Source organism: Citrobacter koseri ATCC BAA-895, from assembly GCF_000018045.1.
GTDB classification, from domain to species: domain Bacteria; phylum Pseudomonadota; class Gammaproteobacteria; order Enterobacterales; family Enterobacteriaceae; genus Citrobacter_B; species Citrobacter_B koseri.
The window spans coordinates 288357-346027 of the sequence record NC_009792.1 but is presented as its reverse complement, the minus strand read 5'-3'; the positions used below and the strand labels follow the sequence as shown (position 1 = coordinate 346027).

56 protein-coding genes and 1 pseudogene (2 of these 57 cut by a window edge) are annotated in these 57671 nt (G+C 56.2%); 18 read left to right on the top strand and 39 right to left on the bottom strand.

The features are described 5' to 3' along the window. A protein-coding gene (murP, locus tag CKO_RS01600) for a PTS N-acetylmuramic acid transporter subunit IIBC (RefSeq protein WP_012131350.1) crosses the window boundary here: on the top strand, positions 1–465 show its 3' end. It extends 966 nt beyond the left edge of the window; the window shows 465 of its 1431 coding nt (coding positions 967–1431); the start codon falls outside the window, past its left edge; the stop codon is at positions 463–465. A 4-nt stretch (positions 466–469) separates the two neighbouring features. Next, positions 470–1774, top strand: coding sequence for a penicillin binding protein PBP4B (gene pbp4b, locus CKO_RS01595; RefSeq protein WP_012131349.1), 1305 nt, complete (start codon positions 470–472; stop codon positions 1772–1774). Positions 1775–1870: 96 nt separating this feature from the next. On the opposite strand, the gene yfeX is transcribed toward pbp4b, so the two are convergent. The 4 genes from yfeX to CKO_RS01575 all read right to left on the bottom strand — a co-directional run bounded on the left by yfeX (position 1871) and on the right by CKO_RS01575 (position 4362). Next, a complete protein-coding gene (gene yfeX, locus CKO_RS01590) occupies positions 1871–2770 on the bottom strand; it encodes a porphyrinogen peroxidase (RefSeq protein ID WP_012131348.1) in 900 nt (299 codons plus the stop codon). Positions 2771–2864: 94 nt separating this feature from the next. Then, on the bottom strand, positions 2865–3440 hold the full coding sequence (locus CKO_RS01585; RefSeq protein ID WP_024130133.1) for an RpoE-regulated lipoprotein: 576 nt from the start codon (positions 3438–3440) through the stop codon (positions 2865–2867). A gap of 60 nt (positions 3441–3500) precedes the next feature. Beyond that, on the bottom strand, positions 3501–3950 hold the full coding sequence (locus CKO_RS01580) for a DUF2919 domain-containing protein (protein ID WP_012131346.1): 450 nt from the start codon (positions 3948–3950) through the stop codon (positions 3501–3503). After that, positions 3937–4362, bottom strand: a complete 426-nt coding sequence (locus tag CKO_RS01575; RefSeq protein ID WP_012131345.1) for a GNAT family acetyltransferase — start codon at positions 4360–4362, stop codon at positions 3937–3939. The genes CKO_RS01580 and CKO_RS01575 overlap by 14 nt, the downstream gene beginning before the upstream one ends. A 211-nt stretch (positions 4363–4573) precedes the next feature. Here CKO_RS01575 and amiA point away from each other — a divergent pair, with 211 nt between their 5' ends. After that, positions 4574–5443 carry an N-acetylmuramoyl-L-alanine amidase AmiA gene (gene amiA / locus CKO_RS01570; RefSeq protein ID WP_012131343.1) on the top strand — a complete coding sequence of 290 codons (870 nt, stop codon included), beginning with the start codon at positions 4574–4576 and terminating at the stop codon, positions 5441–5443. A gap of 2 nt (positions 5444–5445) precedes the next feature. Beyond that, complete coding sequence (gene hemF, locus CKO_RS01565; RefSeq protein WP_012131342.1) at positions 5446–6345, top strand: oxygen-dependent coproporphyrinogen oxidase; 900 nt, start codon at positions 5446–5448, stop codon at positions 6343–6345. 119 nt (positions 6346–6464) lie between these two features. Here hemF and eutR read toward each other — a convergent pair whose 3' ends face one another. From eutR to maeB, 18 genes are all read right to left on the bottom strand, one after another. Then, positions 6465–7517 carry an HTH-type transcriptional regulator EutR gene (eutR, locus tag CKO_RS01560; RefSeq protein WP_012131341.1) on the bottom strand — a complete coding sequence of 351 codons (1053 nt, stop codon included), beginning with the start codon at positions 7515–7517 and terminating at the stop codon, positions 6465–6467. Between the two features lie 44 nt (positions 7518–7561). Further along, positions 7562–8059: an ethanolamine utilization microcompartment protein EutK gene (gene eutK / locus CKO_RS01555; protein ID WP_012131340.1), complete on the bottom strand. Its 498-nt coding sequence runs from the start codon at positions 8057–8059 to the stop codon at positions 7562–7564. An 11-nt stretch (positions 8060–8070) separates the two neighbouring features. Then, positions 8071–8730, bottom strand: a complete 660-nt coding sequence (eutL, locus tag CKO_RS01550; protein WP_024130132.1) for an ethanolamine utilization microcompartment protein EutL — start codon at positions 8728–8730, stop codon at positions 8071–8073. A gap of 9 nt (positions 8731–8739) precedes the next feature. Further along, positions 8740–9645, bottom strand: a complete 906-nt coding sequence (gene eutC, locus CKO_RS01545; RefSeq protein WP_012131338.1) for an ethanolamine ammonia-lyase subunit EutC — start codon at positions 9643–9645, stop codon at positions 8740–8742. A gap of 20 nt (positions 9646–9665) precedes the next feature. After that, positions 9666–11027 carry an ethanolamine ammonia-lyase subunit alpha gene (gene eutB / locus CKO_RS01540; protein ID WP_012131337.1) on the bottom strand — a complete coding sequence of 454 codons (1362 nt, stop codon included), beginning with the start codon at positions 11025–11027 and terminating at the stop codon, positions 9666–9668. 11 nt (positions 11028–11038) lie between these two features. Then, positions 11039–12442 carry an ethanolamine ammonia-lyase reactivating factor EutA gene (eutA, locus tag CKO_RS01535; protein WP_012131336.1) on the bottom strand — a complete coding sequence of 468 codons (1404 nt, stop codon included), beginning with the start codon at positions 12440–12442 and terminating at the stop codon, positions 11039–11041. Beyond that, entirely contained in the window at positions 12439–13665 is a 1227-nt protein-coding gene (gene eutH, locus CKO_RS01530) for an ethanolamine utilization protein EutH (RefSeq protein WP_012131335.1), read from the bottom strand. The genes eutA and eutH overlap by 4 nt, the downstream gene beginning before the upstream one ends. 123 nt (positions 13666–13788) lie before the next feature. Further along, complete coding sequence (gene eutG, locus CKO_RS01525; RefSeq protein WP_012131334.1) at positions 13789–14976, bottom strand: ethanolamine utilization ethanol dehydrogenase EutG; 1188 nt, start codon at positions 14974–14976, stop codon at positions 13789–13791. Then, a complete protein-coding gene (gene eutJ / locus CKO_RS01520; protein WP_012131333.1) occupies positions 14966–15805 on the bottom strand; it encodes an ethanolamine utilization protein EutJ in 840 nt (279 codons plus the stop codon). Before eutJ ends, eutG begins: the two co-directional genes overlap by 11 nt. Positions 15806–15841: 36 nt before the next feature. Further along, positions 15842–17245: an aldehyde dehydrogenase family protein gene (locus CKO_RS01515; RefSeq protein ID WP_012131332.1), complete on the bottom strand. Its 1404-nt coding sequence runs from the start codon at positions 17243–17245 to the stop codon at positions 15842–15844. A gap of 11 nt (positions 17246–17256) precedes the next feature. Then, positions 17257–17544, bottom strand: a complete 288-nt coding sequence (gene eutN / locus CKO_RS01510) for an ethanolamine utilization microcompartment protein EutN (RefSeq protein WP_024130131.1) — start codon at positions 17542–17544, stop codon at positions 17257–17259. Positions 17545–17688: 144 nt separating this feature from the next. Next, positions 17689–17979, bottom strand: a complete 291-nt coding sequence (eutM, locus tag CKO_RS01505; RefSeq protein ID WP_000387720.1) for an ethanolamine utilization microcompartment protein EutM — start codon at positions 17977–17979, stop codon at positions 17689–17691. A 39-nt stretch (positions 17980–18018) separates the two neighbouring features. Beyond that, entirely contained in the window at positions 18019–19035 is a 1017-nt protein-coding gene (gene pta, locus CKO_RS01500) for a phosphate acetyltransferase (protein ID WP_012131330.1), read from the bottom strand. Further along, entirely contained in the window at positions 19032–19835 is an 804-nt protein-coding gene (gene eutT / locus CKO_RS01495; RefSeq protein ID WP_012131329.1) for an ethanolamine utilization cob(I)yrinic acid a,c-diamide adenosyltransferase EutT, read from the bottom strand. The genes pta and eutT overlap by 4 nt, the downstream gene beginning before the upstream one ends. A 9-nt stretch (positions 19836–19844) precedes the next feature. After that, positions 19845–20534 carry an ethanolamine utilization acetate kinase EutQ gene (gene eutQ / locus CKO_RS01490; protein WP_012131328.1) on the bottom strand — a complete coding sequence of 230 codons (690 nt, stop codon included), beginning with the start codon at positions 20532–20534 and terminating at the stop codon, positions 19845–19847. Then, positions 20512–20991: an ethanolamine utilization acetate kinase EutP gene (gene eutP, locus CKO_RS01485; RefSeq protein WP_012131327.1), complete on the bottom strand. Its 480-nt coding sequence runs from the start codon at positions 20989–20991 to the stop codon at positions 20512–20514. The genes eutQ and eutP overlap by 23 nt, the downstream gene beginning before the upstream one ends. Positions 20992–21004: 13 nt before the next feature. Then, positions 21005–21340, bottom strand: a complete 336-nt coding sequence (gene eutS, locus CKO_RS01480; RefSeq protein WP_012131326.1) for an ethanolamine utilization microcompartment protein EutS — start codon at positions 21338–21340, stop codon at positions 21005–21007. Between the two features lie 159 nt (positions 21341–21499). Beyond that, positions 21500–23779 carry an NADP-dependent oxaloacetate-decarboxylating malate dehydrogenase gene (gene maeB, locus CKO_RS01475; RefSeq protein ID WP_012131325.1) on the bottom strand — a complete coding sequence of 760 codons (2280 nt, stop codon included), beginning with the start codon at positions 23777–23779 and terminating at the stop codon, positions 21500–21502. 278 nt (positions 23780–24057) lie between these two features. Here maeB and tal point away from each other — a divergent pair, with 278 nt between their 5' ends. Next, complete coding sequence (gene tal, locus CKO_RS01470) at positions 24058–25008, top strand: transaldolase (RefSeq protein ID WP_012131323.1); 951 nt, start codon at positions 24058–24060, stop codon at positions 25006–25008. A 20-nt stretch (positions 25009–25028) separates the two neighbouring features. Next, on the top strand, positions 25029–27023 hold the full coding sequence (gene tkt, locus CKO_RS01465) for a transketolase (protein ID WP_012131322.1): 1995 nt from the start codon (positions 25029–25031) through the stop codon (positions 27021–27023). A gap of 102 nt (positions 27024–27125) precedes the next feature. Here tkt and CKO_RS01460 read toward each other — a convergent pair whose 3' ends face one another. The 3 genes from CKO_RS01460 to aegA all read right to left on the bottom strand — a co-directional run bounded on the left by CKO_RS01460 (position 27126) and on the right by aegA (position 30936). Continuing rightward, on the bottom strand, positions 27126–28169 hold the full coding sequence (locus tag CKO_RS01460) for a DUF1176 domain-containing protein (RefSeq protein ID WP_012131320.1): 1044 nt from the start codon (positions 28167–28169) through the stop codon (positions 27126–27128). 126 nt (positions 28170–28295) lie between these two features. After that, positions 28296–28871, bottom strand: coding sequence for a GDP-mannose pyrophosphatase NudK (gene nudK / locus CKO_RS01455; RefSeq protein WP_012131319.1), 576 nt, complete (start codon positions 28869–28871; stop codon positions 28296–28298). A 91-nt stretch (positions 28872–28962) separates the two neighbouring features. After that, on the bottom strand, positions 28963–30936 hold the full coding sequence (gene aegA, locus CKO_RS01450) for a formate-dependent uric acid utilization protein AegA (RefSeq protein WP_024130130.1): 1974 nt from the start codon (positions 30934–30936) through the stop codon (positions 28963–28965). A 218-nt stretch (positions 30937–31154) separates the two neighbouring features. Here aegA and narQ point away from each other — a divergent pair, with 218 nt between their 5' ends. After that, positions 31155–32855, top strand: a complete 1701-nt coding sequence (gene narQ / locus CKO_RS01445; protein WP_012131314.1) for a nitrate/nitrite two-component system sensor histidine kinase NarQ — start codon at positions 31155–31157, stop codon at positions 32853–32855. A 185-nt stretch (positions 32856–33040) separates the two neighbouring features. Then, a complete protein-coding gene (gene acrD / locus CKO_RS01440; RefSeq protein ID WP_012131312.1) occupies positions 33041–36154 on the top strand; it encodes a multidrug efflux RND transporter permease AcrD in 3114 nt (1037 codons plus the stop codon). A gap of 73 nt (positions 36155–36227) precedes the next feature. On the opposite strand, the gene ypfM is transcribed toward acrD, so the two are convergent. Then, positions 36228–36287 carry a protein YpfM gene (gene ypfM / locus CKO_RS23220; RefSeq protein WP_001386977.1) on the bottom strand — a complete coding sequence of 20 codons (60 nt, stop codon included), beginning with the start codon at positions 36285–36287 and terminating at the stop codon, positions 36228–36230. 410 nt (positions 36288–36697) lie between these two features. Between ypfM and CKO_RS01435 the strand changes: the two genes are divergently transcribed. The 3 genes from CKO_RS01435 to CKO_RS01425 are packed head-to-tail and all read left to right on the top strand — an operon-like array spanning position 36698 to position 38413. Further along, complete coding sequence (locus CKO_RS01435; protein ID WP_012131310.1) at positions 36698–37054, top strand: ArsC family reductase; 357 nt, start codon at positions 36698–36700, stop codon at positions 37052–37054. 3 nt (positions 37055–37057) lie between these two features. Beyond that, positions 37058–38185, top strand: coding sequence for a succinyl-diaminopimelate desuccinylase (gene dapE, locus CKO_RS01430; RefSeq protein ID WP_012131309.1), 1128 nt, complete (start codon positions 37058–37060; stop codon positions 38183–38185). 27 nt (positions 38186–38212) lie between these two features. Beyond that, entirely contained in the window at positions 38213–38413 is a 201-nt protein-coding gene (locus CKO_RS01425) for a YpfN family protein (RefSeq protein WP_012131308.1), read from the top strand. A 104-nt stretch (positions 38414–38517) separates the two neighbouring features. Here the strand turns inward: CKO_RS01425 and ypfH are convergent, their stop codons facing one another. From ypfH to dapA, 6 genes are all read right to left on the bottom strand, one after another. Next, the gene (gene ypfH, locus CKO_RS01420; RefSeq protein ID WP_012131307.1) at positions 38518–39216 is read right to left on the bottom strand and encodes an esterase; all 699 of its coding nucleotides are present in this window, start codon (positions 39214–39216) and stop codon (positions 38518–38520) included. Positions 39217–39289: 73 nt separating this feature from the next. Continuing rightward, positions 39290–41305: a tRNA(Met) cytidine acetyltransferase TmcA gene (locus CKO_RS01415; RefSeq protein ID WP_012131306.1), complete on the bottom strand. Its 2016-nt coding sequence runs from the start codon at positions 41303–41305 to the stop codon at positions 39290–39292. Positions 41306–41320: 15 nt separating this feature from the next. Further along, the gene (gene ypfJ, locus CKO_RS01410) at positions 41321–42184 is read right to left on the bottom strand and encodes a KPN_02809 family neutral zinc metallopeptidase (RefSeq protein ID WP_024130129.1); all 864 of its coding nucleotides are present in this window, start codon (positions 42182–42184) and stop codon (positions 41321–41323) included. 130 nt (positions 42185–42314) lie between these two features. Next, positions 42315–43028, bottom strand: coding sequence for a phosphoribosylaminoimidazolesuccinocarboxamide synthase (gene purC, locus CKO_RS01405; protein ID WP_012131304.1), 714 nt, complete (start codon positions 43026–43028; stop codon positions 42315–42317). 189 nt (positions 43029–43217) lie between these two features. Next, positions 43218–44252 (bottom strand): outer membrane protein assembly factor BamC, encoded by a 1035-nt coding sequence (gene bamC / locus CKO_RS01400; protein WP_012131303.1) that lies wholly within the window; start codon positions 44250–44252, stop codon positions 43218–43220. 16 nt (positions 44253–44268) lie between these two features. After that, on the bottom strand, positions 44269–45147 hold the full coding sequence (dapA, locus tag CKO_RS01395) for a 4-hydroxy-tetrahydrodipicolinate synthase (protein ID WP_012131302.1): 879 nt from the start codon (positions 45145–45147) through the stop codon (positions 44269–44271). A gap of 145 nt (positions 45148–45292) precedes the next feature. Between dapA and CKO_RS01390 the strand changes: the two genes are divergently transcribed. Both CKO_RS01390 and bcp read left to right on the top strand, forming a co-directional pair. Next, positions 45293–45865, top strand: coding sequence for a glycine cleavage system transcriptional repressor (locus CKO_RS01390; protein WP_024130128.1), 573 nt, complete (start codon positions 45293–45295; stop codon positions 45863–45865). Next, entirely contained in the window at positions 45865–46335 is a 471-nt protein-coding gene (gene bcp / locus CKO_RS01385) for a thioredoxin-dependent thiol peroxidase (protein WP_012131300.1), read from the top strand. Before CKO_RS01390 ends, bcp begins: the two co-directional genes overlap by 1 nt. 115 nt (positions 46336–46450) lie before the next feature. Here the strand turns inward: bcp and iadA are convergent, their stop codons facing one another. The 4 genes from iadA to CKO_RS01365 all read right to left on the bottom strand — a co-directional run bounded on the left by iadA (position 46451) and on the right by CKO_RS01365 (position 49985). After that, positions 46451–47614, bottom strand: coding sequence for a beta-aspartyl-peptidase (gene iadA / locus CKO_RS01380; RefSeq protein ID WP_012131299.1), 1164 nt, complete (start codon positions 47612–47614; stop codon positions 46451–46453). Between the two features lie 11 nt (positions 47615–47625). Next, positions 47626–48087 (bottom strand): YjiG family protein, encoded by a 462-nt coding sequence (locus tag CKO_RS01375; protein WP_012131298.1) that lies wholly within the window; start codon positions 48085–48087, stop codon positions 47626–47628. A 1-nt stretch (position 48088) separates the two neighbouring features. Beyond that, positions 48089–48748: a nucleoside recognition domain-containing protein gene (locus CKO_RS01370; RefSeq protein WP_024130126.1), complete on the bottom strand. Its 660-nt coding sequence runs from the start codon at positions 48746–48748 to the stop codon at positions 48089–48091. 175 nt (positions 48749–48923) lie between these two features. Beyond that, positions 48924–49985, bottom strand: a complete 1062-nt coding sequence (locus tag CKO_RS01365) for an AI-2E family transporter (RefSeq protein WP_012131296.1) — start codon at positions 49983–49985, stop codon at positions 48924–48926. Positions 49986–50210: 225 nt separating this feature from the next. Between CKO_RS01365 and bepA the strand changes: the two genes are divergently transcribed. Continuing rightward, positions 50211–51674: a beta-barrel assembly-enhancing protease gene (bepA, locus tag CKO_RS01360; RefSeq protein ID WP_024130125.1), complete on the top strand. Its 1464-nt coding sequence runs from the start codon at positions 50211–50213 to the stop codon at positions 51672–51674. 72 nt (positions 51675–51746) lie between these two features. Further along, positions 51747–52106, top strand: coding sequence for an arsenate reductase (glutaredoxin) (gene arsC / locus CKO_RS01355; RefSeq protein WP_012131294.1), 360 nt, complete (start codon positions 51747–51749; stop codon positions 52104–52106). On the opposite strand, the gene CKO_RS01350 is transcribed toward arsC, so the two are convergent. After that, entirely contained in the window at positions 52103–52948 is an 846-nt protein-coding gene (locus CKO_RS01350) for a helix-turn-helix domain-containing protein (protein ID WP_012131293.1), read from the bottom strand. The two genes, arsC and CKO_RS01350, sit on opposite strands and share 4 nt — an antisense overlap. 159 nt (positions 52949–53107) lie before the next feature. On the opposite strand from CKO_RS01350, the pseudogene celB reads away from it, so the two are divergent. From celB to CKO_RS01335, 3 genes and pseudogenes are all read left to right on the top strand, one after another. Next, positions 53108–54427: pseudogene (celB, locus tag CKO_RS01345) on the top strand (PTS cellobiose transporter subunit IIC). Positions 54428–54430: 3 nt separating this feature from the next. Next, positions 54431–55390: a glycosylasparaginase gene (locus CKO_RS01340; RefSeq protein WP_012131290.1), complete on the top strand. Its 960-nt coding sequence runs from the start codon at positions 54431–54433 to the stop codon at positions 55388–55390. After that, positions 55387–56817, top strand: coding sequence for a leucyl aminopeptidase family protein (locus tag CKO_RS01335; RefSeq protein WP_024130124.1), 1431 nt, complete (start codon positions 55387–55389; stop codon positions 56815–56817). The genes CKO_RS01340 and CKO_RS01335 overlap by 4 nt, the downstream gene beginning before the upstream one ends. Positions 56818–56852: 35 nt before the next feature. On the opposite strand, the gene CKO_RS01330 is transcribed toward CKO_RS01335, so the two are convergent. Beyond that, positions 56853–57554 (bottom strand): DnaA inactivator Hda, encoded by a 702-nt coding sequence (locus CKO_RS01330; protein WP_213164963.1) that lies wholly within the window; start codon positions 57552–57554, stop codon positions 56853–56855. A gap of 96 nt (positions 57555–57650) precedes the next feature. Further along, on the bottom strand, positions 57651–57671 hold the 3' end of the coding sequence (gene uraA / locus CKO_RS01325) for a uracil permease (RefSeq protein WP_012131287.1). The gene runs 1269 nt beyond the window's last position; 21 of the gene's 1290 nt are visible here — the last part of the coding sequence; the start codon falls outside the window, past its right edge — the gene reads right to left on this strand; its stop codon occupies positions 57651–57653.

The window sequence follows — 57671 nt, the reverse complement described above, 5'->3', positions numbered from 1 at the left end:
CCCGTCTATCTGGCATTAATGAGTAGCCAGGGATTCAACAGCCTGTTCCCTATTCTTTCTATGGCGGGCGCGGGTCAGGTCGGCGCCGCACTGGCGCTCTACTGGCGAGCAGAAAAACACAGCGTGTTACGCAGCCAGGTTCGCGGGGCGATTATTCCCGGCTTACTCGGTGTTGGCGAACCGCTGATTTACGGCGTTACGCTGCCACGAATGAAACCGTTTATCACCGCCTGCCTCGGCGGCGCTGCCGGGGGGCTGTTCATCGGCTTAGTGGCCTGGTCGGGTCTGCCGATGGGCTTAAACAGCGCCTTTGGTCCATCCGGTCTGGTGGCGCTGCCGTTAATGACGTCCGCGCAAGGTATTCTGCCCGCAATGGCGGTATATGCCGGAGGAATGCTGATTGCGTATCTTGGCGGATTTATTTTTACCGCTCTCTTTGGCTGCCGTAATGTGAATCTGGACTAATACCATGAAAATGACATTACTTTTTGCTTCCCTGCTGGCGCTCAGTTGCACTGCCAGCGCCGCGCCATTTCCGGTATTGACTGACGCCGCGCCGGAAAAAGCAGGATTTAATATTGAACGGCTTAACGCGCTGGATAACTGGATAGCGCAACAGGTTGATGCCGGTTATCCGAGCGTTAACCTGCTCATTATTAAAGACAGTCATATTGTTTATCGTAAGGCCTGGGGTCAGGCTAAAAAATATGACGGCAGCGTCCTGATGTCTCATCCCATCAAGGCAACCACTGACACCCTGTACGACCTGGCATCAAATACAAAAATGTATGCCACGAACTTTGCCCTGCAAAAACTGATGTCAGAGGGCAAATTACAGCCGGACGATCTTATCTCGAAATACATTCCCGATTTTGGCGATCGTCCGGGGGATGCGATTAAAGGGAAAAGCACGTTACGCATTGCGGATCTGCTGCATCATTCCGGCGGTTTCCCTGCTGACCCGCAATACCCGAACCAGGCCGTCGCGGGCGAGTTGTATTCGCAGGATAAAGCCACCACGCTGGAGATGATCAAACGCACGCCGCTGGCGTACCCCCCCGGCACGAAACACATCTACAGCGATGTGGATTATATGCTGCTTGGGTTTATCGTGGAGTCCGTGACGGGCCAGCCGCTCGATCGTTATGTTGAAGAGAACCTCTATCGCCCGCTCGGTCTAACGCATACGGTCTTTAACCCGCTACAGAAAGGCTTCCGCCAACAGCAGATCGCCGCGACGGAACTGAACGGCAATACCCGGGATGGCGTGATTCATTTCCCCAATATCCGCACGACCACCCTATGGGGCCAGGTGCATGATGAAAAAGCATTCTACTCGATGGGCGGTGTTTCAGGACATGCGGGACTGTTTTCGAATACCGGCGATATTGCAGTACTGATGCAGACCATGCTGAATGGCGGAGGGTACGGTAACGTGACGCTGTTCAGCCCGGAAACCGTGAAAATGTTCACGCAATCCTCGCCGGAGGATGCCACGTTTGGTCTCGGCTGGCGCGTTAACGGCAATGCGTCCATGACGCCGACATTCGGCACGCTGGCCAGCGCGCAGGCATACGGCCATACCGGATGGACAGGGACGCTGACCGTTATCGACCCGGCTAATCAGATGGCGATTGTGATGCTGAGCAACAAACCGCACTCGCCCGTTGCCGACCCGCAAAAGAACCCGAATATGTTTAACAGCGGGCTGATGCCGATAGCCACATACGGTTGGGTGGTGGATCAGATATACGCGGCGCTAAAACATGAGTAACCGATAAGGCTGGACTGCCGGGGGCGTTTCGCTTGCCCGGCCTACAAAAAGTTTCTGTAGGCCGGGTAAAACGACGCCGCCATCCGGCAAAAGAAATTACAGCGCCATCAATCTGTCCAGAGACGGTGCGAAGTAATAGCCGCCCGTCACTGGCTTCGTGAAGCGCAGCATGGCGTCACGCTTCCCGTCGGTATCGCCAAACATGCTCAGCAACTGCTGCTCAATATTGTACAGACGCGCGCAGTAAGCGCAGAAATAGAGGCCGTGGGTGCCGCTTGCCGTACCGTATGGCAGGCTCTGGCGCACAATTTTCAGCCCTTTGCCGTCTTCTTTCAGATCCACGCGGGTCAGGTGAGACGTGACCGGACGGTCATCGCCATCGATCTCTTCGTTGGCTTCTTTAGTACGACCAATCATCATCTCCTGGTCGTGAACGCTCATGCGGTTGAGCTGCGTCAGGTTGTGTTCCCAACGCTGAACGAACACGTAGCTGCCGCCCGCATCCACGCCGTCTTTGATGACCGCCACGTCGCGGCGAACCTCTTCTCCCGCCGGGTTTTCCGTCCCGTCAACGAAGCCGCTGAGATCGCGTTCTTCCACCCAACGGAAACCGTGGATTTCTTCCTGCACCTCGATGCACTCGCCAAAAGCCGCCATAGCCGCCTGCGCGACAGAGAAGTTCACGTCGTGACGCAGTGAAAGAATGTGGATCAGCACATCGTACTGGGTTGCTGGCGCCAGACCTTTACCGTAAGGGATAAAATCTTTCAGCTCTTCAGCCCCAACGCCGCCGCTCAGGGCGCGCCAGGTGTTGTTGCCAAATGCGACAACCGCGCCCAGATGCGCGTCAGGGAATTTCGCTTCGAAGGTTGCCAGTTTATCGGCAAACGTTTTGCTGGCCGCACGCAGGGCATCGACATCCCCTTTTACATTGGCTTCAATCCAAATCGCCGCGCGGCAGTGTTCTGGCAAAATGCCACTTTGAACCTGAGACATTGTTCCTCCTGAAAAATAAGAATGCCACGGCTGCGTGGCATTGATGGGCGTATTGTACCCGTTTTTTCAGCGAGGCGGTTTGTTCAGACGCAAATTAACGGCGCCAGATGATTTTGCTCACTTTCCAGTTTTTCAGCGTGTCGTCAGGAGGCATTAACCCTTCCGGGCCGTTCCACTCGCCGGAGAACAGATAGCTAATATGTTGACTGTCTTGTGCTTTACACTCGACCGACGCGCTGTCATCGCCCGTCGCTTTCTGGCAGTTACCGAAGGCTTTGCTGTAAAGGTCGCTAAACGGCGTACCGATTTCGACGCCTGCCTGCGATGGAATATCGCTGTCCAGCACATCAATACGGCTGATGGTTCCCTGGTCGCCATTGATAACCAGCGCAACCTTGTCCTCTTTCATCGCTTCAAAAAAACGCACCACGTTGCCGTTCTGGGTTTTCATTCCGCTACGCAGGCGATAGTCGCCATCCAGCGCGTCAGTAATCGCTTTTTCATCCAGCGGCGTGGACGCAGTTAATGCCCCAACGCCCTGCTCAGTGACCTCTGTCGACGAGCCAAACCAGTTCCACGGATTCGCAGCAGACCAGTTCACCGACGAGAGGGTTGAACAGCCGCTCAGCACCAGCGGCATTGCGCATAAAATCAAACGCAGCGATTTCATCTCACTTCCTTTCTTTATTAATCAACGTTGTTTGGAGTCCGGTTTCGCCAAAAAGTGCCGTTATTCTTTTGCCGGCGCAAAGCAGGCGCGTAAACGGCGGTTAGAGAGCAACCAGATAAGCGCGACAATATCGGCCACCACCAGCGCCAGCCCGATGCCGTTTACCGGTTCACCATACAGCCACAGCACCGGTTGCCAGCAGAGCAGAACGCCCTGCGCCAGAATCAACAAGCCGCGCAGCCCGCGCCACAGCACCGGGAAAGCGTCGCGCCGCCCGCTCAGTAAAAACGCCAGTACCGCCGGGACGCCGGGCAACAACCCCAGCCAGAACGTATCGTGATCGGGATAAAACAGATTCAGCAGCGTATCGCCCTGCTCGCGGGAGGAGCCAGCAATCACAAACAGCACCCAGGTACGCGCCTGAAGCAGCAGCACGCACCAGAACAGAAAAGGCAGGCGCAAGCGCCCATGACCGTCGTAGTCAGCAGGATGAAACTCAGTACTCTTCATCTTCAATCAGACGCTTGCCCAGACTTAACGCGTCCGAATGTTCATAACCCAGGCGCTCGTACATGCCCAGTACAATGTCGTTGTCTTCCCGCACCATGATTTGGATTTTCGGGCAGCCGCGAGCAATGAGCTTTTTCTCCAGCCGGTTCAACAGCGCATTGGCGATGCCACGACCGCGAAACTCCGGGTGTACGCCAAGATAATAGGCAGAACCCCGATGGCCGTCATAGCCGCCCATGACCGTACCGACCACCTCGCCATTCACCTCAGCGACCAGGAACAAGCTGACGTCATGGTTCAGCTTACGTTCGATATCCATTTCAGGATCGTTCCACGGACGCAGCAAATCGCAGCGCTCCCAGAGGGTGATCACCTCTTCGAAATCTTCCTGGCGAAAAACGCGTATCTCCATGGTATTGAGACCCTTTTCAAGGTTAAAACTCCGATTATGGCGCGAACGACTGATTTAGCCAATATCTGACGCGAAACGGCGAAAAAAATGGCATAATGACGGATTGTCACGTATTGAAATGAAAAGTAAAACAATTCTCATCACGAACAGTCGTAACGGATTACGCGATACGATATAACATCTGGAACTCAATTTTCACAACTCAGGCTGTATGAGCACTTTTAAACCCTTAAAAACTCTCACATCGCGCCGCCAGGTGCTGAAAGCCGGGCTGGCGGCTCTGACGCTGTCGGGCATGTCGCACGCCATCGCTAAAGAAGAAGCGCTAAAGACCGGTAATGGTCACAGCAAACCGAAGGCCAAAAAAGCAGGCGCCAGACGCATTGTTGTTCTCGACCCCGGCCACGGCGGTATCGACACCGGCGCGATTGGTCGCAACGGTTCGAAGGAAAAACACGTCGTGCTGGAGATCGCCAAAAACGTGCGCGCGATTTTGCGCAACCAGGGGATTGATGCGCGCCTGACACGCACGGGCGACACCTTTATTCCCCTGTACGATCGCGTGGAAATCGCCCACAAGCACGGCGCGGATCTGTTTATGTCCATCCACGCAGATGGCTTTACCAACCCCAGCGCCGCAGGGGCCTCAGTCTTTGCGCTTTCTAATCGCGGCGCCAGTAGCGCCATGGCGAAATACCTCTCCGACCGTGAAAACCGCGCCGATGAAGTCGCGGGGAAAAAAGCGACCGATAAAGATCATCTGTTGCAGCAGGTATTGTTCGATCTGGTGCAAACCGACACCATCAAAAACAGCCTGACGCTGGGATCGCATATTCTTAAGAAGATCAAGCCAGTGCATCGTCTGCACAGTCGCAATACGGAACAGGCGGCGTTTGTGGTGCTAAAATCACCGTCAATTCCCTCCGTACTGGTAGAAACCTCATTTATCACCAACCCGGAAGAGGAGCGTCTGTTAGGCACCACCGCATTCCGGCAGAAAATCGCCACCGCGATAGCCAATGGCGTGATCAGTTATTTCCACTGGTTTGATAACCAGAAAGCACACTCGAAGAAACGGTAATCATGAAACCCGATGCACAACGCGTAAAACAGTTCCTGCTCAGCCTTCAGGATGATATTTGCCAGCAGTTAGCCGCCGTTGATGGCGCTGATTTTGTTGAAGACAGCTGGCAGCGCGACGCGGGTGGCGGCGGGCGCAGCCGGGTACTGCGTAACGGCGGCGTCTTTGAGCAGGCTGGGGTAAATTTCTCCCATGTTCACGGCGACGCGATGCCCGCCTCCGCGACGGCACACCGCCCGGAGCTGGCTGGGCGCAGTTTTGAAGCGATGGGCGTATCGCTGGTGGTGCATCCGTTGAACCCGTACATTCCAACCAGCCATGCCAATGTTCGCTTTTTTATTGCGGAGAAGCCCGGCGCGGAGCCGGTCTGGTGGTTTGGCGGCGGTTTCGACCTGACGCCCTATTACGCGTTTGAAGAGGATGCCATTCACTGGCACCGCACGGCGCGGGATCTGTGCCAGCCCTACGGCGAGGACGTCTATCCGCGCTATAAAAAATGGTGCGACGATTACTTTTTCCTGAAGCATCGCGATGAGCAGCGCGGCATTGGCGGGCTTTTCTTCGACGATCTGAACACGCCTGATTTCGACAGCTGCTTTCGCTTTATGCAGGCGGTAGGCAAAGGCTATACCGATGCTTTTCTGCCAATTGTCGAGCGGCGTAAAGCAATGGTCTGGGGCGAGCGCGAGCGTCATTTCCAGCTTTATCGCCGGGGCCGCTATGTGGAGTTTAATCTGGTGTGGGATCGCGGCACGCTGTTTGGCCTGCAAACGGGCGGACGCACCGAGTCCATTTTGATGTCGATGCCGCCGCTGGTGCGCTGGGAGTACGACTGGCAGCCGGAAGAGGGCAGCCCAGAAGCGGCGCTGAGCGAATTTATCAAAGTCCGCGACTGGGTGTAATTTACCTGGCCGCGTTTTTGCCTGGTGACGGCTAACGCCTTATCCGGCCTACAACTACAACGGTAGCGCCCCGTAGGCCGGATAAGACGCAAAGCGTCGCATCCGGCACAATAATGTCATCACATCCACTGACGCATACGCTGATGCAGCGTCAGCGACGGTTTTTCGGCAAACAGCTGCTGGTAATCGGTTGCGAACTGCCCCAGATGCCAGAACCCCCACTGCATTGCCGCCTCTTTGACCGTCGAACTTTGCGACCACGGACTGATCAGCTCCCTTCGCACCGCGTTTAATCGAATCCGCTTCAGCCACGCGTTCGGGCCAATCCCCAGAATCGCGTGAAACGCGTTTTGCAACGTGCGGCGGCTGACGTGCAGCTGATTGCACAGATCGAGTACCGTCAGCGGCTCCGACATATTCTCCAGCACGTATTCCCGCGCACGGGACAGCAATTTTCGATAGCTCTGATGGCTGACGCTTTCTGCCGTTATAATCGGCTGCGCTTCTTCCAGCATCGTCCCCATCGCCAGCAGCAGGTTATCCCCCAGCACTTTACGCACCGCATGCTGATGCAGGTTTTCCGGGTTCTCGCTGAACGTCGCCAGCGCCTGCTGGACAAAGCCCCACAGCGCCGCTTTATGCTGCTCTTTCACCTCCAGCGCAGACTGGTTACGCAGCATATGCAGCACCCTTTCCGGGTGATGCAGGAAATTGGCCTGCCGGGTAAGCACCTCCTCCGAGATAACCACGCCGAGGATGGTGTAATCATCCGGCGTGCTCAGTTCAAACTCCGTCCCGCCCGGACGGGTGGCGATCTCCGCGCTGCCAATGCACTGCGTGCCGATAAAACCTTGCTCGCCGCGCGTTGCCGGAATACCGAACCAGAAGGAGTTCGGCCAGACCAGGCAAGACTGACGCAGCGCCAGACCGGTGTACTCACGGAACACCTGAATTTCATCCAGCAGGATTTCCGTGAATTCCCCATGAAATTTACCGGGATGCAGCTGATCGTAAATCTGCTGCCAGGCGGTTATCGTCAGGGCGTGTTCATAGACGTCCGTTGTCAGCCGCTGGTGAACATTATCCACCTCAACCAGAGGCGTAAGTTTAACGTCTTCGGGTAACGCTTCATGATAAAGATGGTGCAAGTTTGCTGTACGAGTCTTTTTCATGATCTTCAAAGCCGGGGCGCAACGTCCCCGGCACCTCCGACAGGTTATACTTTCTTCAGACGATAGCGACTACTGCGTTTACGCAACGCCCCGTCAGAAAAGAGTTGCTCCAGCGCATTTCTGGCGCGCTCCAGTGACCAGCCAAAATGCGCGGCCACCTCCCCTGCCGTCATTCCCTGACGTACTGATGCTAATAACGCCAACAGCGCTTCTGAGGATTCAGAGGTAACAGGCGCATCTGGCGTCTTTCCGACTTTCGTTGGCTGGCGCTTAAAGCCGCCGATCAGCCACTGGGTGTCGTCTTCCGGCCGCCCAATTTCTTTGCGGCTGATAACACGGCCCGTGCGTTGTGCTGCGGCGCTTCCGGCATCCAGCGCCGCGCGACACGCCGCCAGATCGCCCTCCACCACCAGCGTCAGCCTGCCGGGATCGAGCACTTCGTGGCTGAGCAATCGCACATTGGCGGCTTTCAGCATGGCGTCCGCCGCATCAACGGCGGCAACCATGCCATCCACTTCCAGTAATCCCAGTGCATTGATCATCGCTACCTCTCTTACGCGCGCTGGACGGGATTACGGGCAATATCCAGAACGGCATCGGTAAAGGCGTTGCAGGCGGCTTTACAGGCGGCCTGGCTCCCCGTTAAAAACGCCGCAGAGTAGTTGGTTTCTGACGGCGGCGGCACGTAGGTCACCAGTTGGACATCGGCGGATTTCATCGCCGCATCAATGCCAAACGTCGCTTCCAGCGGCGGCGCCACCAGATAAGCGATAGGATCGCCCAGCGCGATGCCTGAGGTTGATGAGAGATAAGACCCGGTACGCGAAACCACATGCGCCAGGAATGCTATATCTTCCGCATCGTTGGCCCACTGGAACGCTGCGCCGCCTTCAATATGCGCCACCATCGCATCCAGACCCGCCCGCACTTCCGCCGGGTTCGGGCCGCCCAACATAATCAAAACTTCACCGGCCGTCGGCGACGGCCCGTGGGCCGCTCCGGCATACAGTGAACGGCCATACACCACTTCCACCATCGCCTGTTTTGTCGCTTCGTCTGCCGCAATATACGTTACGTCATCAGAGTCTGCCGTGATGAGACCGAGGCTACGTATATGTGACGGTAATTTAAGCTCACGCGCGAAACCGTCATTCACCGAGGCAATCACGCGCATTGCGGTGACCGACGGTCGAATCAAATCTAATGCTGGCATGTTGCCTCCTTAACGGGTCATATTGATGCCGGATGCTTTCTGCTCCAGCATACGTTTCGCCAAATCCACAATTACCGCTGCGGCTTCAACCGGCGGCGTGCCGCCCTGGTGAATATTCGAAATACAGGTACGATCCGCTTCAACGGTGGTTGCCACCCGTGGTGAGTAAACCGCATAGCAGGAGAGGCTTTCCGACTGACCTAAGCCAGGACGCTCGCCCACCAGCAGAATCACCACTTTCGCGCCAAGAATTTCGCCGATCTGATCTTCAATCTTCACGCGGCCATAACGTACAAAGAACGGCGTCCCGACTTTCAGCCCCGCCTGTTTCAGGCCAGAGAGCAGCGGCGGCAGGATCTCTTCGTAGTTGGCGGTAATCGCATCCGTCGATAAACCATCGGAAATCACCACCTGGACATCCGGGCTGGCGACACACTGCGCTTTCAGCGCGTCAATGGCCTCCTGACTCAGACGACGCCCCATATCCGGGCGGGTCAGGTAGAGGTTTTTATCGCTGATTTCCGAACGCACTTCCAGCAGCCCCTGTGCTTTCACCCACTCTTCCGGCACCTCTTTCAGAACGGTATCTTTCGAACGAGAGTGATCCGCCAGGAAGCGCAACAGCGCCAGGGTGCGCGGACGTGGGCCGGCGCGACCGGTACACACGCGCGCAGCGGTGCTGCGGCGCAGTTCGGCCAAAACATCTGCGCGATGCGGATTCTCCACGCCTACCCAGGCTTTCGCCTCAGCCGAACCTAAATCCAGCGCGCAGCTTTCCGCCGCTGAAGGCGCTGAAGGTGCGGCACATTGTTTAGCGCTACAGGCTGGCGCGGATTCTGCGGGGGCCTGCGGCTGCGACTCGCCCATTGACGCCATTACACTGCGTACAATTTCTTCAATCTGTTTTTGATCCATCGTATGTCATCCCCGCGTCATCAGAAGAACAGTGACGGATCGCCCGCCCGCTTGGTCAGGCGACCGTTTTCCATAATGCCCATCGTTTCCAGCCAGCGCTCAAACTCCGGCGACGGACGCAGGTTGAGTAACTGACGTACCGTTGCGGTATCGTGGAATGCGGTGGTCTGGTAGTTGAGCATGATGTCGTCGCCGAGCGGCATGCCCATAATGTAGTTACAGCCTGCGGTGGCGAGCAGAATCATCAGGTTTTCGTTGAGGTTCTGATCGGCGTCGGCGTGGTTGGTGTAGCAGCAGTCGCAGCCCATTGAGATGCCGCTCAGCTTGCCCATAAAGTGATCTTCCAGACCAGCGCGAATAATCTGCCGGTCGTTGTAGAGATACTCCGGCCCGATAAAACCGACCACCGTATTCACCAGGAACGGATCGTAGTGCCGCGCCAGGCCGTAGTTACGCGCTTCCATCGTCACCTGGTCGGCGCCGAAGTTGGCTCCAGCCGAAAGCGCAGACCCCTGCCCGGTTTCAAAGTACAGGCAGTTTTCCCCGGCGATACGGTTGAACTCCGCGCCGACCGCACGCGCTTCATCCAGCATCGCCAGCTCCACGCCGAACTCTTTTAATCCTTTTTCGCTGCCGCAAATACTCTGGAAAATCAGCCCGCCCGGCGCACCGCGCCGAATGGCTTCAATCTGAGTGGTGACGTGCGCCAGCACGCAGCCCTGCGTCGGAATATTGAACTTGTCGATCACCCCGTACACGGTATCCAGCACGCGGCTTAAGTTTTCCACGTCGTCCGTTACCGGGTTAACGCCAATCACCGCATCGCCCGCCCCGAAAGAGAGCCCTTCATAGATTTGCGCGGCGATACTCTGTACATCGTCACGGGTATCGTTCGGCTGCAAACGGCAGCTAAAGGTGCCCGGAATACCGATGGTGGTATTGGCCTTTTTGATCACCGGCATCTTCTTACCACCGTAGATCAGGTCGGCGTTGGAGCAGATCTTCGCGACCGCCGCCACCACTTCCGAAGTCAGCCCTTTACGCGTAAACGCAATGTCATCGACGGACGTTTCATCACTCAGCACATATTCGCGCAGCTCACTGATGCTCCAGTTTTTAATGCGGTTATAGGCCGTTTCATTGACGTCGTCCTGAATCAGACGCGTCACGCAGTCCTCTTCATAGGAAATCACCGGGTTGTTGCGAATATCCGCCACCGACATTTCCGACAACACCTGTTTCGCGGCAACGCGCTCCTGTGAGCTTTCAGCCGCAACACCTGCCAGCACATCCCCCGAACGCAGTTCGTTGGCTTTTGCCAGCACCTCTTTTACATCCTTAAACTGATAAACATTGCCGAACAATGTGGTCTTTAGTTTCATAAGTCGTTCCCTCAGGAAGGAAATGCGAGTGATTTCACCGTCACCGGCACAACCGATCCGCCAAAAAGAGGCGTACCAATGTCGATATAGTCCCCCGCCCGGACGCTCACTTCGTCAATGACCGCCAGCGGGTGTTGCTGTAACTGTGGGCGCAATAACATGCCCAGGGCTTTGCCAAAGTCCTGCTCGGCCACCACCAGCAGGGGATGCGGATTGGGAAAACGCGCGGTAAACGCCAGCAGCGCGTCGATGACCGTGAGTAATGCCGCGTAGCGCACCGGAAGCCGGGCGGGAAGCGCCAGCACGTATGCGTCAGTGCCAGGGTCGAGATCGAGCTGAGTCAGCGCCTGTTCCCAGGCGGCCACCAGTTCGTTTTCATCTTGTGGAATCGCCACCGGCAGGTTGCGCAGCGGAAGCGCAACCCCCTCCAGCCAGATGGTGCTGCCGGACAGCGACAGCGTGTGCGCCCCCGCGCCAATCACCGTGGCGCGCACGGTTTGCGTCGGGAACTGCACGTTCATCTCACGCAGGCGCGGGTGCTCATGCAGCGCCGTCGCCAGCAGCGGGCCGACATCAGAAAAGCAGAACGGATCGGCAGGCTGATTGCGGTAGCACTCCCCGACGCCACCGGAAAGGGTGATCACCTCCGGTTTCACCCCTGCGGGCAGTAATCCGGTTTGCATCAGCGCCTGCGCCAGCGGCGAAGGCTCGCCGTCAATGATTTCGACAATCAAATCCGCCATCCGCCGCACAACCTGCGCCAGCTGCGTGGCGTTGAGCGAGCGGGCGTCAGTGCCCGCGCCGAACACCGCCTCAACGATCATCTGCCCCGGTTTATGCGCATGTACCACCCGCCCCTGGCCGTCCGTTTCCAGCAATCTGCCGCCCACGTTCAGACAGGCGGAGCCGCTCACTTTTCCGGCGTCAAACAGAACATAGTTCGAGGTGCCGCCACCGATGTCGATGTTGAGCACGCGACACAAGCGCTGTTCAGACAGGGTCTGCGCCCCCGCGCCGTGCCCGGCAATCACCGATTCCAGATGCGGCCCGGCGCTGGCGACGACAAAATCGCCGAGAGACTGCGACAGCGCCATCACTGCCGGACGCGCATTGCGGGTCTTCGCGCTTTCGCCGGTAATGATGATCGCCCCGGAATCCACCGTCTCCGGCGCAATCCCCGCCGCCTGATACTGAGCCAGAATCAGCGCCTTAAGTTCGGCCTCTTTCAATCCGCCCTGCTTATCCACAGGGGTAAAAAAGACCGGGCTTTGCCAGCTAATTTCACGTTTGATAAATTCGTAGCGCGGCACCTGCGACACTGCCGCACGGTTAACCAGCTCAAGGCGTGAGAAGATCACCTGAGTGGTGGTAGTGCCGATATCGATACCGACGCTCAGTAGCTGGCGAGTGTTCACGACTGCGCCTCCACTTCCGTTTCTACCGGAACATCTTCATCTTTGGGCACCAGCATCATCGCCACGCCAATCGCTGTCACGCCGCCGATCAGCTTGCCGACAATCATCGGGAAGATCATCGCGTTCATGTTGGCGGCCGCAAAGCCTAAGTGGTCACCCAGCGCAAAGGCAGCGGAGACCGCGAAGGCGCAGTTGATCACTTTGCCGCGGGTATCCATCTGCTTCATCATGCCGAACATCGGAATATTGTTCGCCAGCGTCGCGACCATGCCGCCTGCCGCCATATTGTTGATTTTTAACAGGCCGCCAACGCGCATCAGCGGTTTTTCAAACCAGCGGGTCAGCAGAAGCACCATCGGATAGGCGCCGAGCAGAACGCAGGAGATAGAGCCGATCACTTCAATGGCGCGCATCACTTCGCCAGGCTGGTCGCCAGGGGACATGAAGATCGGGTCGAGGCCTGGGATCAGCTCCCATCCCAGCAGGAATTTAATCACCGCAGCCGCCAGACCAATGGTGATCAACGCCACCAGGAATTTAGCGAAGATCTGGAAACCGCTGATCATTTTCTCCGGGATAAATTTCAGCCCCAGCGCAACCAGCACCGCAACGATGATCACCGGGATCATGTTCATCAGGATCAGCGCGAAGGTAAACTCCACCGGTTGCCCGTTGATCTCCACGCCGGAGTACATCGCCACTAAACCACCGGCGATACAGCCAATGGGAATGGTGACAATTCCCGCCAGCACGCCCAGCGCCAGGTAGCGGCGGTCGGACGGCTCGATAATGCCGAGCGCCACCGGAATGGAGAAGACAATCGTCGGCCCCATCATCGCACCCAGGATCAGGCCGGAGTACAGCCATGCCGCCACATCGCCGCCCGCCAGTTCTTTGGCGAGGAAGAAGCCGCCCATATCGCAGGCCAGCAGCGTTCCGGCGAACATCGACGGGTTCGCGCCGAGCATTTCATACAGCGGGATAATCACCGGCCCGAGCAGCTTCGCCAGCACCGGCGCCAGGGCGGTCATACCGACCATCGCCAGCCCCAGCGCGCCCATCGCCATAAAACCTTCTTCAAACTGACCGCCCGACCCCTCGATGCTCTTACCGAATTTACCGAGAAAACGCGCCGAACCGCCAAACTGCGACAGGATCCTGTCCACGGCGGCAATCAGCATAAAGAACATCATGATGTACATGATGATTTCATTAATTCCCATAGCCCTATCTCCATTTGCCAGGTGTTTCGTAGGCCTGATAAGCGCAGCGCCATCAGGCAATAGTGCCGCGTTTTTGCCGGATGGCGGCGCGAACGCCTTATCGGGCCTACATCCTGGTATGCTTTATTGTGCCGCCGCGTACAGGTCGATAATCTGTTCCTGTGTGGCGGTTCGTGGGTTACTGCGAATACAAATATCTTCCAGCGCGCCTTGCGCCCACGCGCTGTAATGCGCGGACGTCGCGCCAACATCGGCGAGGCGTTTTGTCAGCCCGGTTTCAATAATCAGTTCGCTAACTGCGCCGATCGCGTCGCGATCGTCCGCTTTCTTGTTGAGTAACGCCCGACCGATATGGCTGAACCGTTCGCGACACACCATGCGGTTAAATCCCATCACCGTCGGCAGCAACATACTGTTCGCCTGGCCATGCGGAATATGCAGCGTCGCGCCCGGCTGGTGCGCCATCGCATGACACAGCCCCAGCCCCGCGCTGGAAAAGGCCATCCCCGCCATGCAGGACGCCAGCAGCATGTTTTCCCGCGCCGCCATGTCATGCCCGTTCCCCACCGCTTTCGGCAGCGACTTGCCGATCATCGCAATAGCGCCAATCGCCAGGCTGTCGGTAAACGGCGTGGCATTCAGAGCGCTATACGCCTCAACCGCATGGGTCAGCGCGTCAATCCCGGTCATCGCCGTTACGTGAGAAGGCACCCCTTCCGTCAGCGCCGCATCCAGAATGGCGACGTCCGGCATCAGCGAGGCATGCGCCAGAACCTGCTTGCGCCCGCTTACCGCATCAATAATCACCGTCACGTTGGTGGTTTCCGACCCCGTCCCCGCCGTCGTCGGCACGGCAATCAGCGGCAGACGCGGGCGCAGTACGCTCTGCGCCGTCATATCCGCCAGCGTCTGCCCTGGGTTGGTAAAGAGCAGCGCTACGGCTTTTGCCGCATCCAGCACCGAGCCGCCGCCAAACGCCACCACGCCGTCACATTTTGATTCGCGCAGCTGCGCGACCGCCGCGCAAACGTCAGTGATGGAAGGTTCTCCCACCGGGCAGGGCCAGATGCTCATCGCCACGCCTTTCATCGCCAGACTCCGTTCAAGCCCGGCGGTCATCCCTGCCTGATGCAGAAAACTGTCAACCATGACAAACAGATGCGTCAGCCCGCGCGTTTGCGCTTCCTGCCCGCAGGCGCTGAGCGCCCCCAGGCCGCACAGCGTGACGGGCGGAACGCTGAACGTTTTTATCCGTTGCAGATTCAGGGTATCGAATGCCTGAAAGAGCGCGGTCTGCAATTCACTTTGCATAGATCCCCTCCGCTTTTTCTTTCCCGCTGTTGGCAATCGCCAGCGGCGTCATAAACAGGCTGTGTTCAGGTAAATGCACCCGCAGTTCCGGGAAGCGTTTACGGAATAGCTCATCCACGCCCGGTTGCATACAGGAGCCGCCCGCCAGCCACAGATCGGCTATACCTTGCCCTTCGATATGCCGGGCAACAATCTCCGCCATCTTTTCGTATACCGGTTTTACCACCGGCCAAATCTCCCGGGCGTTGCTGCGCTTGAACTGCTCAGCGTCTTCCAGTTCGATGCGGCGGTTTCCGGCCAGCGTCAGGGAAATATGGTGTCCGCCGGTCGCTTCATCAGCGGAGTAAGTCACCTTGCCCTGCTTCACAATGGCGATCCCCGTCGTACCGCCGCCGATATCCACCACGCCCGCGTTATCCAGTCGCAGCAGATCCGCCACAGCGGTCGGCTCATCCAGCACATGACTGACCTCCAGCCCGGCGGATTCCAGAACATTGATGGAGATACGCGGGTCGGTGCCTGGCGGAAATGAGGTCGCCGCGTGGGTGAACTGGCAGCCAAGCTGGCGTTCGAGCGTGTCGAGATGGCGACGCACGATGGTGACGGCGCCGAAGAAGTCCCAGACGATGCCGTCACGCACGACGTCAGCCCAGTCCAGACAAACGGCGACTGGCTGCGCGTCGCGGTCGACAACCATCGACACCACATCGCACGTCCCTAAATCAATACCCAGCCACAGCGGCGAATCGCTGGCGACGGGATGCTGATTACACAGCTCAGCGGCTTTCTGGAGTCTCGGCGTCAGCCAACGTTGTTCATCGTGCGCCATCTCTTTTCTCCTTATAGACAGTCTGCTGGGCCGGTATCAGACGATGCGAAACGCATCCACCAACACGCAGCGACGCAGACGCACGAAGGTGCGCGCGCTGGTCACCCCTTCCCCGGTTGGCGTAGTAATGGTCATGGTGGTCCAGCCTTCGCCGCCCAGACCCAGCCCGGCGATGCACGGTCCGTTCTTGACGAAGATGCTGGTATCAATGGCGTTTGCCATCCGGTTCATGTTGTCGATGTTGCGCGAGTGCATCGCCGCCGTATGGTGGCAACCGCCTTCCAGCGTGACCGCCAGCTCAATGGCCTCTTCTACGTTGGCAACCCGCACCACCGGCAGTACCGGCATCATCAGTTCCGTGACCGCGAACGGGTGCGTGGCAGGCGTTTCCACAAACAGCAAGCGCGTTTGCTCCGGCACCGTCAGCCCAATCGCGGCGGCGATTTTGGCGGCGTCACGCCCAACCCAGTCGCGGCTGACCGTTCCTTTGCCACGCTCGTCGATATTTTTCAGCAATACCGGCTGAAGCTGTTCGGCCTGTGCGGCGGTGAGTTTCACCGCATGCTGCCCTTCCATCAGGCGCATCAGTTCATCGGCAACGCTATCGACAACAATCAGCACCTTCTCGTCGGCGCAAATGATGTTGTTATCGAAGGATGCGCCTTTGACGATGGACTGCGCGGCGCGCGCCAGGTCAGCGGTTTCATCCACCACCACCGGCGGGTTCCCGGCGCCTGCGGCAATCAGACGTTTGTTGGTGTGTTTACGCGCGGCCTCGACGACCGCTTCGCCGCCGGTCACCACCAGCAGGCCGATACCGGGATATTTAAAGAGGCGCTGGGCGGTTTCGATATCCGGGTTCGCAACGGTCACCAGCAGGTTAGCCGGGCCGCCAGCGGCAACAACCGCCTGGTTAAGCAGCGTAATGGCGCGCTGAGAAACCTTTTTCGCCGCCGGATGCGGCGCAAAGACCACGCTGTTGCCTGCGGCAATCAGGCTAATGGCGTTGTTAATCACGGTTGCCGCCGGATTGGTGGACGGCGTGACCGACGCCACAACCCCCCACGGCGCATTTTCAATTAAGGTCAGACCGTTATCGCCGGTCAGTACCTGCGGCGAGAGGCATTCCACGCCCGGCGTACCGCGCGCCTGCGCCACGTTTTTCGCTAATTTATCTTCGACGCGTCCCATGCCGGTTTCTGACACGGCAAGTTCCGCCAGTTCTCTGGCGTGCTTTTCACCCGCCTCACGTATCGCATGAATAGCGAGCTGGCGCATGGCCACGCTCTTCAGCCCCTGCTGAGCCACTTTCGCTGCGGCAACGGCGTCATCCAGGGAGGCAAAGACGCCCATTTCATGAACGGCGGCGGCAGGTTGACTGCTGTCTTTCATTTTCAGCAATACCGCTTTTACCACCTGTTCAATATCCTGTTGATTCATGATGTTCAGTCCTATTTATGGAAAACGACTTTCCCGCCAGCCACCACTTCATCGACAATACCAATCACGCACAGATCGACAGGTGAGGATTCGCTCCGATGCGCCTGGCGGGCAGAACTGCCGCTAACCAGCAGCACCCACTCCCCGGTTCCCGCCCCAATGCTGTCGATTGCAACGGCGCACTGCCCGTCGGGATTCCCTTCGGCATCAATCATTTTCACCATCAGCAATTTGTCATGCGCGAGTCCTTCATGGCGCACCGTACAAACAATTTGTCCTGTGACGACTGCCAGCTTCATACCCGCCTCCATGTGTTGTGTGTTGCGTGCCGAAACTGTAGGCCGGATAAGCGAGGCGCCATCCGGCATCGATGCCATCTCATTGCCGGATGGCGACGCGTTTGCGTCTTCTCCGGCCTACACGATCAGACGTAGCCATCCAGCTTAGATATTGCTGTCACCTTTGAAGCTGATCGGGAACACCTCTTCCAGATCGCCGTGCGGGCGCGGAATGACGTGTACGGAAACCAGTTCGCCAATGCGCTGCGCCGCTGCGGCGCCGGCATCAGTAGCGGCTTTGCACGCTGCCACATCGCCACGCACCATCGCGGTGACCAGACCGCCGCCAATCTGCTTCACGCCAACCAGTTTCACGCGTGCTGCTTTAACCATCGCATCAGAGGCCTCAATCAGTGCAACCAGGCCCCGGGTTTCAATCATTCCTAATGCTTCCATTGTGTTTTCCTCTTCGGTAAGGGGGTCCAGACGGGACCTTTATACAACCAGTGTTTGCGAGTCGTGTTCACGACTCACGTCAGTCTGGCGCGGCACTGCTGCCACCAACGCCAGTTCGATAATTTCCTGTACGCTACAGCCTCGGGAGAGATCGTGAAGCGGTGCGGCAAGCCCCTGAATCAGCGGCCCAACGGCGCGATATCCTCCCAGACGCTGGGCGATTTTGTAGCCAATGTTGCCCGCTTCCAGTGACGGAAAGACCATCACATTGGCTTTGCCCTGTAACGGACTGGCGGGCGCTTTTTGCGCGGCGACGTCCGGGACAAAAGCGGCGTCGAACTGCAACTCGCCGTCAACAATCAAATCCGGCGCGCGCTCACGAACGATCTCTGTCGCCTGCTGCACATTGGCGACATTGGGGTGACGCGCGCTGCCATGACTGGAGAACGACAGCATGGCGACCCGAGGCTCCTCTCCAGTAATGGTTCGCCAGGTCTGCGCGCTGGCGATGGCGATATCCGCCAGTTGCGCCGCCGTGGGTTGCGGCACCACGCTGCAATCGGCGAATCCCAGCGCCTGCCCGGTGTACTGCGGCAGCATCAGGAAGATCGACGACAGCGTTTTGCAGCCCGGCTGCAAACCGATCAGGCGTAGCCCTGCCCGTAGCACGTTCGCTGTCGAAGAGAGGTTGCCGGCAATGCACACATCGGCATGACCTGCGCTCACCATCGCGGCGGCGAACATCAGCGGGTCGTTCAGTTTTTCCAGCGCATCCGGCGGTGTTTTCTCTCCCGCCCGCGCCAGCCAGCGCCCGGCGAACACCTCGCGCATAGACAGATTGCTCTGTGGGTCAATCACCTGAATGCCATCCATCGCGATACGGTGAGTGAGCGCAAACTGGCGTAGCGCAAACGGGCTGGTGACAAGAACCGGTCGCGCCAGACCATGCCGTTGCAGATAGTGCGCCGCCTTCAGGACACGGACATCCAGCGCATCCGGGAAGACCACCCTGGCGGGCGCGCGTAAGGCCTGTTCGCGGCAACGTTCAATGATCATTGCTCCCCTCCCAGTCGCTGTTGAATCTGGCTGACGGTGAGCGGATGCTTCGTCACGCACAAAATCATCATCACGTAGACCGTACTGGAGAGGCGGTTCAACGCCTGTAGAAGATCCGGGCGCAGCACGTCAAAATTGCGGGTGATAAAGACCTGAGCGGCCACGACTTCCGTCTCACGCACTTTGGTACGCAGCAAATTCAGCAGCGCGGCATCGCGGCCGTGGCTGGCTTCCGGCACCAGATGATCGTGATCGAGATAGCGCAGCGGCTGATGGGACAGACGATGCAATTCGTCCTCGTTTAGCCCCACAATGGCCTGCGCGGCCAGCGGTTCATCCATCGCATCGGCACGCATGATGTTGCCCAGGCGGGAACGAATGTCAGCAAGCCAGGGTTGCCACTGCTCCGGCAACTCAATTTGCAGCCACACCACCAGCGCGATGGTGCTGTCCAGCGCGGCGCGAAATCCCAGGCGCGGATCGCTTTTCGCAACCATTTTGTCGGCGGTCAGGTGGGTCAGCGTATCGGGCTTTTTTGCCACCGGCTGGCGACACAGTTCGCAGCACGCCTTAGGGTGCGTATCGCTGCTGGTCAAACCGTGCACCGGCTGTAATTGCTGCTCATCGTCATCGACAAAAAGACGGCCTTGCTCATCCAGAAACTTGATGCGCAAATGGCGGCTTTCCAGCAATTCCCGGGCAGATGGCGTCAGGCGAGCGTCAGCGGGAAGATGGATCTCCGCCCCTTCGCTGAGCGTATGATTCGCTCTGAGCCATGCTTCGGTAATGAAATCCTTCATACATCCGCCTTAGCAGGACTGCCAGTTCGCAGGCCAGGCAACGTATAAGAAGCGCACGGTCGACGGTGTGCCAAACTCAATGCTGGAGCCTTTCGGGATAAACATCACGTCCCCGGCTTTCGCGATCATGGTTTCGCCTTCATGACGCACATGCAGTTCGCCCTCCAGTACCATATCGATCTCGTCGTAGTTCAGCGTCCACGGGAAAAACGCGTTATCCCACTGCATGAACCCGGCTGCCATGCTGCTGCCGTCCTTGTCGGTGACCAAATCCGTTAAGCCGACGCAGTGGGGCTGCGCGCCGTCGAAGCGACCAAACTTCACGCTGCTGCCGTCGATCACTTTTACGCCGCCCTTGCCAGTGACCGACTTAAAGCCCGGCTGCATGTCAGCCTGCTCCAGCGACTGTTTTTCCTTCATCACTTTGTCCATCAGTTGCGCGACCAGGCTTTCGGTAAATTGCCCTTCCGGCAGTTGCGCGATAATGGTTTCACGAATGCGCTGACTTTCGGTTTTCGCGTCTTCCACCGGCGCGACAGCCGGTGCCGATTCGTCGCATTCCACGATCGTGAAGTCCAGCAGTTCCGCAACTTCGCGGGCTTCCGGGGTAATGATGCTGGCGCGCAGAACAACCGACATTTCCTGTTCGCCGCGTGCGTGAGCCGCACGAATATCGTTAGCTGTGATGAGTTTCTTCACCTGCGCCTTCCTCCTGTTCGGTGAGTGCTGCCAGATAATCCACCAGGTGCTGCACACTTTGCGGGTCATGGCTGTTGAGCTCGAAAATCGGCTCCTGAAATCCCAGCCCGCTCAGTAGCTGTCGCGCGGCGGCGACGTCGGCATCCGGCATGTCCGTTTTGCTGATGACGGCGATGTGTCGTTTACTGGCGCCAATATCCAATAACCCGGCGGGTAAGCGACTTTCGCGGTCATTTGCCGCATGTACATAAATCAGCGTATCCACATCCTGTAGCGTGGTAATTAAGGCGTGATACCAGCGAGGATGGCTAAAATATTCTCCCGGCGTATCGATATCGCCGTTGTCATTAAATTCCACGGCTTGTGTTTTTCGGGCGAGGGAATAATTTCCCTGCAAGGCGTTAAAAAGCGTTGTTTTCCCCGCGCCAACGGTGCCGACAAACGCAATACGTTTCATTACCGCCCCCCAATTAACTTTTTGTTAATTCGCACAACGTGAAATTTAATAAGCGTCCCAGCCCGCTGACCGTTTGCAATAAGGCTTCCTCGACGGCGCCAACGGAGCCATAAATCACCAGCGCGCCGCTGAATCTATCGAGAAAACCGATATGAACATCGGCGGCTTTCATGGCTAAATCGCCCGCGATCATCGCCGTTTCCCCTGGCGTTAGCGTCATGATGCCGATGGCGCCCGCTTCGGGAACGCCGATCTTTTTCGCCAGTTCTTCACCCGGGTGGGCAATCAGATGCGCCAGCGTGACCTGTTTCCCCGGCACAAATTCCTGAATAATGCGTTCTTTATCCATTGCTCACCGCCTCCGCTGAAACTGACCTCATCGTGGCAATTTTTTGTCAGAGTAAATAACAAAATTCGGCAAGCAGATTTAAAAGGTGAAGTAGATCACTAAGAAAGGAGGAAATAAAAAAGCGCGGGGAACCCCGCGCCGGAATGAATTAAAGTGAAATTACAGTGGCTGCGTTTGCGCTTCGACCACCGCCAGCGCCACCATATTAACGATACGGCGAACAGAAGCGATCGGCGTTAATACATGCACCGGTTTGGCAACGCCCATCAATACCGGCCCTACCGTCACGCCTTCCGAGCTGGAGACACGCAGTAAGTTGTAACTAATACGCGCGGCCTCCACGTTAGGCATAATTAAAATATTCGCCGCCCCTTTCAGCGGGCTGTCCGGCATCCTGTCGTTGCGAATACTTTCAACCAGCGCGGCATCACCGTGCATTTCGCCGTCGATCATCAGCTCAGGCGCGCGCTCGCGTACTAACTCCAGCGTCTGACGCATTTTGCAAGCAGCGACAGACTTAGACGAACCAAAGTTGGAATGCGACAACAGCGCCACCTTCGGCTCAATACCAAAGCGGCGCACCGTTTCCGCAGCCATTAACGTAATTTCCGCCAGTTGCTCCGGCGTCGGATCGTCATTGACATAGGTGTCGGCGATAAAGGTGTTGCCGCTCGGCAACAGCAAGGCGTTCATCGCCCCCGCCGCGTGGACACCCTCACGGTAGCCAAACAGTTCCTGCACCACGCTGAAGTGTTCGTGGTATTCGCCGATGGTGCCGCAGATCATCGCATCCGCTTCACCGCGCAGAACCATGATCGCGCCAATCACCGTGGTATTGCTGATCACCGCCCGCTGCGCCTGTTCCTGCGTCACACCACGGCGTTTCATGATCTTATAGTATTCACCCCAGTACTCTTTGAAGCGCGGATCGGATTCATTGTTGACGATCTCGAAATCCACACCCGATTTGATCTGTAGCCCCAGCTTCTGAATACGCATTTCGATCACGCTCGGGCGACCAATCAGGATCGGTTTCGCCAGACCTAACGTAATCAGCTCCTGCGTCGCATGCAGGACACGCGCCTCTTCCCCTTCCGCCAGCACTACGCGCTTCGGCGCTTTACGGGCCAGAGAGAAGATTGGCTTCATGAACAGGTTGGTTTTGTAGACAAATTCGGTCAGCTTATCGATGTAGGCATCGAAATCAGCGATCGGCCTCGTCGCCACGCCGGAATCCATCGCCGCTTTCGCCACGGCAGGCGCAATCTTCACAATCAGGCGCGGGTCGAACGGTTTTGGAATGATGTATTCCGGGCCGAAGCTCAAGTCCTGATCGCCATAGGCGGAAGCGACCACTTCACTTTGTTCGGCGTGCGCCAGTTCAGCAATGGCGTGTACCGCCGCCAGTTTCATCTCTTCGTTGATCGCGGTTGCGCCGACATCCAGCGCGCCACGGAAGATAAACGGGAAGCAGAGCACGTTGTTGACCTGGTTCGGATAGTCGGAACGTCCGGTACAAATGATGGCGTCTGAACGCACTTCTTTCGCCAGCGGCGGCAGAATTTCCGGCTCCGGGTTCGCCAGCGCCAGGATCATCGGCGCACGCGCCATTTTTTTCACCATCTCCTGGGTCAGCACTTTCGGGCCGGAACAGCCCAGGAAAATGTCTGCCCCGTCGATCACATCATCCAGCGTGCGTTTGCCGTCATCCACCACCGCATAGGCCGCTTTGGTCTCCACCATGTTGGGTTCGCGATCTTTATAGATAACGCCTTTCGAGTCACAGACCACGATATTGTGTTTCTGCATCCCCAACGCCACCAGCAGGTTCATACAGGCGATTGCCGCCGCCCCTGCCCCGGAAACCACCATCCGCACGTCAGAGATATTTTTTTCCACCACGCGCAGGCCGTTAAGAATAGCGGCGGTGCTGATAATCGCCGTTCCGTGCTGGTCATCATGGAATACCGGAATATTCATGCGCTCACGCAGTTTCTGCTCGATATAGAAACATTCAGGCGCTTTAATATCTTCGAGGTTAATCCCGCCGAACGTCGGCTCCAGCGCGGCAACGACATCAATGAATTTATCCGGGTTATGTTCATCGACTTCAATATCAAACACGTCGATGCCCGCGAATTTCTTAAACAGAACGCCCTTACCTTCCATCACCGGTTTACCGGCCAGCGCGCCGATGTTGCCAAGGCCGAGCACCGCCGTTCCGTTAGAGACCACCGCGACCAGATTGCCGCGAGCGGTGTATTTGTAAGCCGCCAGCGGGTCTTTTTCAATTTCAAGACACGGCGCCGCTACGCCTGGCGAATAGGCCAGCGCCAGATCGCGCTGTGTGGCAAGGGGCTTGGTCGGGGAAACCTGGATTTTACCTGGAACGGGAAATTCGTGGAAATCGAGGGCGCTTTGTTTTAATTGGTCATCCATCTTGTTGTTCCTTTCACGTATCGATCAAAAAAGTGGCGCGGGTAACCTCTGGTGCGCCGCACATTATCACCTCCCTGCGCGGCATAAACTTTGAAGGTAGCCATACTCTCACTACTCAAAGAAAGAATTTGTTATCAATTTATAGCATCCATGTTACCCGCTTAAACCCGCATTACCATGCCTGTCTGCTATGCTTTTTTGTTGTGTATTGCATGAATTTCTCAGAAGTGTGAATCAACGCACTCACCTAACGCTTTACTTTTCAAGGAGTATTTCCTATGAACCAGTTAGACGGCATCAAACAATTCACCACTGTCGTGGCAGACAGCGGCGATATCGAATCCATTCGCCATTATCAGCCTCAGGACGCCACCACCAATCCCTCGCTGCTGCTAAAAGCGGCTGGCCTTGCGCAATACAGCCATTTGATTGATGACGCGATCGCCTGGGGCAAGAAACGCGGTAAAACCCAGGAGCAACAGGTCGCCGAGGCCAGCGATAAACTGGCCGTCAATTTCGGTGCGGAAATTCTGAAAATCGTCCCCGGACGGGTCTCTACGGAAGTGGATGCACGCTTATCCTTCGATAAAGAAAAAAGTATGCAGAAGGCCCGCCACCTGGTTGACCTCTACCAGCAGCAGGGCGTGGAAAAATCGCGCATTTTAATTAAGCTCGCGTCAACCTGGGAAGGGATACGGGCGGCGGAAGAGCTGGAGAAAGAAGGCATCAACTGTAACCTGACGCTGCTGTTCTCTTTTGCACAGGCGCGCGCCTGCGCGGAAGCGGGCGTTTTTCTGGTTTCGCCGTTTGTCGGGCGTATCTATGACTGGTATCAGGCGCACAGCCCGATGGACCCCTACGTCGTGGAAGAAGATCCGGGGGTGAAATCGGTACGTAATATCTATGACTACTTCAAACGTCACCGCTACGAAACCATCGTCATGGGAGCCAGTTTCCGTCGCACCGAGCAAATCCTGGCGCTGACAGGCTGCGACCGCCTGACCATTTCTCCCAACCTACTGAAAGCGCTACAAGAAAAAGAAGAGACGGTAATCCGCAAACTGGTGCCGTCATCGCAGACGTTCCATCGCCCGACCCCGATGACCGAAGCGGAATTCCGCTGGGAACATAATCAGGACGCGATGGCCGTTGAGAAACTGTCGGAAGGTATCCGCCTGTTCGCCGTTGACCAACGCAAACTGGAAGACCTGCTCGCCGCCAAACTGTAAACCTTGCCACGGAGTGATTTATGTCCCGAAAAGACCTTGCCAATGCCATTCGTGCGCTCAGTATGGATGCCGTACAAAAAGCCAATTCCGGTCATCCCGGCGCGCCGATGGGCATGGCGGATATTGCTGAAGTGCTGTGGAATGATTTTCTCCGCCACAACCCAACCGACCCCACCTGGTATGACCGCGATCGCTTTATTCTTTCCAACGGCCACGCGTCAATGCTGCTCTACAGCCTGCTGCACCTGACCGGCTACGATCTGCCAATCGAGGAGCTGAAAAACTTCCGTCAGCTCCATTCAAAAACGCCGGGACACCCGGAAATCGGCTATACGCCAGGCGTTGAAACCACCACCGGGCCATTGGGTCAGGGACTGGCGAACGCCGTCGGTCTGGCGATTGCCGAACGCACGCTGGCCGCGCAGTTTAATCAGCCCGATCATGACATCGTCGATCACTACACGTATGTCTTTATGGGCGATGGCTGCCTGATGGAGGGGATTTCGCACGAAGTCTGCTCGCTGGCGGGTACGCTGGGGTTGGGCAAGCTAATCGGCTTCTACGATCACAACGGCATCTCAATTGATGGCGAAACCGAAGGCTGGTTTACCGACGATACCGCCAAACGGTTCGAAGCGTATCACTGGCATGTAGTGCATGAGATCGACGGGCACGATCCCGAAGCCGTGAAGAAAGCGATTCTTGAAGCGCAGAGTGTGAAAGACAAACCGTCGTTGATTATTTGCCGGACGGTAATCGGCTTCGGCTCACCGAATAAAGCCGGGAAAGAGGAGTCTCACGGTGCGGCGCTGGGAGAAGAAGAAGTGGCGCTGACCCGCCAGAAACTGGGCTGGCATCACCCTGCTTTTGAGATCCCGAAAGAGATTTACCGTGCCTGGGATGCGCGTGAAAAAGGGGAAAAAGCGCAGCAGGCATGGCAGGAGAAGTTCGCGGCGTATCAGAAAGCGTATCCCGATCTGGCAAGAGCGTTTACCCGACGAATGCGCGGCGAGTTGCCAGAGTCCTGGGAAACCACGACGCGAAAATACATTGCTGAATTGCAGGCCAACCCGGCCAAAATCGCCACCCGCAAGGCATCGCAAAATACGCTGAACGCCTACGGCCCAATACTGCCGGAACTGCTCGGCGGCTCGGCGGATCTCGCGCCCAGTAACCTGACTATCTGGAAAGGTTCGACGTCGCTGAAAGAAGATCCGGCCGGGAATTACATTCACTACGGCGTGCGCGAATTTGGTATGACGGCCATTGCCAACGGCATTGCCCACCACGGCGGATTTGTGCCTTACACCGCGACCTTCCTGATGTTTGTGGAATACGCCCGTAACGCGGCGCGAATGGCGGCGTTGATGAAAGCCCGGCAGATCATGGTTTATACCCACGACTCTATCGGGCTGGGTGAAGATGGGCCGACGCACCAGGCCGTGGAGCAACTGGCCAGCCTGCGTCTGACGCCGAATTTCAGCACCTGGCGTCCGTGCGATCAGGTTGAGGCAGCAGTCGGCTGGAAGCTGGCGGTTGAGCGCCATACCGGCCCGACGGCGCTGATTCTCTCAAGGCAGAATCTGGCGCAGGTGGAGCGTACCCCGGAGCAGGTGAAGGAGATCGCCCGTGGTGGTTATGTGCTGAAAGACAGCGGCGGTAAGCCGGATGTGATCCTGATTGCCACCGGGTCTGAAATGGAAATCACCCTACTGGCGGCGGAAAAGCTGACCGGAGAAGGCCATAACGTCCGGGTGGTGTCCCTGCCTTCGACGGATATTTTTGATGCTCAGGATGAGGCGTATCGCGAATCCGTGCTGCCGTCGAACGTTGCCGCTCGCGTGGCGATTGAGGCGGGCATTGCCGACTACTGGTACAAATATGTCGGGCTGAAAGGCGCGATTGTCGGGATGACGGGATATGGCGAATCGGCCCCGGCCGAAAAACTATTCCCTTATTTCGGCTTTACGGTCGAGAATATCGTCGAAAAAGCGCATAAGGTGCTTAAAGCGTAAAAATGGATGAGTGGGTCGGAAGCCGGATGGCGACGCGATGCGTCTTATCCGGCCTACAAAATGGACCGTAGGCCCGGTAAGCGTTAGCGCCACCGGGCGCCCCTAACGTGTGATCCACAACGTGGGCCAGGCATCTGGCCCATGCCAGTTATCGCAGCTTGGCTCTTCGGCATAACGCACCAAACGAAAACGCTGGCCGTCAAAACGCCAGCGCGTCTGGATACCGCAATCGGCCAACCCACGCCCTTTTGCCAGCGTGATTAATTCCCGGGATTTCTCGTCAAAAACCGCGTTCATCAGCTCCATATCATTACTTTCAGCCCCGGAGTTAAAGGGCAAACGCAACCGTACGGCGCGGGAAGCGAATGGTTTTTTGCGTGAGACAATCCACGCGAGATCGACCGTATTATAGGCTCCGGCTTCGCAACCGGTCATCAGCAGGGCTTTGTCATCGGTCAGGGCCGCGACGCGCACTTCCCGGCGCATCGGGTCAAGCGAGCAGTGAATACCGTTCATCCGCCAGTTACCGTAATCCAGCAGATCGTTGCGTTCATCATAAGAGAGCGGCGTCGGCGTTGGGTTGACGATAGCCACGCCTTTCAGCGCTGGCGCGGGCGGCACGCTGAGCGGTGGATCATTCCCTTTATCAATCCACGCCGTTTCGCTGCCAACGCGTTTTTGCTGTGCGTCGATAAACAACAGCGCAGCTTTAAGCCCCACCAGAGAAATCGTCTGTTTTCCCTTTTTCAGGGTAATCGCCTGGGCTTCCTGAATGGTCTGTAAAAACGCAGCAATGGTGGCGGTGTCGTCCGTCATCAGATGCCAGGGCGTGATACGCCATTGCCCGGCATTTAGCGGCAGCGGTTTTCCATCCAGCAGCAGACGCGGCGCAATCTCCGCCTCTTTCGCACCGGGCGAGGTCAGCCCCCCCAAATCAATGCGAAGTACCGCATCGGTATGCGCCCCGGCGCTGCGGCTTAACGTCATCACCAGCCCGCGATGTTCGCCGGTATTACGCGCCACGCAAAAGTTCTGATTGTTACAAGTGACCTGCCAGTCAGAAAAAGTCTGCTGCGCTGGCGCCGCCCACGTCAGCGACGTCGGCAGCAGGCCGAGCAGGAAAACGAAAATAACGCGATTGCGCATGGACGGTACAACCCCAGAAAAAAAACGAAACGGCTTTAGGCGGTATCTTCCTTGCGCGACTCCTGTGGCTCAATCAGATTTGTCGGATAGCGGCATCATTATGTAAAGAAATATAAACCTTATTTATCAATAAATTAGCGAGGAGGAATGCAAATAATTGAGCAATAACACGGTCTTACCGTCTCGTATCTCGCCGGTTTTGATCATCGCCAGCGCCTGTGTCAATGGCAGTTCCAGTACCTCAATATCTTCATCTTCCACACCGCCGCCTGCGTTTGCCCGCTGGCTGTCGCTGTATTCTGCAATGAAGAAGTGAATCAGTTCCGTCACGCCGCCAGGCGACATATATAACTCAAACAGTTTACGCACTTCACCCACTTCATAGCCGGTCTCTTCAATCGCTTCTTTGCGAATGCACGCTTCCGGCTCGTCGTTATCCAGCAGCCCGGCGCAGGTTTCTATCAACTGGCCGCTTTCATTGCCGTTCACCCAAGTGGCAACGCGAAACTGGCGGATGAGCACCACGGTCTGTTTTTCGCGGTTATACAGCAGGATCGTTGCGCCATTGCCGCGATCGTAAACCTCGCGCTTATGGCGAATCACATCGCCATTTTTACGGGTCAGATCGTAGGTAATATTGCGCAGGATAAAGTAGTTATCAGAGAGAACTTTGTCTTTGATGAGAGTAATTTTTTGCGACATACCGGCTCCACAGCGTAAGAAGACAGGTAATCTTACGCCGCAAGGTCGGTTTTGTCTGCGCGCTATCATGCTGCTCGCGCCGAATGGAGACTTATCCGGTTTGCATGATCCCCAGCCACTGAATAATCCCCTGCGCGGCGTGACGCCCTTCCGCCATCGCCGTCACAACCAGATCGGCGCCGCGCACGGCGTCACCGCCCGCGAAGATTTTAGGATTACTGGTCTGGTAACGGAACGCGCTTTCGACATTTGCCGCAATGCGCCCCCAGTCGTCCACTTTCACACCGTGCGCCTCCAGCCACGGCATACCATGCGGATGAAAACCAAACGCCATAATTACCGCATCAGCGGGCATGACAAACTCGCTGCCCGCGATGGGCATCGGGCGGCGACGCCCCTGCGCATCGGGTTCGCCAAGCTGAGTACGTAAAAAACGCACGCCGCTGACGCAACCGTCGGCATTCAGCACCAGCTCAACCGGCTGTACGTTAAATTCAAAGTTCGCCCCCTCTTCCCGCGCGTTTTTTACCTCTTTTTTCGACCCCGGCATATTCGCCTCGTCGCGACGATATGCGCAGGTCACCTGGCTTGCGCCATGACGCAGCGCGGTACGCACGCAGTCCATCGCGGTATCGCCGCCGCCCAGCACCACAACATTAAGCCCGGCGGTGTCGATAAAAGGTTCGTCAGGCAATTCATCCAGCCCCATAACCTGTTTCGTGTTGGCAATCAGGAACGGCAGCGCATCATATACGCCCGGCGCATCTTCGTTTGGCAAGTCGGCCTTCATGGAACGGTATGTGCCGACGCCGACAAAAACCGCATCGTACTCATCCAGCAGCGACGCCAGTCTGACGTCTTTGCCGACTTCGCAGTTCAGTTCAAAATGAATTCCCATCGCGCTGAAGATTTCGCGACGGCGCGCCAGCAGTGATTTATCCAGCTTAAAAGAGGGAATGCCAAAGGTCAGCAGGCCGCCAATTTCAGGGTGGCGATCGAACACGGTCGTGCTCACGCCATGACGCGCCAGCACATCCGCGCAGGCCAGCCCGGCCGGGCCCGCGCCAATAATCGCCACACGTTTATCCTGCTGCTGCACGCCGCTCAGATCTGGCCGCCAGCCTTTGTCCAGCGCCCGGTCGGAAATGTAGCGTTCAATATTGCCGATCGTCACCGCGCCATACTCATCGCGCACCGTACAGGCGCCTTCACACAGCCTGTCCTGTGGGCATACGCGCCCGGTAATTTCCGGCAGGCAGTTAGTCTGGTGCGACAGCGCCACCGCATCGTCAATGTTTCCTGCTTTTACCAGCTCAATCCACTGCGGAATATGGTTGTGCAGCGGACACGTCCACTCGCAGATACTGTGTTCACCGCACTTCAGGCAACGGGCCGCTTCGCGTTCAGCCTGCGCGGTACGAAACGGCAGGTAGATTTCATCAAAGCTGGTTTTTCGCGCGTCAATCGCCAGCTTATCCGGCTCGCCGCGTGGGGGCGTCGCCCGCATCTGTTCGACTTTATTGAGCGCACCAGGAGTGACTCCCGTCGCACAGGCATGCCAGGGCTGATTTTCCTGACGCGCGGTGCGCAGACGCCGCGCTTTCGACAGCCGGGTCAGCGACGCCTCCGTTACCAATTGCAACGCATCTGCCGGGCAGTTTTCAACACAGGCCGGGCCGTCTTCGCGATCCAGACACAAATCACATTTGTGCGCCGTGGCTTTGACCTGATCCTGACCTGTTGGCGTAAGGATTATCTGCATTGTGCCGAAGGGACAGGCAACCACGCAGGATTTACAGCCGATACATTTTTGCTGGTTGACCTGAACGCTGTCTTTGACATGACGGATTGCGCCATTTGGGCAACTCCGGGCGCAAGGCGCATCCTCGCAGTGGTGGCAGGTTACCGCGCTGCGCTGATGCTGATGTTTGATCACCGTAATTCGGGGCTGAAAATGCCGCTGGTGCAGTACGTGTTGCTCATCATTGTGGGCCATTACGCAAGCGACCTCACAGGCATGGCATCCCAGGCACTGTTGGCTATTGGCCATAATAAAACGATTCATGGCGTCCTTCTGTTTTGGTGGCAAAAACCTTATTCTTTATATGAATGTTATTAACCGACGCCGAAGGGGTCGGCAATGTTCATTTGCCCAGGACGCACAACTATTTATCCAGAACCTGTGGCAGATCAATTTATTTCATCGCTGGTGAAATTGCGTTTCAGTTACACTTGCCAATATTTATTCGTTCACTGTGAGCATATTTTTCGGGGATTACGCGCGTGGTCGTCAAACGCCCTGTCTCGGCCAGCCTGGCCCGGGCCTTTTTTTACATTGTGCTGCTGTCGATTCTCTCAACCGGTATCGCCCTGCTGACGCTGGCGAGCAGTTTGCGGGATGCCGAGGCCATTAACGTGGCCGGTTCACTGCGTATGCAGAGCTACCGACTGGGTTACGATCTACAAAGCGGCAGTTCGCAATTGAACGCGCACCGTCAGCTTTTTCAGCAAGCGCTCAACTCTCCCGCGTTAAGTAACCTGAACGCCTGGTACGTCCCGCAGACGGTTAAAAGCCGTTACGGGCAACTGCATGCGAACTGGCTGGAGATGAACACGAGACTGGTGGATGCGGATATAAAGTGGTATCGCGCCAATATCAATAACTATGTCGATCAGATTGATCTCTTCGTTCTGGCGCTGCAACACTATGCCGAGCGCAAGGTGATGCTGGTGGTCGGCATATCGCTGGCGGGCGGCATCGGGATCTTCACGCTGGTCTTTTTCACCCTGCGGCGCATTCGCCAGCAGGTAGTCCAGCCGCTTAACCAACTGGTCGCCGCCAGCCAGCACATTGAACATGGTCAGTTCGACATCCCGCCGCTGAATACCCACTTGCCGAATGAGCTGGGGCTGCTGGCCAAAACGTTTAGCCAGATGTCGAGCGAGTTGCATAAGCTGTACCGCTCTCTCGAGGCTTCGGTAGAAGAAAAAACCCACGATCTGCACGAAGCCAACCGCCGTCTGGAAGTGCTGTACCAGTGCTCACAGGCGCTCAATACCAGCCAAATCGACGTTCACTGTTTCCGCCATATTTTACAGATCGTCCGCGAACATGACGCCGCGTACTATCTGGAATTAACCGTGGGCGATAACTGGCGGATCAGCGAAGGAGCGGAAAGCGCTGATTTGCCCATGCAGATTCTGCCGGTCACGATGCAGGAAACGGTCTACGGCGAACTGCACTGGCAAAGCCCCAACGTCAGCGCCTCCACCCCGCTGCTGCACAGCGTATCGACCATGCTGGGGCGCGGTTTGTACTTTAATCAGGCGCAAAAACATTTCCAGCAACTGCTGCTGATGGAAGAACGCGCGACTATCGCCCGCGAGCTGCATGACTCACTGGCGCAGGTGCTCTCCTATTTGCGCATTCAGTTGACGCTGCTGAAGCGCTCAATTCCAGAAGATAATCTCCCCGCGCAAAGCATCATGGCGGATTTCTCCCGGGCGCTGAACGACGCTTATCGTCAGTTGCGCGAGCTGCTGACCACCTTCCGCCTGACGTTACAGCAGGCCGACTTACCTTCTGCGCTGCATGAAATGCTGGATACCCTGCAAAGCCAGACCTCTGCGAAACTGACGCTGGATTGCCGTTTACCGACGCTGGCGCTGGATGCGCAAATGCAGGTGCACCTGTTACAAATCGTTCGCGAGGCGGTGCTGAATGCGATTAAACACGCCAGCGCCACGGAGATCGCCGTTAGCTGCGTCACCGCCCCTGATGGCAACCATACGGTCTATATTCGGGATAACGGCGTCGGTATTGGCGAACCGAACGAACCAACGGGGCACTACGGTCTGAACATTATGCGCGAGCGTGCGGAAAGACTTAGCGGCACGCTGAATTTCTCGCAACCGTCAGGGGGCGGGACGCTGGTCAGCATCAGTTTTCGCTCATCGGAAGATGAAGAGGGTCAATTAGCGTAAAGAACGGCAAAGCACCGCACGGCGGGAATACAGACAGGGCGGCACTGGCACAAAATGTATGCTGTAAACGTGCATGATAATTTACATTATCTTCTTTTTTTCTCCACGTTTGACACGTACCTTGCCGCTACAGTGAAGCAGGTCATACCCAATAATTATACGCAGAAACACGAGGTCCTCCTTTAATGGCGAATTTCTTTATCGATCGCCCCATTTTTGCCTGGGTGCTGGCAATCCTGTTGTGTCTGACGGGAACCCTGGCCATTCTCTCTTTGCCCGTAGAGCAATATCCCGACCTGGCGCCGCCAAACGTCCGCATTACCGCGAATTATCCGGGGGCATCCGCGCAGACGCTGGAGAATACCGTCACTCAGGTTATCGAACAGAATATGACCGGCCTCGATAATCTGATGTATATGTCGTCGCAAAGCAGCGGGACGGGCCAGGCAACGGTGACGCTCAGTTTTGTGGCCGGAACCGACCCCGATGAAGCCGTCCAGCAGGTACAAAACCAGCTGCAATCGGCAATGCGTAAATTGCCGCAGGCGGTACAGAACCAGGGCGTCACGGTCCGTAAAACCGGGGACACCAACATCCTGACCATTGCGTTTGTCTCCACCGACGGCTCAATGGATAAACAGGACATCGCCGACTATGTCGCCAGTAATATCCAGGACCCGCTCAGCCGCGTAAACGGCGTGGGGGATATCGATGCCTACGGTTCGCAATATTCGATGCGTATATGGCTGGACCCGGCCAAACTCAACAGCTACCAGATGACCGCGAAAGATGTCACGGATGCCATCGAATCACAGAACGCGCAAATTGCCGTCGGGCAGCTTGGCGGCACGCCTTCGGTCGACAGGCAGGCGCTCAATGCGACAATCAACGCCCAGTCGCTGCTGCAAACGCCCGAGCAGTTTCGTGATATCACGCTGCGCGTAAACCAGGACGGTTCAGAGGTCAAGCTGGGCGATGTGGCGACCGTCGAAATGGGCGCTGAAAAATATGATTATCTCAGCCGCTTCAACGGTAATCCGGCCTCCGGTCTGGGGGTAAAACTGGCCTCTGGCGCCAACGAAATGGAAACCGCCAAACTGGTGCTTAACCGCCTGGACGAGCTGGCCGAATACTTCCCGCACGGTCTGGAGTATAAGGTGGCGTATGAAACCACCTCCTTCGTCAAAGCCTCGATTATCGATGTGGTGAAAACCCTGCTGGAAGCCATCGCGCTGGTGTTCCTGGTGATGTACCTGTTCCTGCAAAACTTCCGCGCCACGCTGATCCCCACTATCGCCGTACCGGTGGTATTGATGGGGACGTTCTCCGTCCTGTATGCCTTCGACTACAGCATTAACACGCTGACGATGTTCGCGATGGTGCTGGCGATCGGCCTGCTGGTCGATGACGCCATCGTGGTGGTGGAAAACGTCGAGCGCATCATGAGCGAGGAAGGTCTTTCGCCGCGCGAAGCCACCAGAAAATCGATGGGGCAGATACAAGGGGCGCTGGTCGGTATCGCGATGGTGCTGTCAGCCGTATTTGTGCCGATGGCTTTCTTTGGCGGTACGACCGGGGCTATCTATCGCCAGTTCTCCATCACGATTGTCGCCGCGATGGTGCTCTCCGTGCTGGTGGCGATGATCCTGACGCCCGCCCTGTGCGCCACGTTGCTAAAACCCCTGCACAAAGGCGAGCATCACGGACAGAAAGGCTTCTTCGGCTGGTTTAACCGGACGTTCAACCGCAACGCTGAACGCTACGAGAAAGGCGTTGCGAAGATCCTGCATCGCAGCCTGCGCTGGATACTGATCTACGTTCTGTTGCTCGGCGCGATGGTGGTGCTGTTCCTGCGTCTGCCGACCTCCTTCTTGCCGCAGGAAGACCGTGGGATGTTTATTACCTCGGTACAGTTGCCAAGCGGCTCCACGCAGCAGCAGACCTTAAAAGTGGTGCAAGAAGTTGAAAAATATTACTTCACCCAGGAGAAAGACAACGTCATGTCCGTCTTCTCGACGGTGGGATCGGGGCCTGGCGGGAACGGTCAAAACGTGGCGCGCATGTTTGTCCGCTTAAAAGACTGGGACGAACGCAACGCCACAACCGGCACCTCGTTTGCCATTATTGAACGCGCCACGAAAGCCTTTAACAAGATTAAAGAAGCGCGCGTTTACGCCAGCAGTCCACCGGCAATCAGCGGTCTGGGCAGTTCCGCAGGGTTTGATATGGAACTTCAGGATCACGCGGGCGCCGGTCATGATGCCTTAATGGCCGCGCGCGATCGTTTGATTGAGCTGGCGGCGCAGGACAGTGCGCTGACCCGCGTGCGTCACAATGGTCTGGACGACAGTCCGCAGTTGCAAATTGATATCGATCAGCGCAAAGCCCAGGCGCTGGGCGTCTCTATCGACGACATCAATGACACGCTGCAAACCGCATGGGGCTCCAGTTACGTCAATGACTTTATGGACCGGGGTCGCGTGAAGAAGGTCTATGTACAGGCGGCGGCGAAATACCGCATGCTGCCGGACGATATCAATCTCTGGTATGTGCGTAATAAAGACGGCGGCATGGTGCCTTTCTCCGCCTTTGCGACGTCACGCTGGGAAACGGGCTCTCCGCGTCTGGAGCGCTATAACGGCTACTCGGCGGTCGAGATTGTCGGCGAAGCGGCGCCTGGCGTCAGTACCGGTACGGCAATGGATGTAATGGAGTCGCTGGTTCGCCAGTTGCCAACGGGATTTGGGCTTGAATGGACGGCGATGTCTTATCAGGAACGCCTCTCTGGCGCGCAGGCGCCTGCGCTGTACGCCATTTCGCTGCTGGTCGTTTTCCTGTGTCTGGCCGCGCTGTATGAAAGCTGGTCGGTGCCGTTCTCGGTCATGCTGGTGGTGCCGCTGGGCGTCATTGGCGCGCTGCTCGCCACCTGGATGCGCGGACTGGAAAATGACGTTTACTTCCAGGTCGGGTTGCTAACGGTGATCGGCCTTTCCGCGAAAAACGCGATCCTGATTGTCGAATTCGCCAATGAGATGAACGAGAAAGGCCACGATCTGCTGGATGCCACACTGCATGCCTGCCGCCAGCGTTTACGCCCAATTCTGATGACCTCTCTGGCCTTTATTTTCGGGGTGCTGCCGATGGCGATTAGCAACGGGGCGGGTTCCGGGAGCCAGCATGCCGTCGGGACAGGCGTCATGGGCGGGATGATCTCCGCCACCATCCTGGCGATTTACTTCGTACCGCTGTTCTTTGTGCTGGTGCGTCGCCGCTTCCCGCTGAAACCGAAGCCGGAATAAGACACAAAAAAGGCGACTTACTTTGAGTCGCCTTTTTCTTATCCTTTTCAGGATCAGGATATCTTCCAGAAATTTATTTGCGAAGCATAACTTCGATAAAATCTTTCCAGTTCCCCAGTTCACGTTCAATCATAACAACCTCTCTTATTATTATGGCTATTCTACGAAAACATTATCCTCAAGAGAAGATAATTTAACCGATTGCAGTGATTACATCCTCCGGTGAATGGGGTTCATGGCATTACTATGACCCTGTAACCATAAATTTTATGTGACTTACTGCAATATTTTGAAACATTAATCCACTTCTGAAAACCGCGCTCATTTCAGTTAAGAAACAGCCTATTGCAGTTCGCTGGATTTATACTTCCCGATGAGATGCTTATTAAGCAACATTTCAGAATTATTATTCACAAGAGTTCAACAATGTTATATTTACCGTTTATTATGTCATGATAAATAATCGGTATATGGCAGTTCCGCACTGACGGATACCACGATAATATTGCTTAATTATTCGTAATTCGCGTAAAAGGATTCAACATGATCACCGTCTACGGCATCAAAAATTGTGACACGATTAAAAAGGCGCGACGCTGGCTGGAGGCTCACGGTATTGACTACCGCTTTCACGATTACCGCGCAGACGGAATCGATGCCGCGTTATTGAATACGTTTATTGCGGAGTCAGGCTGGCAGCCCTTGCTGAATACGCGCGGAACGACATGGCGTAAACTTGATGAAGCCACGCGTAACGGCATCACGGATGCGGCGTCCGCCGCAGCATTAATGACTGAAATGCCAGCAATTATCAAACGCCCATTGCTCTGCGCGACCGGGAAGCCTATGCTGCTGGGTTTTAGCGAATCCAGTTATCAGCAGTTTTTTGATGAGGTGTAGTCTATGTCGTGCCCGGTTATTGAGCTGACACAGCAGCTTATTCGCCGCCCTTCCCTGAGTCCAGATGACGCAGGATGCCAGGCGTTAATGATTGAACGCCTGCGTGCAATCGGTTTTACCGTTGAGCATATGGATTTTGGCGATACACAGAATTTTTGGGCATGGCGCGGACAAGGTGAAACGCTGGCTTTTGCCGGGCATACCGATGTCGTACCTGCGGGTGATGTCGATCGCTGGATCAACCCGCCTTTTGAACCGACAATCCGCGACGGAATGCTGTTTGGCCGTGGTGCGGCAGACATGAAAGGCTCTCTGGCGGCGATGGTCGTTGCGGCTGAACGTTTTGTCGCCCAGCATCCAGATCATCAGGGGCGTCTGGCGTTCCTTATCACCTCGGATGAAGAAGCCAGCGCGAAAAACGGCACCGTGAAGGTGGTCGAAACGCTGATGGCGCGTAACGAACGTCTGGATTATTGCCTGGTCGGCGAACCGTCCAGCACTGAAATCGTCGGGGATGTGGTCAAGAATGGCCGTCGCGGGTCGCTGACCTGCAACCTGACGATCCACGGTGTGCAGGGGCATGTCGCTTATCCCCATCTGGCGGATAACCCGGTGCATCGCGCAGCACCGATGTTGAATGAACTGGTGGCGATCGAGTGGGATCAGGGAAATGAATTTTTCCCGGCGACCAGTATGCAGATTGCCAACATTCAGGCTGGCACCGGCAGCAATAACGTCATTCCGGGCGAGCTGTTTATTCAGTTCAATTTCCGCTTCAGCACCGAACTGACCGATGAGACTCTCAAAGAGCGCGTTCACGCACTGCTGGATAAACATCAATTACGCTACACGGTGGACTGGTGGCTTTCCGGCCAGCCGTTCCTGACGGCGCGCGGCAAGCTGGTGGATGCGGTGGTGAACGCCATTGAGCACTATAATGAGATAAAACCGCAGTTACTCACTACGGGTGGAACGTCCGACGGGCGCTTTATTGCGCGTATGGGGGCGCAGGTAGTCGAACTCGGGCCGGTCAACGCCACCATTCATAAAATTAATGAATGTGTTAATGCAGCCGATCTGCAACTGCTTGCCCGCATGTATCAACGTATCATGGAACAACTCGTCGCCTGACGCGTGTTCCTGTAAGAGGAAATAAGCATGGACTGGCTGGCAAAATATTGGTGGATTCTGGTGCTGGTGTTTTTGGTGGGCGTACTGATCAATGTGATCAAAGACCTCAAGCGGGTCGATCACAAAAAATTCCTCGCCAATAAACCGGAGCTGCCCCCGCATCGTGATTTTAACGATAAGTGGGACGATGACGACGACTGGCCGAAGAAAGATCAGCCAAAGAAATAGTCAGATAAACCTGTAGGCCTGATAAGCGTGTCGCCATCAGGCAACATACCGTCTGAATGCCGGATGGCGGCTTCGCCCTATCCGGCCTACGGTTCAGTTCCGGCTTATATCATTTCAATAATATCATCATCATTCGGCTTACCGCCGCTCAACGCTTCATCAAAGTAGTGTTTCGGCACGGTATAGCGCAAATGGTCGAGCGCAAACTGCATGCTGCGATCGTCAATCGCATGGCCTAAATCCTCGACGATATCCAGCGTCACATCGCCTCCGGCACGGACTAACGCTTCCTGTGCGGCAACCGCATGAGATAACTCAATCACCCGGTCTTCACCGCCGTGAATCAAATGTACCGTTGTGGCGGTCGTGGCGATTTCCGGCAAGCTGGCGTAGCGTCCGTTGAAAGCAATCACGCGCGATGCCAGACCCGGCTCGGCTTTGATGCTTTCAAGAGACATGATCGCCCCCTGCGAAAACCCAATCAGCGCGGTAGCCTCCGGCCCAACGCCGCTCTGTTTCTGCCAGTAGCGAACCGTCTCGATAAACACCGGCATAATCGCATCAACCCGCGCCTGGCGGTTCTCTTCCGTCACATCCTGAACCGAAAACCACTGACGCCCAGGCGCCGGGCCACAAGGTTCCGCGCCGCCAATGCTGACCACCAGCGCCTCTGGAAATAACGGTGCGAACCAGGAGCCAATTTCTCCCATTGAGACCGGGTTATCGCCCACGCCATGAAACAGCAACAGCAGTTGTTTCGCGGGTTTATCGGGGCTTTGAACAACAAAATGGTCATGTTTCATGGCGATCTCCTTAACTGATAGAACAGATTCTACGCCGCTTAATCACAATGACCATGCCAGGAAATTGAAGGAGTTAGTGAAAAAATTGCCATTGCAAAACGCGTTCGCGTAACCGCTGCGCCCGTTCGTCATCCAGTGCGGTAAGCGCATGGGCGACTTCCCGGCGCTGGGCGACAAGCAGCGCTTTACGCCCAGGCAAACCCAGCCGGATACACAGATTCGCGTCGCTGCACTTCTCCTCCAGGCGTCCACGCAGCGCGGGGAGCGCCAGCTCGCAGCGCTCAAGCAGTCGACTCAGACTGCCTAACGACGTGAGCAACGGTCGATGGGCAAACGCAAAGCCCGCCAGTTCATCCCAGTCATCATCATTAAGCGTAGACGCTTTCAGCGGGATAACCGGGATCGCTTCTCCGTTCCAGCGAGCCAGTATCTCCGCATCCCGGCGCAGACGCTGGTGCTCGCGGTGCGCCAGCCGCGCGCCAGCCTCGCTGATGGGCAGCAAAGCCATCGCCGTATAACAGCCGCTGCTCGCCTCCTTGTGGTTCCCCATCCGCACCAGTACAAAACCGCAACGCTGCCAGAATCGCCAGAGTTCGGCGGTATAACCAAAACTGACGGAGAGATAGTCGCATCGGCTGGCGCCGCCGTATGCCTCAGCGATCAGCTGCTGCCCAATCCCTTCCCGCTGGCGGGCCGGGTGGACGGCAATACGGCTCACCCGACGCCCGGTCAGCGTCGCCGCCAGCGGATCGCCACCATGAGCGGCCAACGACTGCGCGACAAGATTTCCGCGCGGGCGACGATAGCCCGCCCACACGGCCTGGCTCAGCGCGGCCGATAATCTGCCCTCTTCCACCAGCCAGGCGGCCCCCGCTACCCGCTCAGCCGTAAAAGCGCCGAGAAAATGCTGCCCCGGCGCATCCATCATGCGACGCAGATCGAGTGGAGAGGTACGGTAGTGCGCGCCGGAAAGCAGCTGATACACCGCCAGCGGCTGCGCCGGCCCGGTATGCCAGAGCGCCTGCGTAAAAGCAGAGAACCGAATCGCCCCCTGCGGCGCATGGGCAAACGTCTCGTCGTCGAATATCAGCGCTTCGCCGACCCATTGTTCCAGCGGGCACCCCTGCGCCCAGCGAACAGGCTGTCGCAGTTCAAAACGCCGGAGATGAGGAAAACGGGCGCAGAACTTCAGCAGAAAACCGCGTCCCGTCCCTTCATAACCCTGAACGGTGGTGGTCAACAATATGCGTGAAAAACGCGACGCCAGGCGATGCAGCAGCGGCGCAGGAATTGCCGCCGCTTCATCGACAATCAGCCAGTCGGCCGTTTCCGTGCCCGCCAACAGCGCATCAGGAGCGAGAAAGCGAAATTTCTCACCGGCAAACTGCGCCAGCACGTCCGTCGCCGCTTTCGATGGCGCAGTTACAATGGCCGTCCCGCTCATCCGCGAAATTAACTGCCCGGCCAGCGCCGATTTACCCCGACCTCGCGCTGCCGTAACGGCGGCCACGCCGGGTGGCATTCGCAGCAGGTGCCGCAAAATCGCGGCCTGCTCAGGCTGTGGTTCACCCGTAGCGGGTTGCCAGTGGGGACGGGCAGGAAAGCGCGGCCATGAAAACGGTTGAGACTGCTGCCAGTGCAACGTCTGCTCGTCACGGGCCATCACGCGTTTGAGGTGCTGGATAAAATGTGGCGTTGCAACAGGCTGCGGGCAGTCGCTCCAGCGCAGCGAATCCGCATCGGGACGGGATTCCCATGCAGAATACGGCGGCGTCAGCAGCACCAGCCAGCTTCCGGCTCGCAGCGTGCCGCTCAGCGCCGCGAATGCCGAGGCATCAAACCCTAACTGCGCATCAAAAACCGCGTGGCGGAACTCGCGTCCCAGCAGCGTTTGTAACGCCTGCGGCGTACAGTGCGGCGCGGCGGGCGCATCGGTTGCCACCCACAGCCAGTCGCCAGCCAATGCTTCTCGCAGCGCCAGCGCCCGTTCACGACACCAGGACACATCGCCGCTGAGCACCAGCAGCCGACGAATCCCTTCCTGCGCCATTTGTGCGGTTAGCGCCCGCAATGCGTCATTGTCAGACATCCCTGCCCCGGTATGTTAAAAACCTTTGCCGAAGGTATTACATTGTGCCGGATCGCCGCTATCAAAACCGCGTTTAAACCAGGTATAGCGCTGCTCGGAAGTGCCGTGAGTGAAGCTGTCCGGCACCACGCGTCCCTGACTTTGTTGTTGCAGACGATCGTCGCCAATCGCCTGCGCCGCATTCAACGCTTCTTCCAGATCGCCGGATTCCAGTACGCCCTGTTGCTGCATGTTGTGCCCCCAGACGCCCGCGAAGCAATCCGCCTGTAGCTCCATACGTACGGAGAGTCGGTTCACTTCCGCTTGCGATGCGGTCTGTTGCAGCTGACGGACCTTCGGTTCGATGCCCAGCAGTTTTTGCACATGGTGCCCCACTTCGTGGGCGATAACGTAACCCTGGGCAAAATCGCCATCCGCGCCCAGTTTGTTTTTCATGTCATCGTAGAAGGAAAGATCGATGTAGACCGTGCCATCCGCCGGGCAATAGAACGGCCCCATCACGGACTGACCCGCACCGCATCCTGTGCGCGTCGCGCCACGGTACATCACCAGCTTAGGCTGCTGATATGTGCGCCCCATTTTCTCAAACTGCTGACCCCAGGTATCTTCTGTGGTCGCCAGAATGACGGAGGTAAACTTCGCGGCCTCGTCGTCATTTGGACTGATCGAACGCGTCGTTTCCTGCTGAGAAATCGGCTGCCCGGTCATTAAACCGGTAAGATCCACCCCGTAATAGCCCGCCACCAGCACGACAATCAGCAGAATGATTCCGCCTTTGCCGCTGGGCAAACGAAAACCCGGCCCGCCCATTGACGGGCCGCCGGAGCTATTGCGTCTGTCTTCTACATTGTCACTTTCACGACGCCCTTGCCAGCGCATAATCACCTCAACATACTATTCATTATGATGATGATCGTAGGCGGTTCAGCGCAAGATTACCATTAGAATAATGGTGGTAGAGAAAAACCGGAGAGCGTTGACTCTCCGGTTGATGCTGACGGGGGAAGAATTAATCTAACTGCACGCCCAGGCGACGTGCGACGGTTTCATAGGCTTCGATCAGGCCGCCCAGACTCTGGCGGAAACGGTCTTTGTCCATTTTATCCAGCGTCTCTTTGTCCCACAGGCGGCTGCCGTCCGGGGAAAATTCATCGCCCAGCACTACTTCGCCTTTGTACAGACCAAACTCCAGTTTGAAATCGACCAGGATCAGACCGGCATCGTCAAACAGCTTTTTCAGCACGTCGTTAGCTTTGTAGGTCAGCTCTTTCATGCGCGCCAGATTCTCTTTGCTCACCCAGCCGAAGGTTTCGCAGTAAGAATCGTTGACCATCGGATCGTGCATCGCATCGTTTTTCAGGAACAGGTCGAACAGCGGCGGGTTCAGCTCGATGCCTTCTTCAATGCCCAGACGCTTGACCAGAGAACCAGCCGCACGGTTACGCACCACGCACTCGACCGGCACCATATCCAGCTTTTTCACCAGACACTCGGTATCGGACAGCAGCTGCTCCATCTGGGTCGGGATGCCCGCTTCTGCCAGTTTAGTCATGATGAAATGGTTAAACTTGTTGTTCACCATCCCTTTGCGATCAAACTGTTCAATGCGCGCGCCATCCCCTGCTGACGTATCATTGCGGAATTCGAGCACCAACAGGTCCGGGTTTTCCGTGCTGTATACGGTCTTCGCTTTACCACGATACAACTCAGCTTGCTTTTGCATCTTTATTACTCCTGGTGTGAATTAACGATAAAAATTCATTTTCTGCCACACTTTGCCGGATGGCGGCGTTGCCTTATCCGACCTACAGCCTGGGGGCGAAATTACGGTAAAAATTGCGTTTTTCTGCTGACGCACACGTTTGCGTATCATATCAGAAAAAAGGGCTGGATTGCTCCAGCCCCTCAATTTTTACTTGCTGAACGCTGCCTGGAAGACGGCAACCAGCGCGTCGTTCTGGCTCTGCGTCAGGGTATGCCCCTTCGGATCGATAAACTGTAGGCTACTGCGGTTGTCTAAATCGCCCACCTGCAATTTATAGTCGCCGGACGACAGCCCCGGATCGGTTGCGCCCAGATCCTGCCAGCCGCTGTCAGACAGCGGTTTGTAGGTCACTGCCAGGCTGCCCTGAGAACGCGTGCTATCGGTCACTTTCATGCCCACTTTTTCAAGCGCGGCTGGCAGACGCTGCCACACCACGTTGAACGGCCCACGGACGACCAGCATTGGCAAACCGGTGTCATCTGCGGCGCTCTGCACATCCATCGTGGCGGCAGAACGGTTTTGCGCGGCGTTCGCAGCGTCGGTGGCGGTTTTATCCAGACCCGCCGAGATTACGTTCATCATCTCAGCGCTATAACGCTGTAGCGAAGCGGCATCTGCGGCAGGCTTGCCAGCCTGTTCCAGATTCACCAGTTTCACCGTTACAGCCTGCTGATAACCCTGCGGTTTCACCGAGATTTGATAACGTCCACGGTACTGCTGGTCTTCATCCAGACGGTTCCATTCAACCCAATCGGTCGTCAGGGTCTGGCTGGCGTCATCACGTTTTTCAATCGTGTAGTTTTTGGACTGAATCACGCTGACAACCTGCGGCCACAGGTTGGTATTGCGACCATTTTCCACCAGCAAGGTTGCGGTATCGCCCGTAAACTGGGTACGCGCGCCGGTCACCAGCGCTAACGGCTGAGCAGGCGGACGAATGTCCAGCGCTTTGCCGACAGCGCCGCTGCCGTTGGTCACTGGAATATTATAGTCGCCCGTCGTTACCGGCAGAATCATCCCTGCTGGCGCATGAAGTTCAGCAAGCGGTGCGGCTTCCAGATAGGATTCATCACCGCTCACCTGGCGCTTGTAGCGCGAGTCAGAGCTACAGGCCGCGAGCAGCATAATGAGCGAAACACCCGCAACCCTGGCCAGGCGCGACTTTTGTACTGAGTAAGCCATCAAATCTCCCTAAACTTTACAGCAAACCGGCATGCTTGAGCGCCGCTTTGACAATCTCACGACCCGTATCGGTGATCGGCGTCATCGGCAAGCGCAGCGTATCGGTCGCCACAAGTCCCAACTCCTTACATGCCCATTTCACCGGGATCGGATTGGGTTCGACAAATAGTTTGTTATGTAACGGCATCAGACGCTGATTAATCACCCGCGCGTCGGCAAAACGACCTTCCGCCGCCAGTTTGCACATTTCCGCCATATCACGCGCCGCAACGTTCGCGGTAACGGAAATCACGCCATGACCGCCGAGCTGTATGAAGTCCAACCCGGTCGCATCATCACCGCTGAGCAGAATAAAATCGTCTGAAACCAGCTCTTTGATCTGGTGAACCCGACTTAAGTTCCCTGTCGCCTCTTTGATTGCGACAATATTTTTTACTTTCGCCAGACGGCCGACGGTTTCTGGCAGCATATCGCAGCCTGTACGGGACGGCACATTATACAGAATTTGCGGCAGGTCAGTATGTTCAGCGATGGCTTTGAAATGCTGGAACAGACCTTCCTGAGTCGGGCGGTTGTAGTAAGGCGTCACTGTCAGGCAACCGACAACGCCGCTGTCGTTGAAACGCTGCGTCAGGCTAATGGCCTCCGCCGTCGCGTTCGCGCCCGTTCCGGCGATAACCGGAATACGCCCGTCCGCCAGCTCCAGCGTCATCATGACCACATCGCCATGCTCGTCATGGCTCAGCGTGGCGGATTCGCCGGTGGTGCCAACAGAAACAATCGCCGAGGTACCGCTGGCGACATGATAATCAATCAGTTTTTTCAGGCTTGACCGGCAGACATTACCTTTTTCATCCATCGGTGTAACAAGCGCGACAATACTTCCCGTGAACATGGGCCATCCTCTGTGCAAACAAGTTTCTCAATGGTACGTTTGGTACGACAATAAAAGCAAGAGACCATAGCCCTTCTGATTATTGTATGCAGGTTTTTTTTATGCTTTCCTTATGATTACCTCACCTCTCAAAGGAAGAACCGGTTTGACATCGTCATCACAACATTACCTGGTTATCACTGCGCTGGGTGCCGATCGCCCGGGAATTGTGAATACTATCACCCGCCATGTCAGCAGCTGCGGCTGTAATATCGAAGACAGCCGACTGGCCATGTTGGGCGATGAATTCACGTTTATCATGCTGCTGTCTGGCTCCTGGAACGCCATCACCCTGATTGAATCAACCTTGCCGTTGAAAGGCGCAGAGCTGGATTTATTGATTGTGATGAAGCGCACCACTGCTCGCCCCCGTCCGGCCATGCCCGCAACGGTATGGGTACAGGTCGAGGTGGAAGATTCTCCGCATTTAATTGAACGTTTTACCGCGCTTTTCGACAGCCATCAGATGAACATCGCTGAGCTGGTCTCCCGCACGCAACCTGCTGAAAATGAAAAGGCTGCACAGCTGTTTGTTCAAATCACCGCGCACAGTCCGGCATCCCATGATGCCGTAAATATTGAGCATGCCTTTAAAGCACTATGTACAGAACTCAATGCGCAAGGCAGTATTAACGTTGTTAATTACTCACAACATGATGAACAGGATGGAGTTAAGTAATGAATCCACTGAAAGCCGGTGACATCGCACCGAAATTTAGCTTGCCGGATCAAGACGGAGAACAAGTAAATTTGACCGACTTCCAGGGACAGCGCGTACTGGTGTATTTCTACCCTAAAGCCATGACGCCCGGCTGTACCGTACAGGCCTGTGGTTTACGCGATAACATGGACGATCTGAAAAAAGCAGGCGTAGACGTGTTGGGGATCAGCACCGATAAACCTGAAAAACTGTCTCGTTTCGCCGAAAAAGAGCTGCTTAACTTTACGCTCCTGTCCGATGAGGATCATCAGGTCTGCGAGCAATTCGGCGTCTGGGGGGAAAAATCCTTTATGGGGAAAACCTACGACGGCATCCATCGCATCAGCTTCCTGATCGACGCTGACGGCAAGATCGAACACGTATTTGACGACTTTAAAACCAGTAACCACCACGATGTGGTACTGAACTGGCTGAAAGAAAACGCCTGATTTACGTTTTGCCGGATAAAGCCTGATGCGACGCTAACGCGTCTTATCAGGCCTGATTCGCACAACCCCGTATGCCGGATAAGGCGTTTACGCCGCCATCCGGCATACGCGTCGTTTATTCAAACGTTCCTTTCACGCACGCTTTGCCATCTTTCACCACCGCTTTGCCTTTCGCCCACAGATAGCTGACTTCCAGCGCTTGATTCAGCACCAGAATGTCGGCGTCACAACCTGCCGCCAGACGTCCTTTATGCTCAAAGCCGAGAAATTCCGCAACGGTGCGGGTAAGCGGACGCAGCGCCTGCTCCAGCGGCAGTTTATGCTGCGTAACTAACTGACGCAGCGTGCCGATCAGCGACTCAAAACCCGCCACGCCAATGCCCGTCAAATTCCCATGCTCATCAAATTCCGGCTGGCTGCCGTTGCCATCAGAACTCAGGGTAATGCGCGACAGCGGAACCTTATGGCGCAAGGCTGTCACGATGGCCGTCGCCGGATCGATCGGTTCATCAATGCTGCTGGTAATATCGATGTAGCCGCCATCAAGCGCGTACTCCAGCGCCGCCTGGAACAGCGGTTCGGCGCGGTTAACATGCGTCGGCAGCAGTTTCGTGATGGGGACATCGGCGTTGGTGAGAATATCGTACAGCGGTTCCAGCATGTGTGGGCTGTCGCCCATATGAAAGACGCTGATTCCCGGCTTCTGGCCCAGTAATCCCCCCACGCGGGACTGCGCCGCCATTGTCGCCAGCGCGGCGGAATTCGGCGCCGAAGAACGATGATCGGAGACGGCGCATTTCACGCCAATCACTTTATCAATCAACGCCACATCGCGATCGACGCTCCCGGTGATGGTTGGCGAAGGCAGAGAATACGCCCCCGTTAACATCCATGCGCTGATCCCTTCATATTCCAGCGCGCGTGTTTTCGCCAGCAGAGATTCAGGATGACGGGTGATGCCGTCCGTTCCCAGCAGCCCGACAACGGAGGTAATACCGGCTTCAACCAACCGTGACAGCCGCACCTCTGGCGTACGGGTATGCGGCCCGGCTTCGCCGCCACCGCCGATGAGATGAACATGCTGATCGATAAATCCTGGGCAGACGATATCACCGTGGAGATCGACCTGCTGGCAACCGGGGAAGTCTTTCGCAGCGATAGTCGGCGCAATAGCGACAATTTTGCCGTTGGCAACCAGAATGTCCTGCTGACCCAGATCGTCCGGGGCATATACGTGTCCGCGCTGAAAAAGCGTCAGATTAAGAATGGAACAGTCCATGATAGTCCTTTTTAAACAATAGCCTGCATTACCCAAATAGAGACCAGGGCATTAATCACGCACACCGCAATAATATGCGGGTAATAACGCGGATGAACACCCGCCGTTCCCAGGCAGCGCCCTACATTTTGAACCGGGTTGCCCATCAGGTAAATGGCGGGTAACAGCACAGTGGCATCGTGACCGGACAGCGCGCCAGTAACCACCAGGCTGGCGCAGACACCCACACCGCCGCCCATACTCATCACCGCAGCCAGCAGAACGGTCGCCGATTCTCCCGGCAAACCCCATAGCGCCATTACCGGTTCACACACTCGCCCGACGATATCCAGCAACCCCGTCACCTTCAGCGCCTGAATAATGACAAAGGCCATGACGACGTTGGGCAACAGGCTGGTGGTGGCGATGGTAAAACCGCGCCGCGCGCCGTCGATAAACAGATCCATGACGTTTTTACGTATCTGTGTGCTCATTTCAGGCCTCCTGTTTCATACGACGATGTTCAAGCTGCGCGATCCACACCCGCAACAGGTTCGCACCGATAAATTTGAAGACTAAAATGACCGCCAGCGGCGTAATAACCGGCACGGTTATCGTGGCAAATAGCGCGGCGCCTGATGAGAAGTAGTTCGTCAGAATCGCGCTGCCGCTTGTCTGCCAGCAGGCGAAAATCGCCCGTTCCTGTTCGGTAATCACCCCCTCTTCCGCCAGCTCTTTGGTCATCCCGGCGGCGGCATCCGTATTTTGTAAATTGGCGATAAGCGCCAGAGAGCAAATGCCGGGGATGCCCAGGATCGGCCTGAGTATCGGCGTCATCAACTGCTGTGCGGCGCGCAGTCCGCCCAGCCCTTCCGTCACGGAAATAATGCCGAGCGATAAAATAACCGATGGCGCCAGCTCCAGTGCGAATAAAAAGCCGTCTCTCGCCCCGGTACCGCCAGTGCCGCGAAATGAAACCGCCGTGTCGCCTGCTGCGTTAACCAGGCCAAACGCGCCATTGAGCACGGTAAAATCAAACACTCGCCACCATTCCGTACTTTTCGCGAACATGCCTGAAAAAAGGATAATGGTAATAAAAAAGGCGAGATAACCGCCCCACCCCACTTTTTGCTGCGTGTGCATCTGATGACCCATTTTTTTCTCCGGTTGGTCTTGTCCTTGTGAGATTAAAAAACCATCTATACCGGTAAGTTGAAAGCAAAAAAGGAGGGCGGGACAGCACATTCGGAAAACGTTCAGGAAAGGAGAAAGCGGATAAAACGTGGAACGCCCGATGACGTTGCGCCACCGGGCAGAGTGATAATCGTGCTTAACCGTCGCTAACCTGTCCGTCCGGCCAGGCATGTACCACGGCTTTAATTAACGTCGCCAGCGGGATGGCGAAGAACACGCCCCAGAAACCCCACAGGCCGCCGAAAATCACCACCGACAGAATAATCACCAGCGGGTGCAGGTTGACGGCTTCTGAAAACAGTACCGGCACCAGCAGGTTTCCATCCAGCGCCTGAATGATCAGATACACGGCGAAGCAGCTCCAGAACTCCGTTCCGAGGCCAAACTGGAATAACGCCACGCCAATCACCGGAATGGTCACCACGAACGCGCCGATGTAGGGGATTAATACCGAGAATCCAACCAGAACCGCCAGCAGCAGCGAGTAGTTGAGACCAAAGAGCAGGAAGCCAAGCCAGGTCGCTACGCCAACCACCACCATCTCCAGCACTTTGCCGCGAATATAGTTGGTGATCTGCTGGTTCATCTCCATCCAGACCTGCCCGGCCAGTCCGCGATTGCGCGGCAGAACCCGGCGCACGGCATTCAGCATCTGCTCTTTATCTTTGATCAGGAAGAAGACCATCAGCGGCACCAGCACCAGATACACCGCCAGCGTCAGCAACCCGACCAGAGAGGCCAGGGAGTATTTCACGACCGAATCACCTAACGTCAGCATCCGGGTGCGCATATTTTCCGCCATCGCATCAATGATCCCGGCATCCATTAGCGCCGGGTAACGACGGGGTAACGTGGCGGCATAATCAGAGAGCTTATTGAGCATACCCGGCATATCGCGAATCAAATAGATCCCCTGCTGCCAGGCCACCGGCATCACGACAAACGCCATCAGCAGTAAAATGCCGACAAACACAATCAGTACGATTGAGGTGGCCCAACGCCGGGAGCAGCCAATCGCCTCCAGACGGACCGTAGGCCACTCCAGCAGGTAAGCGAGGACAATAGCCACCAGCAACGGCGCCAGAAGCCCACTGAAAAAGAAAAGGATGCCAAAACCAGCAACCAGGATAACCAGCAAGGCGATCGCCTCCGGGTCGCTAAAACGACGGCGATACCACTGCATCAACATCTCAAGCATAGAAACCGTTCCCTGAACCTCAATAGCGGGATTGCGATCCCGAATTGTATCTAAATGTCACAAAAAAGACTTCGCTTTTTGTTGCTGATTCAGGAAACTGAAAAGTCATTTGAGCGGGGTATTCACCACCGGGTTTCGCAGTTACACTCCCTGTGCTGGCGTGGCGGAACGATACGTCGCGGCATCGGTCAAATGGCTATATTAAAGAAAACAGGACAGAGGTCTATGTTCAGGCTGTTGAAGAAAAACCTGGTTGCTACCCTCATCGCTGCGCTGACTATCGGTCAGGTAGCCCCCGCGTTTGCAGATTCCGCAGACACGCTACCGGATATGGGGACCTCAGCAGGAAGCACGCTTTCTATCGGTCAGGAAATGCAAATGGGCGACTATTACGTTCGCCAGTTGCGCGGCAGCGCGCCGTTGATCAACGATCCGCTATTGAGTCAGTACATCAACGCGCTGGGGATGCGTTTAGTCTCTCATGCGGACTCCGTGAAAACGCCGTTCCATTTCTTTTTGATTAACAACGACGAAATCAACGCCTTCGCCTTTTTCGGCGGCAACGTTGTGCTGCATTCCGCGCTCTTTCGCTATTCCGATAACGAAAGTCAGTTAGCCTCGGTGATGGCGCACGAAATTTCCCACGTAACCCAACGCCATCTGGCGCGCGCGATGGAAGATCAAAAGCGCAGCGCTCCGCTGACCTGGGTCGGCGCCTTAGGCTCTATTCTTCTGGCGATGGCCAGCCCACAGGCCGGTATGGCAGCGCTGACCGGTACGCTGGCGGGAACGCGTCAGGGGATGATCAGCTTCACCCAACAAAACGAACAGGAAGCAGACCGAATCGGTATTCAGGTGCTGCAACGTTCAGGATTCGATCCGCAAGCGATGCCGACGTTCCTGGAAAAACTGCTCGACCAGGCGCGCTACTCCACGCGTCCTCCCGAAATTTTGCTGACGCACCCCCTGCCGGAAAGCCGTCTGGCGGATGCCCGCAACCGTGCAAACCAGATGCGCCCGGTGGTAGTGGAATCGTCGGAAGATTTTTATCTGGCGAAGGCGCGTACGCTGGGGATGTACAATTCTGGCCGTAATCAGCTTACCAGCGACCTGCTCGACGCATGGGAAAAAGGAAACGTGCGCCAACAGCGTGCGGCGCAATATGGCCGGGCGCTACAGGCAATGGAAGCCAGCAAGTACGACGAAGCTCGCAAAGCGCTGCAACCGTTGCTGACGGCTGAACCGAATAACGCGTGGTATCTCGACCTGGCGACCGACATCGATCTGGGGCAGAAGAAAACCAGCGAAGCGATTAACCGTCTGAAAAATGCCCGCGATCTGCGCGCAAACCCGGTATTGCAGCTAAACCTGGCGAATGCTTATTTACAGGGCGGGCAAGCCAGAGAAGCCACGACCATCCTCAATCGCTACACTTTCAACAATAAAGACGACGGCAACGGCTGGGATCTCCTGGCGCAGGCTGAAGCGGCGCTCAATAACCGCGATCAGGAGCTGGCGGCACGCGCCGAAGGCTATGCGCTGGCCGGGCGACTGGATCAGGCGATCTCTATGCTCAGCAGCGCAAGTTCTCAGGTCAAGCTGGGCAGCCAGCAACAGGCGCGTTACGATGCCCGTATCGACCAGCTGCGCCAGTTGCAGGAACGCTTTAAGCCATACACCAAAATGTAGTATTCGTTCTGTTGCCGGGTGGCGACGCTATCGCGTTTTATCCGGCCGACAGTTCGCGCGAAAGGAGAAATCATGTCTGATGCAGTAAAAATCTACCACAACCCGCGTTGTTCAAAGAGCCGCGACACGCTGAGCCTGCTGAAATCTAACGGCGTTGAACCGGAAGTGGTGCTTTACCTGGAAACACCTGCCGACGCAGCGACGCTGCGTGAACTGCTGCGTATGTTAGGGATGTCCAGCGCACGCGAACTGATGCGCCAGAAAGAAGATCTCTACAAGTCTCTCAATCTGGCCGACAGCCACCTGAGCGAAGAGGCGCTGATTCAGGCGATGGTGGAAAACCCGAAACTGATGGAGCGACCGATTGTCGTCGCCAACGGTCAGGCGCGTATTGGCCGCCCGCCGGAGCAGGTGCTGGAAATCGTGAGCTAATCCATGCGCCGCAGCGCTTCCAGAAAGTCCTGCGGCGTACAATCCCCCAGTTTTTTCTGTGTCTTACCACGGTTGTAGCATTCACATAAGCGGATAAGCAGCTCGCTGGCAGATTCACTATTTAGCCGGGGAACAATCTCATTCAGCGGTATTGTCACCGGCACCCAACCGGGAATCGTACCGGTTATTTGGCATGACATACCGCGCGTCGCCAGGTGCGTTTTTAGCTGCGGGCATATGCGATCAGAAATATTTGTCTCAATAGATTGTATATCAGCCGGGCAGGTTTCCAGCAATTCATCCAGCCAGACCACGACCCGCTGCGGTGAAATACCCGCATACAGTCGGGCAAAGCACCAGCCGCTCATCGGCTCGCGCGCCCAGAACAAATGATGTTCGCCACCGTCGTCCATATGTAACGAGAGTGGAAGGTGATACAGCGCCAGATGATTCGGCAGCATCCCGGATTTTAACGCTTTTTTCCCTTGTAACGACGCCCGCTGTCGCTGAGGTGTCGCCGGTTTAAGATAACGATTCAACGTCGCGCGCGACACAACAATGCCCAGCACCTCGTTCACCAACAATAAGAGGTCATCCAGCGGCGCACCTGTTGCGTCACGCAAGGCGTTCACCAGAATAACCTGTTCTTGTCTCATCGCTTTGTATATCGTCTTCGGCGTAGTTTGCCCATCACTAACCCGATCACGATGTCGCCATCGCCTCACTGTCGTAACAGAAATCCCAAGCTCGGCGGCAAGCTCTCTGTCGCTTTTTTCAGACTGCTGAAGATAGCGACGAATACGCGGTGTGGTAGTGGCATTGGCGTGCAATTTTATTTCCATCGCAAGAATCCCTGTCGATTTTTAGATAATTAATCTTATGAGATTTATATGCTAATCGCGATCACATTGTGAGCTATTTCACCTTTCGTTCACACGCCTTCGCAGATAATCCTCATGCATAGCACACACAACGTGAGTTAATCTTGTACGGAGTTCACAATGAACAATGTTCTGGGATTTCTTGAAGCAAAACTGATGCCTCTGGCGGCGAAAACCGCTCAGCAGCGGCATCTCGGCGCGATTCGTGGCGCATACGTTTCGTTTATGCCGTTTATTATCGTCGGCTCTATTCTGCTGGTGATCTCTTCGTTTCCGAATCAAAACTATCAGCAGTTTATGTCTCAGGCTTTTGGCGAGAGCTGGGGTGCGATTATTGAGATCCCGTTTAACGCGGTGTTCTCAACGATGTCGCTGTTTATCAGTTTCCTGGTCGCATTTCGTCTGGCGGAACACTACGGCGAAGATCGCATATCCTGCGGCATTCTGGCGCTGGTCTGTTTTCTGATCCTTACACCGTTTATCAAAGTGGCGGAAAGCGGCGGTATTACCGTGATCCCCGTAGAGTGGATTGGCACAAAAGGATTGTTCGTCGCGATGATCGGTTCGCTGCTGTGGACTGAACTTTTCTGCTGGCTAAAGCGTAAAAATCTGGTGATCAAAATGCCAGAAGGTGTGCCACCGGCGGTGCAAGAATCTTTTGCCGCGCTGATCCCCGCCTTACTGGTCATGATACTGGTACTGAGCATTCGCATCTTGTTTGAAAACACCCATTACCAGACCATCCATCAGTTTATTTACGAAGTGGTCGCCACACCGATTCGTCATTACGGCACCTCTTACTTTGGCGCGCTGATGACAGTGTTCAGCATCACTATTTTGTGATCGGTCGGTATTAACTCCGGCTCAATGGTTAACGGCATCATCCGTCCGCTGTGGATGGAAAACCAGACCGACAACATTGCGGCTATTCAGGCTGGCACCACACCCCCACACATCATTACAGAACAGTTTTTTGACATGATTTGGATGGGCGGCGCGGGCGCAACGTTGTCGCTGGTGTTAGCCATGCTTTTCTTTGCACGCAGTAAAAACATGCGGGAAGTGGCGCGGCTCGGTGCCGGAGCGTCTGTGTTCAACATCAACGAACCGATTCTGTTCGGTCTGCCGGTGATAATGAATCCGATAATGCTGATCCCCTTCAACCTGGTGCCGCTGGTGCTGGTCACCATACAGTATACCGCGATGAAGCTCGGCGCGGTCGCCGTCACCACGGGCGTCTTTATTCCGTGGACGCTGCCGCCAGTCATTAGCGGTTTTATCGTTACCGGACATATTAGCGGCAGCGTCATGCAGCTCATTAACCTGCTGATTGGCGCAATGCTGTATCTGCCCTTTATGCGGATCGTCGATAAACAGTACCGCGCGGCGGAACGGGCTGCCGTAACACAGCCCGATGCACCACTTGCAAAACAGGAGTAAACCATGTGGGGAATTATCGCAACCTGGCGAATGGCGCTTGAAGGTGTGGCGGAATCCGCGTCTGCACTGGCTGCGGGAAACCCGGTCGCAATGGCGGTGGTAGACGCCGTCGCAACCGTTGAGGACTTTCCGTTTTATAAATCCGTGGGCTATGGCGGACTGCCTACTGAAAATGGCGAGGTCGAACTGGATGCCGCCTATATGGACGGCGATACCCTGGCGTTTGGGGCGGTCGGGAATCTGGTGGATATTGCCAACCCGGTGCGCGTCGCACATGCGTTAAGCCGCCAGCGCTATAACTGTCTGCTGGTTGGCCAGGGTGCGCGTGAATGGGCACTGAGCCAGGGGTTTGCGGATAAAACCATGCTCACCGACAGAGCCATCCAGCACTATCAAAAACGCTGCCGGGAGACGCTGGATAAAGGCTTAAGTCCATATAACGGCCACGATACGGTCGGCATTATTGGTCTGGATAAACTGGGGTCGATGAGCGTTGCCACCTCCACCAGCGGCCTGTTTATGAAAAAACGCGGCCGCATTGGCGACTCTCCGGTTATTGGTTCCGGCTTCTATTGCGACAGTGAAGTCGGCGCGGCGACGGCAACGGGCGTCGGTGAAGATCTGATGAAAGGCTGCGCCAGCTATGAAATTGTTCGTCGCATGGCGCAGGGGATGACACCGCAACAAGCGGCTGATTCTGTCGTGTTTGAGCTGGAAGATAAATTGATGTCGCGATTTGGTCGCACAGGCGACCTCTCGGTGGTCTGCATGAACCGTAAAGGCGAGTTTGGCGCAGCCACTAACATCAAAACATTCTCGTTCGTTGTCGCTACCGCACGCCAACCGCTCACCGTATTTCGCGCCGAACGCCAGCACGAGAAGACCCATTATCACCCCGTCGATGAAGAATGGATGCAAGACTATGCCGCACGGATACGTGCTCCAGTCGAGGAAGAGAAATGATTTCATACCAACTGATTTGCTCACCAGCAGAGGTTCAACCACAAGGCCATCTTATCGCACCTCCTGGCTGTTCGTTATTGCGGGATTCCGCTCTGCTCGCGGAAATGCACGTACTGGCGCAAGATAAAGTAGCGGATACCCGCTTTGGCTGCGCGCCTTTTACGCGAATTACCCTGTTGCCTGATGCGCTCTGGCAGGACAGCCTGACCGAAGGTTTACTCAATGCGATACGACCGCTGCTGGCCTCGCCAGTCAGCGAAAATGTGCTGATTGATGTCACCGAAATAAATGACACTGTACTGGCGCTGCTGCTGCGTTTTCTGTTCAATCAGGCGTATACGCTCAATGATTTACAATTGAAAAAAACGGATGCCACCGCCACTCGCATCCGCCATATCACCGCGTTCTGCCAGCCAGAACAATACGAGAAACGTGAAAAAATGTTCAGGCAGCAGCAGGCCATTGCCAACGGCATGGTCGCTGCAAGGCGGCTGGCGGATACCCCCTCCGATTGCTGTACGCCGCAGTTCGTGGTCAATGAGGCACAAACCCTGTGCGCCTCTTTTCCTGCGCTGCACTGTGAAGTCCTTGATGAACAACAAATTGTTGAACAAGGCCTCGGACTGCTCCATGCAGTTGGCAAAGGAGCGACCTGTCCACCGCGTTTGCTTGCCATTCATTACAACGGCATAAGTGACGGCCCGGTACGCTGCTATATAGGTAAAGGGATAACGTTTGATACCGGTGGCCTGTGGTTGAAAGAGGGCGCGGGTATGTACACCATGAAATATGACATGTGTGGCGCAGCCAACGTGTTGGGACTGCTCCTGACGGTTGCGGAGTTAAAACTGCCCGTACGCATAATGGGCGTACTGGCGCTGGCTGAAAACGCGATCGGCCCGAACGCAATGCAGCCTGGCAGCGTTGCTCGCGCCTGCAACGGTATGACAGTGGAAATCAATAACACCGACGCCGAAGGACGGCTGGTGCTGGCCGACGCCATTGCATGGACGAGCCAACGACAGCCGCAGGCCCGTTATATCATCGACATGGCAACCTTGACCGGTGCGGTGGTGAAAGCGCTTGGCTACGAACTCAGCGGGCTGATGACTCAGGACGATGCGTTAAGACAGGCGCTAACAGAGGCAGGACGGCAGAGCGGAGATGAAGTCTGGTCTTTACCTCTGGATGCACGACTGAAAAAGCAGACCGAAAGCGCCATAGCCGATCTCTGTAATACGCCGACGAACAATGCGGCAATCAGCGCTTCCGCAGCCTGGTTACTGCATCATTTTTGCCCGTCGGATATCCCGTGGGCACATCTGGACATTAGCGGTACGGCGCTATGGCGAGAAAACGGCAGAAGCGTCGCATCCGGCAGGCCGATTCCACTGCTGGTTGAGCACTTACTGGAAGATATTGCCTGAGTTTTTTGCCCGGCCACCGGGCAAAAACGACAGCGTTACAGCGTCAGAATCTCTTTAACGAACGGAATGGTGAGTTTACGCTGTGCGGTGATTGAGGCGTGATCGAGCTGATCCAGCGTAATAAATAGCGTACGCATCTCGCGATCCAGCCGCTTCAACAGAAAACGCCCGACATCTTCCGGCAGTTCAAACCCACGCAGTCTGGCGCGCAGTTGTAACGCCTGGAGTTTGTCTTCATCAGAGAGCGGTTGCAGCTTGTAGATTTGCCCCCAGTCCAGACGAGAAGCCAGATCGGGTAATCCCAGCTTTAGCTGACGTGGAGGACGATCGCCGGTGATCAGCAGGCGCGTTTTTCCCGACTCAAGGATGCGGTTATAGAGATCAAAGATCGCCATTTCCCACAGTTCATCTCCGGCGACACATTCAATATTGTCAATACACACCAGCGACAAATGCTCCATGCCGTCAAGCACTTCCGGTACAAACCAGGTGCGCTTATCCAGCGGCACATAGCCTACCGCGTCGCCGCGTTGCGACAGTTCAGCACACGCCGCGTGCAGCAGATGGCTACGGCCCGCGCCTTCACGCGACCAGAGATAAATATATCCGCTATGTTCCTGACGCAGCACGTTTTGCAGTGCAGCCAGTAAAGAGGCGTTATCCCCCGGCCAGAAACTTGCGAAAGTTTCGTCGTCAGGAAGATAAAGTGGCAGAGAGAGCTGTGCCGGAGTGTTCAGAGATACCTCAATCCAGGATTCCATAAAATCGCGATGAGTTTACCACAGAATTCCATCACGATAGAACCGGGCAGCAAGCACTGCCCGGTTTCAGGATTATTGCTGCGGCGTATCCGC

Coding starts and splice junctions, on each gene's coding strand:
- bepA (WP_024130125.1), top strand. CDS start 50,211: ATGTTCAGGCTGTTGAAGAAAAACCTGGTTGCTACCCTCATCGCTGCG.
- dapE (WP_012131309.1), top strand. CDS start 37,058: ATGTCGTGCCCGGTTATTGAGCTGACACAGCAGCTTATTCGCCGCCCT.
- acrD (WP_012131312.1), top strand. CDS start 33,041: ATGGCGAATTTCTTTATCGATCGCCCCATTTTTGCCTGGGTGCTGGCA.
- nudK (WP_012131319.1), bottom strand. CDS start 28,871: ATGTCGCAAAAAATTACTCTCATCAAAGACAAAGTTCTCTCTGATAAC.
- eutB (WP_012131337.1), bottom strand. CDS start 11,027: ATGAAACTAAAGACCACATTGTTCGGCAATGTTTATCAGTTTAAGGAT.
- eutP (WP_012131327.1), bottom strand. CDS start 20,991: ATGAAACGTATTGCGTTTGTCGGCACCGTTGGCGCGGGGAAAACAACG.
- eutS (WP_012131326.1), bottom strand. CDS start 21,340: ATGGATAAAGAACGCATTATTCAGGAATTTGTGCCGGGGAAACAGGTC.
- yfeX (WP_012131348.1), bottom strand. CDS start 2,770: ATGTCTCAGGTTCAAAGTGGCATTTTGCCAGAACACTGCCGCGCGGCG.
- maeB (WP_012131325.1), bottom strand. CDS start 23,779: ATGGATGACCAATTAAAACAAAGCGCCCTCGATTTCCACGAATTTCCC.
- eutK (WP_012131340.1), bottom strand. CDS start 8,059: ATGATCAATGCACTGGGATTACTGGAAGTGGATGGCATGGTTGCCGCC.
- iadA (WP_012131299.1), bottom strand. CDS start 47,614: ATGGACTGTTCCATTCTTAATCTGACGCTTTTTCAGCGCGGACACGTA.
- CKO_RS01425 (WP_012131308.1), top strand. CDS start 38,213: ATGGACTGGCTGGCAAAATATTGGTGGATTCTGGTGCTGGTGTTTTTG.
- eutN (WP_024130131.1), bottom strand. CDS start 17,544: ATGAAGCTGGCAGTCGTCACAGGACAAATTGTTTGTACGGTGCGCCAT.
- eutJ (WP_012131333.1), bottom strand. CDS start 15,805: ATGGCGCACGATGAACAACGTTGGCTGACGCCGAGACTCCAGAAAGCC.
- eutM (WP_000387720.1), bottom strand. CDS start 17,979: ATGGAAGCATTAGGAATGATTGAAACCCGGGGCCTGGTTGCACTGATT.
- CKO_RS01375 (WP_012131298.1), bottom strand. CDS start 48,087: ATGAGCACACAGATACGTAAAAACGTCATGGATCTGTTTATCGACGGC.
- ypfH (WP_012131307.1), bottom strand. CDS start 39,216: ATGAAACATGACCATTTTGTTGTTCAAAGCCCCGATAAACCCGCGAAA.
- CKO_RS01460 (WP_012131320.1), bottom strand. CDS start 28,169: ATGCGCAATCGCGTTATTTTCGTTTTCCTGCTCGGCCTGCTGCCGACG.
- pbp4b (WP_012131349.1), top strand. CDS start 470: ATGAAAATGACATTACTTTTTGCTTCCCTGCTGGCGCTCAGTTGCACT.
- hemF (WP_012131342.1), top strand. CDS start 5,446: ATGAAACCCGATGCACAACGCGTAAAACAGTTCCTGCTCAGCCTTCAG.
- dapA (WP_012131302.1), bottom strand. CDS start 45,147: ATGTTCACGGGAAGTATTGTCGCGCTTGTTACACCGATGGATGAAAAA.
- tkt (WP_012131322.1), top strand. CDS start 25,029: ATGTCCCGAAAAGACCTTGCCAATGCCATTCGTGCGCTCAGTATGGAT.
- eutG (WP_012131334.1), bottom strand. CDS start 14,976: ATGCAAAGTGAATTGCAGACCGCGCTCTTTCAGGCATTCGATACCCTG.
- CKO_RS01575 (WP_012131345.1), bottom strand. CDS start 4,362: ATGGAGATACGCGTTTTTCGCCAGGAAGATTTCGAAGAGGTGATCACC.
- pta (WP_012131330.1), bottom strand. CDS start 19,035: ATGATCATTGAACGTTGCCGCGAACAGGCCTTACGCGCGCCCGCCAGG.
- CKO_RS01580 (WP_012131346.1), bottom strand. CDS start 3,950: ATGAAGAGTACTGAGTTTCATCCTGCTGACTACGACGGTCATGGGCGC.
- aegA (WP_024130130.1), bottom strand. CDS start 30,936: ATGAATCGTTTTATTATGGCCAATAGCCAACAGTGCCTGGGATGCCAT.
- eutH (WP_012131335.1), bottom strand. CDS start 13,665: ATGGGAATTAATGAAATCATCATGTACATCATGATGTTCTTTATGCTG.
- arsC (WP_012131294.1), top strand. CDS start 51,747: ATGTCTGATGCAGTAAAAATCTACCACAACCCGCGTTGTTCAAAGAGC.
- amiA (WP_012131343.1), top strand. CDS start 4,574: ATGAGCACTTTTAAACCCTTAAAAACTCTCACATCGCGCCGCCAGGTG.
- CKO_RS01415 (WP_012131306.1), bottom strand. CDS start 41,305: ATGTCTGACAATGACGCATTGCGGGCGCTAACCGCACAAATGGCGCAG.
- CKO_RS01515 (WP_012131332.1), bottom strand. CDS start 17,245: ATGAATCAACAGGATATTGAACAGGTGGTAAAAGCGGTATTGCTGAAA.
- CKO_RS01585 (WP_024130133.1), bottom strand. CDS start 3,440: ATGAAATCGCTGCGTTTGATTTTATGCGCAATGCCGCTGGTGCTGAGC.
- eutR (WP_012131341.1), bottom strand. CDS start 7,517: ATGAAAAAGACTCGTACAGCAAACTTGCACCATCTTTATCATGAAGCG.
- bcp (WP_012131300.1), top strand. CDS start 45,865: ATGAATCCACTGAAAGCCGGTGACATCGCACCGAAATTTAGCTTGCCG.
- CKO_RS01435 (WP_012131310.1), top strand. CDS start 36,698: ATGATCACCGTCTACGGCATCAAAAATTGTGACACGATTAAAAAGGCG.
- CKO_RS01365 (WP_012131296.1), bottom strand. CDS start 49,985: ATGCTTGAGATGTTGATGCAGTGGTATCGCCGTCGTTTTAGCGACCCG.
- CKO_RS01335 (WP_024130124.1), top strand. CDS start 55,387: ATGATTTCATACCAACTGATTTGCTCACCAGCAGAGGTTCAACCACAA.
- CKO_RS01340 (WP_012131290.1), top strand. CDS start 54,431: ATGTGGGGAATTATCGCAACCTGGCGAATGGCGCTTGAAGGTGTGGCG.
- bamC (WP_012131303.1), bottom strand. CDS start 44,252: ATGGCTTACTCAGTACAAAAGTCGCGCCTGGCCAGGGTTGCGGGTGTT.
- CKO_RS01370 (WP_024130126.1), bottom strand. CDS start 48,748: ATGGGTCATCAGATGCACACGCAGCAAAAAGTGGGGTGGGGCGGTTAT.
- ypfJ (WP_024130129.1), bottom strand. CDS start 42,184: ATGCGCTGGCAAGGGCGTCGTGAAAGTGACAATGTAGAAGACAGACGC.
- CKO_RS01350 (WP_012131293.1), bottom strand. CDS start 52,948: ATGGAAATAAAATTGCACGCCAATGCCACTACCACACCGCGTATTCGT.
- eutC (WP_012131338.1), bottom strand. CDS start 9,645: ATGGATCAAAAACAGATTGAAGAAATTGTACGCAGTGTAATGGCGTCA.
- eutL (WP_024130132.1), bottom strand. CDS start 8,730: ATGCCAGCATTAGATTTGATTCGACCGTCGGTCACCGCAATGCGCGTG.
- purC (WP_012131304.1), bottom strand. CDS start 43,028: ATGCAAAAGCAAGCTGAGTTGTATCGTGGTAAAGCGAAGACCGTATAC.
- eutT (WP_012131329.1), bottom strand. CDS start 19,835: ATGAAGGATTTCATTACCGAAGCATGGCTCAGAGCGAATCATACGCTC.
- tal (WP_012131323.1), top strand. CDS start 24,058: ATGAACCAGTTAGACGGCATCAAACAATTCACCACTGTCGTGGCAGAC.